50 protein-coding genes and 1 pseudogene (1 of these 51 running past the window's edge) are annotated in these 57,671 nt (G+C 66.0%); 22 read left to right on the forward strand and 29 right to left on the reverse strand.

What is annotated here, in order from left to right; genetic code table 11:
- Window positions 1–1,039 (reverse strand): HAMP domain-containing protein (locus ACFU5M_RS05430; RefSeq protein WP_379044122.1); only part of this gene is annotated, 1,039 nt, incomplete at its 3' end.
- Between the two features lie 471 nt (window positions 1,040–1,510).
- On the opposite strand from ACFU5M_RS05430, the gene ACFU5M_RS05435 reads away from it, so the two are divergent.
- Window positions 1,511–1,999 (forward strand): DUF6924 domain-containing protein, encoded by a 489-nt coding sequence (locus ACFU5M_RS05435; protein WP_379044411.1) that lies wholly within the window; start codon window positions 1,511–1,513, stop codon window positions 1,997–1,999.
- 77 nt (window positions 2,000–2,076) lie between these two features.
- Window positions 2,077–2,445, forward strand: coding sequence for a hypothetical protein (locus ACFU5M_RS05440; protein ID WP_379044125.1), 369 nt, complete (start codon window positions 2,077–2,079; stop codon window positions 2,443–2,445).
- A gap of 287 nt (window positions 2,446–2,732) precedes the next feature.
- On the opposite strand, the pseudogene ACFU5M_RS05445 reads toward ACFU5M_RS05440, so the two are convergent.
- Window positions 2,733–3,657: pseudogene (locus tag ACFU5M_RS05445) on the reverse strand (LysR substrate-binding domain-containing protein).
- A 118-nt stretch (window positions 3,658–3,775) separates the two neighbouring features.
- Here ACFU5M_RS05445 and ACFU5M_RS05450 point away from each other — a divergent pair.
- From ACFU5M_RS05450 to ACFU5M_RS05485, 8 genes are all read left to right on the forward strand, one after another.
- Window positions 3,776–4,765, forward strand: a complete 990-nt coding sequence (locus tag ACFU5M_RS05450; RefSeq protein ID WP_379044128.1) for a YeiH family protein — start codon at window positions 3,776–3,778, stop codon at window positions 4,763–4,765.
- A 268-nt stretch (window positions 4,766–5,033) separates the two neighbouring features.
- Complete coding sequence (locus ACFU5M_RS05455) at window positions 5,034–6,230, forward strand: hypothetical protein (protein WP_379044131.1); 1,197 nt, start codon at window positions 5,034–5,036, stop codon at window positions 6,228–6,230.
- Between the two features lie 557 nt (window positions 6,231–6,787).
- Window positions 6,788–8,065: a nucleotide disphospho-sugar-binding domain-containing protein gene (locus ACFU5M_RS05460; RefSeq protein ID WP_379044134.1), complete on the forward strand. Its 1,278-nt coding sequence runs from the start codon at window positions 6,788–6,790 to the stop codon at window positions 8,063–8,065.
- Between the two features lie 130 nt (window positions 8,066–8,195).
- A complete protein-coding gene (locus ACFU5M_RS05465; RefSeq protein ID WP_379044137.1) occupies window positions 8,196–9,200 on the forward strand; it encodes a phytoene/squalene synthase family protein in 1,005 nt (334 codons plus the stop codon).
- Between the two features lie 9 nt (window positions 9,201–9,209).
- Window positions 9,210–9,563 carry a lycopene cyclase domain-containing protein gene (locus tag ACFU5M_RS05470; protein ID WP_379044140.1) on the forward strand — a complete coding sequence of 118 codons (354 nt, stop codon included), beginning with the start codon at window positions 9,210–9,212 and terminating at the stop codon, window positions 9,561–9,563.
- Entirely contained in the window at window positions 9,560–9,892 is a 333-nt protein-coding gene (locus ACFU5M_RS05475; protein WP_379044143.1) for a lycopene cyclase domain-containing protein, read from the forward strand. The genes ACFU5M_RS05470 and ACFU5M_RS05475 overlap by 4 nt, the downstream gene beginning before the upstream one ends.
- Window positions 9,889–11,484: an FAD-dependent oxidoreductase gene (locus ACFU5M_RS05480; RefSeq protein ID WP_379044146.1), complete on the forward strand. Its 1,596-nt coding sequence runs from the start codon at window positions 9,889–9,891 to the stop codon at window positions 11,482–11,484. Before ACFU5M_RS05475 ends, ACFU5M_RS05480 begins: the two co-directional genes overlap by 4 nt.
- Window positions 11,481–12,491 (forward strand): DUF5914 domain-containing protein, encoded by a 1,011-nt coding sequence (locus tag ACFU5M_RS05485; RefSeq protein ID WP_379044149.1) that lies wholly within the window; start codon window positions 11,481–11,483, stop codon window positions 12,489–12,491. Before ACFU5M_RS05480 ends, ACFU5M_RS05485 begins: the two co-directional genes overlap by 4 nt.
- A 100-nt stretch (window positions 12,492–12,591) precedes the next feature.
- Here ACFU5M_RS05485 and ACFU5M_RS05490 read toward each other — a convergent pair whose 3' ends face one another.
- Complete coding sequence (locus ACFU5M_RS05490; protein ID WP_379044152.1) at window positions 12,592–13,029, reverse strand: MarR family winged helix-turn-helix transcriptional regulator; 438 nt, start codon at window positions 13,027–13,029, stop codon at window positions 12,592–12,594.
- 86 nt (window positions 13,030–13,115) lie between these two features.
- On the opposite strand from ACFU5M_RS05490, the gene ACFU5M_RS05495 reads away from it, so the two are divergent.
- The gene (locus ACFU5M_RS05495) at window positions 13,116–14,357 is read left to right on the forward strand and encodes an epoxide hydrolase family protein (protein WP_379044155.1); all 1,242 of its coding nucleotides are present in this window, start codon (window positions 13,116–13,118) and stop codon (window positions 14,355–14,357) included.
- 211 nt (window positions 14,358–14,568) lie between these two features.
- Here the strand turns inward: ACFU5M_RS05495 and ACFU5M_RS05500 are convergent, their stop codons facing one another.
- On the reverse strand, window positions 14,569–15,063 hold the full coding sequence (locus tag ACFU5M_RS05500) for a carboxymuconolactone decarboxylase family protein (protein WP_379044158.1): 495 nt from the start codon (window positions 15,061–15,063) through the stop codon (window positions 14,569–14,571).
- A 265-nt stretch (window positions 15,064–15,328) separates the two neighbouring features.
- On the opposite strand from ACFU5M_RS05500, the gene ACFU5M_RS05505 reads away from it, so the two are divergent.
- Window positions 15,329–15,586: a winged helix-turn-helix transcriptional regulator gene (locus ACFU5M_RS05505; RefSeq protein ID WP_379044161.1), complete on the forward strand. Its 258-nt coding sequence runs from the start codon at window positions 15,329–15,331 to the stop codon at window positions 15,584–15,586.
- A 132-nt stretch (window positions 15,587–15,718) separates the two neighbouring features.
- On the opposite strand, the gene ACFU5M_RS05510 is transcribed toward ACFU5M_RS05505, so the two are convergent.
- From ACFU5M_RS05510 to ACFU5M_RS05555, 10 genes are all read right to left on the reverse strand, one after another.
- Complete coding sequence (locus ACFU5M_RS05510) at window positions 15,719–16,915, reverse strand: Ig-like domain-containing protein (protein ID WP_379044164.1); 1,197 nt, start codon at window positions 16,913–16,915, stop codon at window positions 15,719–15,721.
- Window positions 16,916–17,454: 539 nt separating this feature from the next.
- Window positions 17,455–18,081, reverse strand: coding sequence for a TetR family transcriptional regulator (locus ACFU5M_RS05515; protein WP_379044167.1), 627 nt, complete (start codon window positions 18,079–18,081; stop codon window positions 17,455–17,457).
- Window positions 18,082–18,096: 15 nt separating this feature from the next.
- Window positions 18,097–19,098 (reverse strand): NADP-dependent oxidoreductase, encoded by a 1,002-nt coding sequence (locus tag ACFU5M_RS05520; RefSeq protein ID WP_379044170.1) that lies wholly within the window; start codon window positions 19,096–19,098, stop codon window positions 18,097–18,099.
- A 42-nt stretch (window positions 19,099–19,140) separates the two neighbouring features.
- Complete coding sequence (locus ACFU5M_RS05525; protein ID WP_379044173.1) at window positions 19,141–19,593, reverse strand: MaoC family dehydratase; 453 nt, start codon at window positions 19,591–19,593, stop codon at window positions 19,141–19,143.
- A gap of 11 nt (window positions 19,594–19,604) precedes the next feature.
- A complete protein-coding gene (gene fabG, locus ACFU5M_RS05530; protein ID WP_379044176.1) occupies window positions 19,605–20,366 on the reverse strand; it encodes a 3-oxoacyl-ACP reductase FabG in 762 nt (253 codons plus the stop codon).
- Between the two features lie 42 nt (window positions 20,367–20,408).
- Window positions 20,409–21,392, reverse strand: a complete 984-nt coding sequence (locus tag ACFU5M_RS05535; RefSeq protein ID WP_379044414.1) for an NADPH:quinone oxidoreductase family protein — start codon at window positions 21,390–21,392, stop codon at window positions 20,409–20,411.
- A 10-nt stretch (window positions 21,393–21,402) separates the two neighbouring features.
- Window positions 21,403–22,158, reverse strand: coding sequence for an SDR family oxidoreductase (locus ACFU5M_RS05540; RefSeq protein WP_379044179.1), 756 nt, complete (start codon window positions 22,156–22,158; stop codon window positions 21,403–21,405).
- A gap of 24 nt (window positions 22,159–22,182) precedes the next feature.
- Window positions 22,183–23,400, reverse strand: coding sequence for an acetyl-CoA C-acetyltransferase (locus ACFU5M_RS05545; protein ID WP_379044182.1), 1,218 nt, complete (start codon window positions 23,398–23,400; stop codon window positions 22,183–22,185).
- A 187-nt stretch (window positions 23,401–23,587) separates the two neighbouring features.
- Window positions 23,588–24,472, reverse strand: coding sequence for a hypothetical protein (locus ACFU5M_RS05550; RefSeq protein ID WP_379044185.1), 885 nt, complete (start codon window positions 24,470–24,472; stop codon window positions 23,588–23,590).
- Window positions 24,473–24,598: 126 nt separating this feature from the next.
- Window positions 24,599–25,492 (reverse strand): hypothetical protein, encoded by an 894-nt coding sequence (locus ACFU5M_RS05555; RefSeq protein WP_379044188.1) that lies wholly within the window; start codon window positions 25,490–25,492, stop codon window positions 24,599–24,601.
- Window positions 25,493–25,845: 353 nt separating this feature from the next.
- Between ACFU5M_RS05555 and ACFU5M_RS05560 the strand changes: the two genes are divergently transcribed.
- Window positions 25,846–26,835, forward strand: a complete 990-nt coding sequence (locus ACFU5M_RS05560; RefSeq protein WP_379044191.1) for a fatty acid desaturase family protein — start codon at window positions 25,846–25,848, stop codon at window positions 26,833–26,835.
- 239 nt (window positions 26,836–27,074) lie between these two features.
- Here the strand turns inward: ACFU5M_RS05560 and ACFU5M_RS05565 are convergent, their stop codons facing one another.
- A complete protein-coding gene (locus tag ACFU5M_RS05565) occupies window positions 27,075–27,767 on the reverse strand; it encodes an NAD(P)H oxidoreductase (protein ID WP_379044194.1) in 693 nt (230 codons plus the stop codon).
- Window positions 27,768–27,895: 128 nt separating this feature from the next.
- Between ACFU5M_RS05565 and ACFU5M_RS05570 the strand changes: the two genes are divergently transcribed.
- Together ACFU5M_RS05570 and ACFU5M_RS05575 are read left to right on the forward strand one after the other, a co-directional pair.
- Window positions 27,896–28,831 (forward strand): AraC family transcriptional regulator, encoded by a 936-nt coding sequence (locus ACFU5M_RS05570; protein ID WP_379044197.1) that lies wholly within the window; start codon window positions 27,896–27,898, stop codon window positions 28,829–28,831.
- On the forward strand, window positions 28,828–29,130 hold the full coding sequence (locus ACFU5M_RS05575) for an SDR family oxidoreductase (protein WP_379044200.1): 303 nt from the start codon (window positions 28,828–28,830) through the stop codon (window positions 29,128–29,130). Before ACFU5M_RS05570 ends, ACFU5M_RS05575 begins: the two co-directional genes overlap by 4 nt.
- Window positions 29,131–29,253: 123 nt before the next feature.
- On the opposite strand, the gene ACFU5M_RS05580 is transcribed toward ACFU5M_RS05575, so the two are convergent.
- Complete coding sequence (locus tag ACFU5M_RS05580) at window positions 29,254–30,735, reverse strand: phospholipase D-like domain-containing protein (RefSeq protein ID WP_379044203.1); 1,482 nt, start codon at window positions 30,733–30,735, stop codon at window positions 29,254–29,256.
- 586 nt (window positions 30,736–31,321) lie between these two features.
- Window positions 31,322–32,050 carry an alpha/beta fold hydrolase gene (locus tag ACFU5M_RS05585; protein WP_379044206.1) on the reverse strand — a complete coding sequence of 243 codons (729 nt, stop codon included), beginning with the start codon at window positions 32,048–32,050 and terminating at the stop codon, window positions 31,322–31,324.
- A gap of 150 nt (window positions 32,051–32,200) precedes the next feature.
- On the opposite strand from ACFU5M_RS05585, the gene ACFU5M_RS05590 reads away from it, so the two are divergent.
- Window positions 32,201–32,590, forward strand: a complete 390-nt coding sequence (locus tag ACFU5M_RS05590; protein ID WP_379044209.1) for a winged helix-turn-helix transcriptional regulator — start codon at window positions 32,201–32,203, stop codon at window positions 32,588–32,590.
- Between the two features lie 276 nt (window positions 32,591–32,866).
- Window positions 32,867–33,199, forward strand: coding sequence for a hypothetical protein (locus ACFU5M_RS05595; RefSeq protein ID WP_379044212.1), 333 nt, complete (start codon window positions 32,867–32,869; stop codon window positions 33,197–33,199).
- Window positions 33,200–33,282: 83 nt separating this feature from the next.
- On the opposite strand, the gene ACFU5M_RS05600 is transcribed toward ACFU5M_RS05595, so the two are convergent.
- From ACFU5M_RS05600 to ACFU5M_RS05630, 7 genes are all read right to left on the reverse strand, one after another.
- Window positions 33,283–34,284: an LLM class flavin-dependent oxidoreductase gene (locus ACFU5M_RS05600; RefSeq protein WP_379044215.1), complete on the reverse strand. Its 1,002-nt coding sequence runs from the start codon at window positions 34,282–34,284 to the stop codon at window positions 33,283–33,285.
- Between the two features lie 23 nt (window positions 34,285–34,307).
- The gene (locus ACFU5M_RS05605) at window positions 34,308–34,610 is read right to left on the reverse strand and encodes a helix-turn-helix transcriptional regulator (protein ID WP_181720243.1); all 303 of its coding nucleotides are present in this window, start codon (window positions 34,608–34,610) and stop codon (window positions 34,308–34,310) included.
- 500 nt (window positions 34,611–35,110) lie between these two features.
- The gene (gene rfbD / locus ACFU5M_RS05610; protein WP_379044220.1) at window positions 35,111–35,980 is read right to left on the reverse strand and encodes a dTDP-4-dehydrorhamnose reductase; all 870 of its coding nucleotides are present in this window, start codon (window positions 35,978–35,980) and stop codon (window positions 35,111–35,113) included.
- Entirely contained in the window at window positions 35,977–37,320 is a 1,344-nt protein-coding gene (rfbH, locus tag ACFU5M_RS05615) for a lipopolysaccharide biosynthesis protein RfbH (RefSeq protein WP_379044223.1), read from the reverse strand. Before rfbH ends, rfbD begins: the two co-directional genes overlap by 4 nt.
- The gene (locus tag ACFU5M_RS05620) at window positions 37,310–38,548 is read right to left on the reverse strand and encodes a glycosyltransferase (RefSeq protein WP_379044226.1); all 1,239 of its coding nucleotides are present in this window, start codon (window positions 38,546–38,548) and stop codon (window positions 37,310–37,312) included. Before ACFU5M_RS05620 ends, rfbH begins: the two co-directional genes overlap by 11 nt.
- A gap of 212 nt (window positions 38,549–38,760) precedes the next feature.
- On the reverse strand, window positions 38,761–40,038 hold the full coding sequence (locus tag ACFU5M_RS05625) for a cytochrome P450 (protein WP_379044229.1): 1,278 nt from the start codon (window positions 40,036–40,038) through the stop codon (window positions 38,761–38,763).
- Entirely contained in the window at window positions 40,035–41,678 is a 1,644-nt protein-coding gene (locus ACFU5M_RS05630; RefSeq protein WP_379044232.1) for a class I adenylate-forming enzyme family protein, read from the reverse strand. Before ACFU5M_RS05630 ends, ACFU5M_RS05625 begins: the two co-directional genes overlap by 4 nt.
- A 203-nt stretch (window positions 41,679–41,881) precedes the next feature.
- Between ACFU5M_RS05630 and ACFU5M_RS05635 the strand changes: the two genes are divergently transcribed.
- The 3 genes from ACFU5M_RS05635 to ACFU5M_RS05645 are packed head-to-tail and all read left to right on the forward strand — an operon-like array spanning window position 41,882 to window position 51,077.
- Window positions 41,882–42,865: a prenyltransferase/squalene oxidase repeat-containing protein gene (locus ACFU5M_RS05635; RefSeq protein ID WP_379044235.1), complete on the forward strand. Its 984-nt coding sequence runs from the start codon at window positions 41,882–41,884 to the stop codon at window positions 42,863–42,865.
- Complete coding sequence (locus ACFU5M_RS05640; protein WP_379044238.1) at window positions 42,862–50,232, forward strand: SDR family NAD(P)-dependent oxidoreductase; 7,371 nt, start codon at window positions 42,862–42,864, stop codon at window positions 50,230–50,232. Before ACFU5M_RS05635 ends, ACFU5M_RS05640 begins: the two co-directional genes overlap by 4 nt.
- The gene (locus tag ACFU5M_RS05645) at window positions 50,229–51,077 is read left to right on the forward strand and encodes an alpha/beta fold hydrolase (RefSeq protein ID WP_379044242.1); all 849 of its coding nucleotides are present in this window, start codon (window positions 50,229–50,231) and stop codon (window positions 51,075–51,077) included. Before ACFU5M_RS05640 ends, ACFU5M_RS05645 begins: the two co-directional genes overlap by 4 nt.
- A 6-nt stretch (window positions 51,078–51,083) precedes the next feature.
- Here ACFU5M_RS05645 and ACFU5M_RS05650 read toward each other — a convergent pair whose 3' ends face one another.
- Window positions 51,084–51,944, reverse strand: a complete 861-nt coding sequence (locus ACFU5M_RS05650) for a MaoC/PaaZ C-terminal domain-containing protein (protein WP_379044245.1) — start codon at window positions 51,942–51,944, stop codon at window positions 51,084–51,086.
- Between the two features lie 567 nt (window positions 51,945–52,511).
- On the opposite strand from ACFU5M_RS05650, the gene ACFU5M_RS05655 reads away from it, so the two are divergent.
- Window positions 52,512–53,939 (forward strand): aminotransferase class V-fold PLP-dependent enzyme, encoded by a 1,428-nt coding sequence (locus ACFU5M_RS05655; protein WP_379044248.1) that lies wholly within the window; start codon window positions 52,512–52,514, stop codon window positions 53,937–53,939.
- 148 nt (window positions 53,940–54,087) lie between these two features.
- On the opposite strand, the gene ACFU5M_RS05660 is transcribed toward ACFU5M_RS05655, so the two are convergent.
- From ACFU5M_RS05660 to ACFU5M_RS05670, 3 genes are all read right to left on the reverse strand, one after another.
- Window positions 54,088–54,636: a hypothetical protein gene (locus ACFU5M_RS05660; protein ID WP_379044251.1), complete on the reverse strand. Its 549-nt coding sequence runs from the start codon at window positions 54,634–54,636 to the stop codon at window positions 54,088–54,090.
- A 375-nt stretch (window positions 54,637–55,011) separates the two neighbouring features.
- Window positions 55,012–55,467, reverse strand: a complete 456-nt coding sequence (locus tag ACFU5M_RS05665) for a YybH family protein (protein ID WP_379044254.1) — start codon at window positions 55,465–55,467, stop codon at window positions 55,012–55,014.
- Window positions 55,445–56,065 carry an NADPH-dependent FMN reductase gene (locus ACFU5M_RS05670; RefSeq protein ID WP_379044257.1) on the reverse strand — a complete coding sequence of 207 codons (621 nt, stop codon included), beginning with the start codon at window positions 56,063–56,065 and terminating at the stop codon, window positions 55,445–55,447. The genes ACFU5M_RS05665 and ACFU5M_RS05670 overlap by 23 nt, the downstream gene beginning before the upstream one ends.
- 136 nt (window positions 56,066–56,201) lie before the next feature.
- Between ACFU5M_RS05670 and sigJ the strand changes: the two genes are divergently transcribed.
- Window positions 56,202–57,092, forward strand: coding sequence for an RNA polymerase sigma factor SigJ (sigJ, locus tag ACFU5M_RS05675; protein ID WP_379044260.1), 891 nt, complete (start codon window positions 56,202–56,204; stop codon window positions 57,090–57,092).
- A 342-nt stretch (window positions 57,093–57,434) separates the two neighbouring features.
- Here sigJ and ACFU5M_RS05680 read toward each other — a convergent pair whose 3' ends face one another.
- A protein-coding gene (locus tag ACFU5M_RS05680) for a VOC family protein (RefSeq protein WP_379044263.1) crosses the window boundary here: on the reverse strand, window positions 57,435–57,671 show its 3' portion. The gene runs 201 nt beyond the window's last position; only the last 237 of its 438 coding nucleotides appear in the window; its start codon lies beyond the right edge, outside the window; it ends in the stop codon at window positions 57,435–57,437.

The raw sequence follows: 57,671 nt of genomic DNA on the forward strand, positions 1-57,671 counted from the left end.
CGGCGAACGACGACAGCTGGTCGACCATCGTGTTGATGGTGTTCTTCAGCTCCAGGATTTCGCCCCGCGCGTCCACCGTGATGTTCTGCGTCAGGTCGCCGCGCGCAACGGCGGTGGCGACCTGGGCGATCGACCGCACCTGTGCGGTCAGGTTGCCTGCCATGAAATTGACCGAGTCGGTGAGGTCGCGCCACGTGCCCGAAACGCCCTTGACATCCGCTTGACCACCGAGAATGCCTTCGGTGCCCACTTCGCGGGAGACGCGGGTGACTTCGTCGGCGAACGACGACAGCTGGTCGACCATCGTGTTGATGGTGTTCTTCAGCTCCAGAATCTCGCCGCGCGCGCTCACCGTGATCTTCTGACTCAGGTCGCCACGCGCGACCGCGGTCGTCACTTGGGCGATGTTGCGGACCTGGTCTGTGAGGTTGCCTGCCATGAAGTTCACCGAGGCGGTGAGGTCGCGCCACACGCCGCCGACACCGGGCACCTCGGCCTGGCCACCCAGCCTGCCCTCCGAGCCCACCTCACGCGCTACCCGCGTCACCTCGTCCGCGAACGCGGAAAGCTGGTCGACCATCGTGTTGACGGTGTTCTTCAGCTCCAGAATCTCCCCGCGCGCGTCCACATCGATCTTCTGCGACAGGTCTCCGCGGGCCACGGCCGTCGCGACCTGAGCGATGTCACGCACCTGGCTGGTCAGGTTGCCTGCCATCGCGTTCACCGAATCGGTGAGGTCCTTCCAGGTGCCGGACACGCCGGGCACCTCGGCTTGACCGCCCAGCCGCCCATCCGTGCCGACCTCGCGCGCCACCCGGGTCACCTCGGAGGTGAACAGTGACAACTGGTCCACCATGCCGTTGAACACCGTGGCGATCTCGCCGAGCAGCCCGTCGGCGTCCGTCGGCAGCCGGGTCCGGAAATCGCCGTCGCGTACCGCGGTCAAGCCGGCCAGCAGTTGGTGCAACTCGACTTGGTCGGGGGCCGCAGCGTCCTGCTCCGGCGCGGTGTGGACGGCTGCCGCCGCTGTCTCCGTCATTGCCATCCTCGTTCTGGTCCACCGGTTCGAGACCGGAAGTCAATCCGGTCCGAGTGGGAACGCCGAGTCGCCGATACACCTGCACGACGAGTCACCGACGCGCGGCGCTGCGCTGGCGGTTCCCGCCGGTAACACTACGTCTGTCGAATACGAGTCCGCGACATCATCGGCTCACCGTGCACTGCACGAGCCGGCACCGGATCGGCGCCGAAGAAGCGGAGCATCGCTGCGACCAGTCGGTCGACTCCGCGATCCAGATCGCTGTGCCGGCGGCCCACCCTCGTAACAGCTGACGTCGATCCGGCAGCTGGGACATTCCGGCCGGACAGTGGCGCGGTTGTGATGTATTCCCGGCGGCGGACTCGGTGCGGGCGCCCGGACCGCCGGTCGGTGGGGCCACCGGCCGGGCTGAGGATACGAGTAGGCTTCCTGCTCGTGCGGTTCGGTCCGGTGGCGGTGACTACGTTGGCCGTGATCGTGACGGCCATGTGTTCGGGTGATACGGGACCGACCTCGGCGAGGGAGGAGAACGTGATACTGCCCGACGGTGAATCATTATTCATCAGAACATATTTCGCTGACGATGCCGCTTGGGCCGAAACCGTGGACGCGGCTCTGCAACCGTGGGATCTCGGTGACGGGATACTCGCCTACGCGGGCATCACGCCGGTCGACGACCGCCGCTTCGAAGCTCTGACAGTGGAGAAGCTGGAGAGCATGCTGCCCGCGCCACCGCCCTACTACCTGTTTCTCGTGGACAAGCGAACGGTCACCGATCCCGAGCATCCGATTCTCGTCGTGGATACGAGCCGGGGGAATACAGACGTGGTGGGCTTTCCAAGTTTTCGTGTGGTGCCCAGCGAAATGCCGGCCGTAGAGAACAATCTGTCCCTCTCGAACATGGACTTCGAGGACTTCTCCACCAGTGCCGACGCTGACGGCGTGTTCCGCGGCTTCTGATGCGGCCGCAGGCCCTCGGTCCGCCTCGGTAAACGGCGCTCAGAACTGAGGATCCAGCGCGAGAACCGACTAGGCCGATGAGTAGTACACCGATTCAGCCGCGGATGCTGACCGATCTCGAAACCAGCGTCGTCACCAAGCTGCTGTCGTCGGGCGGCGCCTGCGCCGCCGAGTACCTGGCGCAGGTGCCGTATTCGCAGGTCGTCGCGACCTGGGGGATCGGTTCACCCAGCGTCGACCTCGCAGTGCGACCCGGTGCGGTGCACGCATCCGGTTCGCCGGACGGGATATTCGCCAGCGGGACGGTCACCGACCGCAACGGATCACCGATCGGCGAGGTCATTCTATGGGTCGAGAACGGCTGGCTCAGCGGAATCGAGTACGCCTGGTTTACCGACGAACGCCCACGCGCGCTGCCCGAACCTGGTCGGATCGAGCTTCTGTAGAGCATCGCCACCGCACGGATCGAGCAGACTGGATGAGCCCGCATGCCCGGGAAGTCACCGGCCGAACTCGTGCCCTGACCTCCGGACTACCGGTGCGAGATCCGCCCCCCGCCCGGTCTCCGAGCCGAAGGACCGGAGCGCGGCGGGGGCAGCGGGCGTCCGGTCTGGGGATATGGATGCCGGCGGCGCGGAACTCGGTCTCGAAAAACGCGGCCGCCCGCGTGGTGGCTGGTGTCCGATCTTCGCGGACCCCGCAACCCGCGAAAATGCATCGCGACACGGGAGTCTTACCGATTGCGCGCACCACGGTCGCCGCCCGATGCGCACCGGACGAGAACTTCCGCTGGTCCCGATGGAGGTGCTTGACGGCGCCAGATGGCGCGGAAGTTTCGCTCGAGCACTATGGTGTCGTCCACTCTCACTTCCGTGAGGGTTCCGTTGTCCAGGTCGGACTCCGCGATCAACCGGCTCAGCACCGCGGGTGCGACCCCGGCCCGGGCCGACGCGACGATGGTCGCGGCCGAGCCCAGTTCGGCGGCCGGACGGGCAGGCTGGCATGCCGCACCGAGGATCTCCCAGACCGTGTCGCGAGTGCCGGAACCCGGCTCGCGCCACAGCAGGGGAGTGGTGGCGAGTTCACGCAACGTCACCGGACGGTGGCGCCGTGCCCACGGATGGCCGGGCGCGACGACGACAACCAGTTCGTCTACGCCGAGCACCCGACTGCCCATGCCGGGTGGCGGGTGCGGTCCCTCCACGAAACCGACGTCCGCCCGACCGCTCCGGACCAATTCCGCGACATGTCTGGTGTTGTCCACTTCGAGGGACACGGCCACCTCAGGACACGATTCGCGGAGTGCGCCGAGCCACTGCGGGATTCGATGATCCGCAAGAGTTTTCGACGCCGATGCGCAAGTGCGGAACCTGGGCGGCGTGTAGGGCTGCCACGCCCGCACCGAAGGCACGCGCCGCGTCGAGCACAGCTTGCGCATACTCGACGACCGAACGCCCGGCGTCGGTGACCGCCGATCCGGTCGGACCGCGATCCAGCAGCCGCAGTCGCAGCCGCCGTTCCAGGGCGCTGATCCGCATGCTCACCGCCGGCTGACTGATGCCGTGCCTGCGCCCGGCCGCGCCGAGGCTGCCCAGCTCCGCCACGGAGACGAGCAGGTCCAGCACCTCCAGATCAGGTGTCCCGGGCGGCAACGTCATGGGCAGATTATGGGCGAGTCCAGCCGGGCCGAGATCCGGCACCCCATCAGCGTGGCTTATGAGGTGCTGTCATCACGATGGCTACCGGAACGAGTGGTTTGCCGCGATCGTCTCGAAGATGACGATTATTCGCCGGCACGGTCCTGGCTTTCTGGCGGCGGCCGGGCTCGCCACCGCCGCGACATACGCGGGCGCGGTATGGCCCGCCCTCGGTGCGCCCGTGCTCGCGCTGGCGGGTGGCGCGATATTCGGGGTGTTCGCGCGCCGAACCAGGGACGAGCGTTTCGCGCCCGGCCTGGCCTCGGCGCAGCAGCGACTACTGGGTGCCGCCATCGTCGTGCTCGGGCTCGGCCTGCCCGTCGGCGCGGTCGTCAGCGTGGGCCGCAGCACCATGCTGGTGCTGCTCGGCACACTGGTCGTCGGCGCACTGGCAGCGGTCGTCGCAGGCAGGCTACTGGCGCTGGATCGGGAATCGGCCATCCTGGTGGCAGTGGGCAGCACCATCTGCGGCGCTTCCGCGATCGCCGCCGCCACCGCCGTCCTGAAACCCGACCGCGATCGCGTCGCCTACGCTCTCGGCACCATCTTCGTCTTCAATGTCGTCGCCGTGCTCGTCTATCCGCCGCTCGGCCACCTGCTCGGCATGTCCGAAGAGGCATTCGGTCTGTGGGCGGGTACCGCCATCAACGACACATCCTCGGTGCTGGCCGCCGGGCTGGTCTTCGGTTCCGCCGCGGCGCATTTCGCCGTGATCGTCAAACTGGTACGCAGCCTGGCGATCATTCCGATGTGTGTCGGGCTGTATCTCGGAATCCGCCGCGACCGTGGCGCCGCCACGCCGCTGTGGCGCACCATCCCGCTGTTCGTCGTGCTGTTCGTCGCCGCTTCGGCCCTCTCCGCCACCGGCGTGATTCCCTCTTCCTGGATGCCGACCCTGAGCCGCCTCAGTGCCTGGCTGATCGCCGTAGTCCTGGCTGCCATCGGGACCACCCTCACACCGCAGCGTCTACGCACCGCAGGCCACCGCCCCCTGCTCTTCGGCGGCATCCTCGCCCTCGCACTCGGAACCTCCAGCCTGGCCCTGCAACTCTGCACCGGTTGGCGGTAACGGTGATCCGGCACCTAGTTCTCGGTGCTGCGGTAGGGCGGCACGACCCGTTCCCGGTCGGCGGCGATCTGCTGCCGCCGGGCGGTCATCGCTTCCGCGGGCGAGGAACCGGTGGACAGTGCCTGGAAGATGGCTGCCGCGTCCTCGATCGCGTCACGCGCGCCGACTCACGGGATCGAACCGGCTATTCCGGTTCGATACGGCCGCCGCCACCGCGTCGTGCGAGCACCGAACGTGTCAGCGGTGGGGATGCGGTTCGATAGATGCCGTGGATACTGTCGACTTCGCGCGAGTAGTCGCGGAATTCGGTTCCAGCTCGGCATTGTTGGTCGAGGAGGGCTCGTCGGCCGCGGCGCATGTACCGGCCCGGTGGGCCGGGATCGCCGGCGGTGGCGATTCGCGTGCTCGCCGCTCCGCCGCTGTGGCTTTGTGGAACTTCGACTTGTTCGTCGACCTGTTGCCTCGGTTCGGGGCTGTGTTGGCCGAATGTCTCGACGATGTGCGGGTCTGCCTGCTGCGTGGCGACTGGGTGCTGCTGTATGCCCTGCGAAAGCCATTCGCGCCGCACGAGTTCCGAATCGGATGGGACCCCGACACGTTCGGCGCCGACCGGCCGCCGTTCTGGGAGGCGTTGCCCGAGCCGCTACGGGTGTTCCTCGCCACGGTGCACGCGGGATTCACCGACCTCGATGGGATCTCCTACGGCCCCACCCGCCCCCGTGACATGCGGACATACCATGCGCTGAACTTGAACGATCCCGTCCGCAACTGGGCGACAGGCGAGGGCATCCCGGGTAAACGGGCGATGCTCATCGCGAAAGGCCTTGGCGATACACGCTATTTCGTCTCTCCCGACCTGCCGGGTGGCACCGTCGGCTGGGAGGCATACGGACATCTGGATCGGCCCTTGGACTTCGCCCAGACCTTCGATGAACTGATGAGCTATGGCTTCGAGTTGCCACGTGATCGCGCATCCGAGGTCGCCGTCCCCGCGACAGTGCCGACACCGGAAGAACTGCGGCAGGCGAGCATGTCCGTGCCGCAGGCAGCGCGGGCGGTGGTGTGGAGTCGCGAGCTCACCGAGCGCACTGCCCGCGACCGTATCCGTGACCTCGTCGCCGAGCTACGCGAAGCCCTGAGTGGTCAGATCGGGATCCACCCGCAAGTGGGCCTCGAGGGCGAGACGGTGCTGCCATTCGACGACGACGCGGGCAATATCTACCAGGTCGACCGGCTCGAGGCCCGCTACTTCCTCGACCCCCCGGCCCCCGACCGCGCGGAACTCTATCCGCCCGTGATCGTCCGAATCTGGGAGCAGCACGGTTGGGAAGTGACGTTGTCCACCGACGCCGAGGGTATCGTCGCCCACGGCCGCACCGCCGACTGGTACGAACTCACCCTGAGCCACCGCGATGACAGATTGCGCCTGTCTGTCGCATCTCCCGGTTTCCACCGGGCGCAGTGATCATCGGGTGACCTGCGACGATCACCCGCACCAACCCGGGGCGGCGGTGACGCTCGAACGCATTCGAACCCGCCACTCGCAGGGGGGACTCATGGCGGTACCCGGCATCTGTGGCCGCTGACGTCTCGTCCGTGCCATCTGATCGCCGCTGGTCGAGATGCAGCCGCGCCGCGCAGCACCTCCATGCGCACGGCAAGTCACCTCTGCCGTGCGGGGGCTCCGGCGCGGTCGTGGCGGTCAGAATCATCACGTCCACCGCCACCAACTGGACACTCGACCCGAATCGGCGCGTCTTCTGCGCGTTCAGTCCGATGCGCCTCCGAAATTTGCCACAATTGATCTGGATGCACGCCGGGTGCGTACTCGATCGTTTTCCTGTTGGACCCTGCGCTACCCGGCGGGAAAACCATGGTTCGCGAGTCGGCGATATCGAGCCGACGACTTGATACGGCGGCCACGCTCGAAACCATTGCGATGTGTCGAGAGATCAGCGAAGGAATCTGGGCATGGCTCGATACCTTTTGGCAGCGAGTCCGATAACGGGGCATGTGGCACCCATGCAGGCCGTCGCGGCCGAGTTGCGGCGGCGTGGGGATCAGGTGCGCTTGCTTACCGGGACAGCGTTCGGCACGTCCATTCGAGCGCAAGGTGTCGAATTCACGCCGCTACCTCGCGATGCGGAGGTCGCGCCCGCCGCGTTACCGCGTGGCAGGGCCATGAACCTGATTCGGCGGTGGCGAACCGGGCGGGCGGAGTTGCAGTCCGCATTTCTCGCCCCGATCACAGCGCAGTACCGTGCACTATGCGCTGAGCTGGATCGCACGGACTTCGATGTGGTCCTGGTCGATGTGATGTTCACCGGGGCCATTCCGCTGCTCTTGTCGCAGCGAGAACGTCCGCCGGTGATCGCCTGCGGCGTCGTTCCGTTGATGCTGTCCAGCGCGGCCTGCCCGCCGTTCGGGACCGGCTGGCAGCCGCGAACCGGTCGTGATTACACGGCCATGAACCGGTTTGTGCAGCAGGTGCTTTTTCGTGGCGTCCAGGCGAAGCTCGAGGTAATGCTGCGCGGGCTCGACCTGGGGCCCGCGCCGGCTTTTCTGCTCGATTGGCCCCTGCTCGCCGATCGAATCCTGCAGTTCACTGTGCCGGGATTCGAATACCCGCGACACGACCTGTCGCCATCGGTCGTGTTCGTTGGACCGATTCCGACTCCTGTCGCCACGGATGTCGCCGTGCCTAGCTGGTGGCCTGCTTCGAATGATGCGAGAAAGATCGTCCATGTCACGCAGGGCACATGGGACAATCGGTGTTTCGACCAGTTGCTCCGACCGTCGCTCTCGGCGCTGAGCCGACGCCCCGATCTACTGGTCGTCGCGTGTACCGGTGGCTCGCGCACGCCGATCGGATCTCTGCCCGCGAACGCGTATGCCGCCGATTTCATCCCCTACGACCGGCTTTTGCCACGGGTCGACGTGATGATTACCAACGGTGGCTACGGCGGCGTGAACGAAGCACTGCGCTACGGAGTGCCGTTGATCGTCGCGGGCGATACTGCGGACAAGCCTGAAACCGCGGCCCGCGTGGCATACGTCGGCGCAGGCATCGATCTCGGCACCGCCCGGCCGCGGCCCGCTGCCATCACGGCGGCGGTCGACAGGGTGCTGGGATCCGGCAGCTTCCGTGACGCGGCAAACCGGTTGGCGTCGGAAATCGCGGATCGGTCCCCCTTCGACGCCGTCGCGGCCGCATTGATGGAAGTGGCCGCCGGCCCTCGGCGCGCCGTATCCGCACCCGCCATCCAAGAAGGGCATCCGAGAGCAGGGAACGAAAAATGACAATCGTTGCGGCATCGTTCGAACCGCTGCGGCCGCCGGACGTGTTCTGGCACAAGCATCGGCGACAGCGTGAAGTCTCGATCTCGAGTGTCCGCCGATACCCGCCATTCGTGCTGCTGAGGAGGTGGCCATGATGCGCGCGGAGCTCGACGCCGCCGGCATCACGGAGCAGGGACTGCGGCAGTCGTATCGAGTTTGCCGCGAAATCAACGCTCGCGATGGGAAGACATTCTTTCTCGCCACTCGGTTGCTCGCGCCCGATCAACGGCCCGCCGTGCACGCGCTGTACGGATTCGCGCGGCGCGCCGACGACATCTTGGACGCATTCGACCCGCATTCGTCAACGGCCGACCGTGCTGCCCGATTGGATGGGCTGGCACGGCAATTCGAAGCCGGGGACACCGGTGGTGATCCGGTATCGGCCGCAGTGCTACACACCGCCGAGACCTACGGGATACCTAATTATTTGTTCAGTGCGTTCCTGGCCTCGATGCGTATGGATCTTTCCGTCACCGACTATCCGGACCGCGCCGCGCTGGATAGCTACGTCTACGGTTCGGCGGAGGTGATCGGGCTGCAGCTGCTGCCGGTGCTGGGCACCACGGACTCGGCGGCCGCCGCGCCGTACGCCGCCGCCCTCGGCAAGGCATTCCAGTTGACGAACTTCCTGCGTGATGTCGACGAGGACCTGGCTCGTAACCGCGTCTATCTGCCCGCTGACGAGCTGGCCGCACACGGTGTGGACCGTGAGTTGCTGTTCTGGTGCCGCCAACACCGCCGGGTCGAGCCGCGAGTCCGTCGCGCTTTGGCGGCACAACACGCGATCACCAGGAAAGTCTACGAATACGCGCTCGCTGGGATCGAATTACTCGCCCCCCGCTCGCGGCCGTGCGTGACGACCGCAGCGACGTTGTACGCAGAGATACTCGACCGCATCGAAGCTGCGGATTTCGAAGTGTTCGGCCGACGTGCCCGAGTCGGAACCGGTCGGCGGCTGCAGGTCGGCGCGGCGGGCCAGCTACGAGCGTGGTGGGCACGGCGACCAGCGGGACCGCCCAGGCCGAGCACTGCGCGCGTCACCCCGGATGATTCCGCTTCACGGCTCGATTCCGCCGATCCGCGTGAGAACACGTGAGGTGTTGGTATGGACCATTGGCGCTATCTCCTTGTTCTCCTCGCCTGCCTGTTGCTGACGGCTCCGCTGGAGTTTCTCGGTCCTGGTGTCTACCGCAGGCCGCGGCTGTTGTTCGGCGCGCTGCTACCCACCGTCACGGTGTTCGTGGTCTGGGACCTGGTGGCGATTGCCGCCGGCGTGTGGGATTTCAACTCCCGCTATCTGCTCGGCGTGTTCCTGCCCGGCTCGATTCCGCTGGAGGAGCTGCTGTTCTTCATCGTTGTCCCGATGTGCGGACTGCTCACCTACGTCGCGGTCGAGACGCTGCTCGGTGCAGGCCGCCGCCGCGGCAGCAGAAGCGCGACGAGAGGGCTGCGACGATGAACTCGGTGGGGTGGGGGTACACGGTGCCCGCAGTAGTGGCGGTCGTGATTGTGTGTCTGGTCGAGTGCGCGCTGTTACGGACCGGGCTGTTCCGGCGTCCCGGCTACTGGTTGACGATGCTCATCGTCCTTGGGTTCCAAATCCCCGTCGACGGGTGGTTGACCAGGCTCGACGCGCCGATCGTGCGGTACAACCCGGAACACGTCCTCGGACTCCGATTCCCGTGGGATATCCCGGTGGAAGACTTCCTGTTCGGATTCGTTCTGGTGACATCGGTGCTTCTGGGCTGGGAGCGGACACGGCAGCGGCAGAGCGGTGGGCGGCGATGAGGCTTGCCGCATCGGCTTCTCGGCGCCGCGCGGATCCCCGCCGAGTGCGCTATCCCGCAGCCGCAGGCCACCTGGACGTCGGCCGCGGCGCTCGGCGTCCGCGCGTCGTTGTGGTCGGTGCCGGGATCGCGGGCTTGGCGGCCGCGACGGGGTTGGCCGAAAGAGGATTCGACGTCGAGGTCATCGAACGGGAGCGGTATTTGGGTGGGCGTGTCGGTGGCTGGACCGAGCGGCTTGCCGATCGCAGCACGGTCGGAATGAATCGCGGCTTCCACGCTTTCTTCGCGCAGTATTACAACTTGCGGAAATTGCTGGCCCGCACCGATCCGCGATTACGCAGGCTGCGCCGGCTCGACGACTACCCGCTCATCGATGCCGAGGGCCGCCGCGACACCTTTCGCCATCTTCCGAGCACTCCACCGTGGAATGCGCTCGCCTTCGCGCTGCGCAGCCCGACCTTCCGACTACGTGATCTGATCCGTATGGACCCACGCGCCGCCGCGCCACTGGCCGCGGTCTCGGTCCCGGACATCTACCACCGGATCGACCACCTGGATGCGGAGACGTTTCTGCGTCGCGTGAACTTCCCCGACGCGGCCCGCCACCTCGCATTCGAAGTCTTCTCGCGCAGCTTCTTCGTCGCTCCCCAGCACATGTCCGCCGCCGAACTGGCCACGATGTTCCACATCTACTTCCTGGGCTCCAGCGAAGGTCTGCTCTTCGATGTGGCAGAGGACAATTTCGACGTCAGCCTGTGGACGCCGCTCGCGGACTACCTCACCGCGCCGCGAGTGCCCGAGCGGCCAGGCACGGTCCGCTTCCATATGGGCGTGTGCGTCGACCGCATCGATACCGACGACTCGACCGGGTTCCGAGTGTTCGACGACACCGGCGCGGAGACGGCCGCCGACGCGGTGGTACTGGCCGTCGACATCACCGGGTTGCGCCGGATCGTCGCCGCGTCCCCCGCGCTCGGCAATGACCCATGGCGTGCTCGGATAGCCCAGATGGCTGTCGCGCCGTCCTTCGCCGTGCATCGTCTGTGGCTGAACCAGCCGGTGCGCGCCGACCGTCCGAGCTTCCTCGGTACCGGAAACTTGGATCCGCTCGACAACATCAGCGTGGTGAACAGGTATGAGAAGCAAGCAGCGGACTGGGCACGCGGAAACGGTGGAAGTGTCGTCGAATTGCATGCCTACGCCGTCGCGGACGAGATACCGCGCCGCGCGGTGCGTGACGACGTGCGCGACCGGTTGCTGGCCCGGCTGCACCAGCTCTACCCCGAGACTGCCGAGGCCCGCATCGTGGGGGAGACCACGCTGTGGCGGCAGGATTGCCCACGGTTCGCGCCCGGAGACTTCGTTCGACGGCCCGGCGTGTCGACTCCGCACCCCCGGTTGGTCCTGGCCGGTGACGGCATACGCGTCGACCTGCCGGTGGCTCTGATGGAACGCGCCGCGACCACCGGCTGGATCGCGGCCAACACGCTGGCGCGCCAGTGGGCAGGCGCGGGACACGATTTGCAGACGGTCCCCAGCCAGGGCCGATCGGCGATCCTACGCACGCTCGCCACGCGCAAGGGGACGCCGTGAGCAAACGTGCCGAGTTCGGCGGATGGCCGAAAGACGTTCCGCTACAGAGGTTCTCGCCGCAAGAGTGGTCCCATCAGCGGCCGACCCACGGGGATGCCGACCCCGGTCTGATCGCGGCCGCACTGCGATGGTCACAACAGCTTCCCTCGGGTAACTGGTACACCTTCGCCGCCAGTCGCAGTATCGGTCGCGACCGTCCGGTGAGCGCGACCATCGGCGGGATCGAACTCGTTGCCTGGCGTGACGAGCGGAACGTCCTGCACGTCGGTCCGGGAGCGTGTCCGCACCTGGGAGCACCGCTTGCCGAGGCGCAGGTCGATAACGCCGCACTGATCTGCCGATGGCATGGTCTGCGGGTAGAGGCGACCGGATCCGCCCGATGGTGCCCGTATCCCTGTTACGACGACGGCGTACTGGCCTGGGTGCGGCTGGACACGATCGGAGAGCAGACGCCCACCGACACACCGATCATCGGCCCGCGCCCCGCCGACACCACCGTCCACGCGGTGACGCGCTTGACCGGCGTGTGCGAGCCCCGCGACATCATCGCGAACCGACTCGACCCCTGGCACGGCTCATGGTTGCATCCGTACTCGTTCACCCGCCTGGAGGTGACGCAGGCCCCGCCGCGGCACGGAATCACCGAGGAGAATCATCGGTTTCAGCTCACCGTGACCTTCCGCGTAACCCGCCGGTTCGGGGTGCCCGTCGAGGCCGAGTTCACCTGCACGGATCCGCGCACCATCGTGATGCGAATCGTTTCCGGTGAAGGAACGGGAAGCGTGGTCGAAACCCACGCGACCCCGGTGGGCCCCGGCCCCGACGGCCGGGCGCGTACCGCGGTGATCGAGGCCGTGATCGCGAACTCGGAGCGGCCGGGGTTCCGGCACGCGCGCCGGGCCCTGCCGGTGTTGCGGCCGCTGATGGCTCGCGTCGCGACACGGCTGTGGCGTGACGACTTGGCGTACGCGGAGCGCCGGTATCAATTGCGTACGCGCCGTCGGTAGGCAGTCGAAACTCCGGCGTAGACGGTGTTCGCCGCGAGTGCAGTCGCTACGACCGGCTGGCGGAAGCGAGCGGTAGGTCGCCGGGGAAGACTTCGACGTGTCAGCGCTCTCGCTCCAGCTGGGCGAGCCGGGTGAGGGCGGGCAGCGCGGCGGCCAGTGCCCGACGGTGTGCGGGGCTCAGCTCGGAGACCTTCGGCGCCAGATACCGGACCCGGTCGTCGTGGCGGGTTTGCCGCACCTGTCGGCCTGCCTCGGTGAGGTGCACGATCACGGCCCGTCCATCGCTAGGGTCTCGGCGGCGCAGCACCAGCCCGTCGCGCTCCAAGCGCGCGATGAGTTGAGTGATTCCCGGCTGGGTCAGCTGCTCGGTCTCGGTCAGATCGGTCAGCCGCATCGGGCCCCGATGAGCCAGGGTGTCGAGCACCGACAGTGTGGTGAACGGCAGCTTTTCCCGTACCGGGATGCGGATGTAGACCCGGTTGAAGTCCTCGATTGCCGCGGCGAAGGCGTCTACGTCGAAAGTGTCGATGTCGTCCACTCCAGCAACTATATCCGAGACGTATAGAAGTTGCTTAAATAATCTATTTATGTAAAGTGGGCGCCACCAACGGCGCAGGAGGATAGATGAGCGACAGAACCCGCGAAGCCCGACCGTTCCCCTTGACGCCGACGAAGATTCACGTCCCCGACAGTGTGCTCGCGGACCTGCGGCAGCGCCTGGATCTGACCCGCCTGCCCGACGATGTCGGCAATGAGGACTGGTATTACGGCGTACCGCGCAGCTATCTCCGAGAGCTCGTGGACTACTGGCGCAGCGGATACGACTGGCGCGCCGCCGAGGCCGAGATCAACACCTACCAGCATTTCATGGTCGAAATCGACCGTGTACCGGTGCATTTCATGCGCAGGCCCGGCGTCGGGCCGGATCCTACGCCGCTGATTCTGACACATGGCTGGCCGTGGACGTTCTGGCATTGGTCCAAGGTCGCCGACTTGCTGGCGGACCCGGGAGCGCACGGCGGTGATCCGGCCGAGGCGTTCGACGTGATCGTGCCTTCGTTTCCCGGCTTCGGGTTCTCCAGCCCGCTGACGAACCGCCCGGATATGAACTTCTGGAAGGTCGCCGACCTCTGGCACGCACTCATGACCGATGTTCTGGGCTACGAGAAGTACGGTGCCGCCGGGTGCGACGTGGGCGCGCTGGTCACCGCGCAGCTGGGCCACAAGTACGCCGACGAGTTGTATGCCATCCACATCGGATCCGGACTGAAACTCACCCTGTTCAACGGCGATCGCGCCTGGGACTTCAGCGGCGGACTGCCGATTGCCGACGACCTGCCCCCCGCGGCACGCGCACGAATCATGGAGCTGGACAAGCGTTTCGCCGTCCACCTTGCCGCGCACCTTCTCGCCCCGAGCACCCTCGCCCACGCCCTGTCCGATTCCCCGGCGGGGATGCTGGCATGGATACTGGAACGTTGGTGCAAATGGAGCGACAACGGCGGCGACATCGAAACCGTGTTCAGCAGAGACGATCTCCTCACACATGCCACGATCTACTGGGCGACCAACACCATCGGCACCTCGATACGGCTCTACGCCAACCACAACCGTTACCCCTGGACGCCCTCTCACGACCGCCTCCCGGTGGTGCAGGCCCCGACCGGCATCACCTTCGTCGGCTACGAGAACCCGCCCGGCATCAGCACCGCCCAACGCGTCGAACACTTCCGCGCAAGCGACCGCGCGCAGTGGTACAACCACGTCAACCTCACCGTCCACGACCGCGGCGGCCACTTCATTCCCTGGGAGATCCCGGACCAATGGACCGGCGATCTACGCCGCACCTTCCGGGGCCGCCGCTGAAACGCGGCAAACGCAGCACCGGCCGAATACCGCCACTACCGCGTCTGGCGCACTTCGGCAACCTGCCCGAACGTCTCGTCGCCCCCGGATAACAGCTTGCTATCCGGGGCCCGCCACGCGACCGGTGCGGCGCAGGTACGAGTGCGATCACCACACGGCCGACGGGAAAGAATCTCGGCGGAGCGAACCACCCCGTTCAGCGGAGCCGTGGTCAGTCGCGGGCGGGGAAGCGGCGGGCCCACGGTTCGGCGTCGATGCGTGCGCTGGTGATCACGGTGCTGAGCAGGCGATACCAGCCTGCTGTGATAATCAGTTCGAGGATCTGGTCGTTCGCGTAGCGTTCGGCCAGTATCGACCACACGTCATCGGAGATGTCGGCGGTGTCGAAGAGTTCGTCGGCCATACGCACCAGGACGGTATCTGCCTCGGTCCATGCCGGATCGTCGGCGGAACCGGTTGCGGCGGCATCGATTTGGGCGGCGGTCAACCCGACCTCGGGACCTTGGAGCACGGCGTGGACGCCCCATTCGTACTCCGCGCCCGCTCTGGCGCAGGTGCGGTGGATGACGATCTCGCGATCACGCGGCGGCACCCGGCCGTGGCCGAGGATGCCGGCCCCGAGCGGGCGCATCCGCGAGAAGAGTTCATCGTGAACGGCCAGGGTGCGGAACAAGATCAGTGGTTCGAGCGCGGTATCCCTCGGCATCCACCTCCTGAGCTGAGCGTCGACAACGGGTGCGTACGGCGGCTGGAGTGGGGCGATGCGCGGTGCGATGGTCATAGGTCAGAACCTCGTGCTTCGGTCGAGCCGGCGAACCGTTCCGGATGTGATGCTAAAATCGCCCAGTTGCTTCGAAAAACAGAGCAAGGACGGTATCGGTATGGTAGCTTCGGAATCCGAAGCGGGCAAGCGGCCATCGGTCGGTGAACCCGTTCGGGGGTCCCGTACTGGCCGCCCGATCATGGTGCTGTTGGATTTGCTGGGCCGGCGCTGGGCCCTGCGCGTGCTGTGGGAACTGCGTGACGGCACGGGCGCGACCTTCCGCGGTTTGCAGACTCGGACGGGCGGGGTATCCGCGAGCGTCCTCAATGATCGGCTGCGTGAGCTGCGGGCGGCCGGCATCGTCGAGACGGATGCCGACGGTTACCGGTTGAGCACTGATGGCCGCGACCTGATCGCGTCCCTCGCGCCCCTGCAGGTTTGGGCGCAGCGATGGGGTGAGCCCTGACGCGTGTCGTACACATCGCCGATGATCGCGTTCATCAGCCGCGTCGGAGCGACAGTGTGATCTTTCGCAAGCCGGATTCGCAGATGCACCCTGCCCTCTGGCGGGGGAAGGCTACCCCTTTTCTCGCTCGTTTCATGAGTGGCCGCCACCGCGAAGCCAGTCGGTCCACGGGATGCCCCAATCGCCGTTGTGCCAGATATCGAGGGGGTCGCCACCGGTGTTGCGGACCTCGACGACGTCGCCGGGTATGACGAAGTCGTAGAACCATGCGGCGTCGGCAGGGGAGATGTTCAGGCAGCCGTGTGAGACGTTGGTGTTGCCTTGGGCCCACATGCTCGCGGCCAGTTCGTGCACGAAGATTCCGTCGTGGCTGATGCGGACCGCATGATTGATGCTCGTGCGGTAGCCGAGCGCTGAGCCGGTGGGCAGGCCGTAGCTGGCGGAGTCCATGATCACGGGGTCGTTCTGGTCCAGCACGGTGTAGACGCCCGGGCGAGTCCAGAACGACATGGCTCTGCCGCCGACGACTGCGGTGCCGCCCATGCCCATCGACGTAGGCATGGTGCGCACGAGGCTTCCGTTGTCGAAGACCTCGATCTGTTTGGTGTCGTCGTCGGCGATCGCGACGTGCGCGGGCCCGATGTTCACCGAGACCCGTTGGTCGCGCGTGCCGTAGCGGCCCTCGCCGAGTGCACGGCCGAAGAGTTCGGCCGCGATCGTGATCCGGGTTCCCGGTGCGTGATAGTGCTCCGGTCGCCAGTGAGCGTTCTGATCGTCGAGCCAGTACCAGGCACCGGCGACGGCCGGCTCGGTGGTGACCTGCAGGTGCCGTTCCACGGCCACCCGATCCACGGGTTCGTCGAAGTGCGCGACGAGCACGAAACCTACTCCATAGGTGTCGTTTTCGGCCAGCTCGACGAGATTGGCGGAGCGTAGGGAGACGTCGATGAGCTGCTGCGGTCGCACCGTGGTGCAGGTTGTCGTCGCGGTGACGTCGCCGGCTTCGCCGTGAGCGACGGCTTTCGCGGTGTAGGTGTGTCCGTAGCCGAGTGGTTCGGCACTTGTCCAGGCTCGATGATCGGGTGCCGATACGCCCGGCAGCGATCTGCCGGTTTCATCGACCCATTCGACCGACCGCAGCGTCCCGTCGGTGACGGTGATCGTCGCGGGACTGCGCGCTTCGACATCATGGGTGCCGGGTGCGGGATCGAATCGGATTGTGGCGGGTCGGGGTGGCGGCGCGATTTCTCGCGTCCACCCCCATCCGGCCAGGGCGAGACCACCCGCACCTGCGAAGCCGATCAGCAGGCGACGACGTCTCAATGCCACCGTCTATCTCCCTTCTCCCGGATGCCGGCCGACCTCCGTCCGCCAGCATGCGGCAGCTACGCGCCGCCCGTGACACCGACGACCAGCATCTCCACCGATCCGCCGCACAACCGATACCGTTCCTCGATCCGGGGATCTCATAAGACGGTCGTCGGTGGTCTGCCAGGAGCTGGATCGGGTGTTTGCGCTGCTCCACTGACCGGCAGCCTGCCCACCGCCGATCGGGCCAAGTCGGTCATCACCTATCGCGAGACCGTTGCCCTCCGCCCACGTGCTCGCAGCACCGCGCCGACGACACCCCACGGACCGGGCGATTCTGTCTCACCACCAGTGACGGCATCCCGTAGTCGAGGAAGGTCGCGCTCAGGGTGCCGCTACGTTTCGAGCCCGGCGAAGCCCACGTCGACCGCATCCGGGGCATGTGATGTCGGGCCCCACTTCAGCGCTCTGACCAGCAGCATCAACGACCACGAAGCCCGGCTGGAGCGACGCATCGCCGCCGCGCCCGATCCGCTGAGCCTGTGATCATCCCGAGGTCTTCACGGTCGAGTGGACCCAGGGGGACTCGACCTCCGACCGCCAACGATTCGTAGTGCAAGGTCGGCGTAATAGTCGCCGATGTCCTCCGGTGACCAGGAACCACCCTCGTGATACCAGCGCGCGATATCGATCCCGAGCGAGAGCAGAGCGGTCGCCGCCATATGGGTATTCGAGTTCTCGAACACCCCGGCGGCCGCCCCTCGCTCGATCAAGCTCCGGACCTCTCCTTCGATCGCACGCCGGGTTTCCTTGATCTCCTGTTGATGTTCTGGGCTCAGAGCGGCGAGCTCGTAGTTGATGATCCGGGCCACGGTATGGGCGCGTGCGTGATGGATCGTGAACTCCCTCATCACGGCGATCAGTTGCTCGGCGGGGTCTTCTACCGAAGCGATGGCGGTGCGGACACGCTCCAGGGTGTCCAGGTGACCGGCGCGCGAGATCTGGTAGAGCAACTCTTCCTTGGAACGGTGGTACACGTAGATCGCCCCCGTGCTCACTCCGGCGATCGAGGTGATGTCGCGGGTCGTCGAGCCGTGGAAGCCGCGTTCAGCGAAAGCAACCACCGCCGCGTCGAGCAGCCGCGCGCGGGTCTGGTCTGCGCGCGAGCGGTCCTCAGTATCGGTCACCTGGACAGTATGGCTCTACACAGCGAGCACGAGTTTGCCGGTGTTGGCACCTGTGAACAGCATGTTCAAGGTTTCGCCGAAGCAGGCGACCCCGCCGTCCACAACGTGCTCCCTGCTCTTGATCCTGCCCTCGGCCAGCCAACCGGAGATCTCCGCGACCGCCTCACCGTAACGATCCGCATAGTCGAAAACGACGAAGCCCGTCATGGACGCCCGGGAGACCAGCAGCGACATATACCGCGAAGGTCCCGGAGGGAGCTTCTCCGCGTTGTACGCCGAGATCGCACCACAGAGGACGATGCGGGCGCCACGCCGGAGATTGGCAAGCGCGGCATCGAGGATGTCACCGCCGACATTGTCGAAATAGACGTCGATTCCCTCCGGAGCGACCTCCCGCAGCCGCAGCAGGACGTTCTCGCTCCGATAGTCGACGGCCGCATCGAAGCCGAGTTCCTCGGTCAGCATCCGGCACTTCTCAGCGCCGCCCGCGATCCCGATCACCTTCGCACCCTTGATTTTTGCGATCTGACCGGCGATGCTGCCGACGGCACCCGCGGCCGCGGAGGCCACCACCGTGTCTCCGGCTCGCAGTTTGCCGATCTCGAGCAAACCGAAATAGGCCGTCATTCCCGGCATTCCGAGCGTACCCAGCCAGGTCGGACCGCCCGCCGAACTCAAATCGATCTTTTGCACCCCCCGGCCATCATGAATCGCGTATTCGGTCACGCCGAAAGTCCCGCTGACGGCGTCGCCTACGGCGAAGTCCGGATGCGTCGAATCGACCACGGTCGCGATATCCAGCGACCGCATGACCTCCCCGACACCGACCGGCGGGACATATGACCGCACGTCGTTCAGCCAGCCGCGCATTGCCGGGTCGAGGGAGATGAAATCGACCTTGACCAGGATCTGGCCCTGGGAGAGCGCGGGCAGTTCCTCGGTCGTCAGGTTCCATGTGCCCGCGTCGGGCAGCCCCGACGGCCGTTTCGCGAGCCGCACCTGCTGGGTTGTTGTCATGTGATCTCCTCTTGGATCATGTGTCATCCTCCTGATCGGCCATCAGGGCACCAGCATCGCGACCGTCTCGGCCACACACGCGGGCTTGTCCGAGCCCTCGAGCTCCACGGTCACTCGAATCACTGCCTGCGACCCGATCGTGCCCGGCACGAGCGAGACCAGCTCGACACCGGCTCGGACCCGGGATCCGGCTGGGACCGGAGTGGGGAATCGCACCTTGTCGGTGCCGTAGTTGACGCCCATCGATAGGCCCCGCACCGCATACACCTGGCCGGCCAGCATCGGCACCATCGAGAGGGTGAGAAACCCGTGTGCGACGGTGGTCCCGAACGGTCCGGTGGCGGCTTTCGCGGGATCCACATGGATCCACTGGTGATCCCCGGTAGCTTCGGCGAAGCGATCGATCTGTTCCTGGGTCACCGCGTGCCAATCGCTGTATCCGAGGTGGGTCCCGACTGCGGACTCCAGCTCGGCCAGGCCCTGAAATACCCGCACAGCTCCTCCGTTCAGTTCCGCGGGCCGCCGGCCACGTAGATCACCTGGCCGGACACGAATCCGGCGCCCTCGCTCACCAGGAACGACACGGTGTGCGCGATATCGGCGGGAGTGCCGGTACGGGCGACGGGAATCTGGGCGGCCATCGCCGTCTTGAGTTCCTCGAAGGGAATGTTCATCCGGGCGGCCGTGGCCGCGGTCATCTCCGTCTCGATGAAACCCGGGGCCACCGCGTTCGCGGTGACGCCGAACTTGCCGAGTTCGAGTGCGAGCGTCTTGGTGAATCCCTGTAGCCCGGCCTTGGCGGCCGCGTAGTTGGCCTGGCCACGGTTGCCGAGTGCCGACGTGCTGGACAGGTTCACAATGCGACCCCACTTCTGCTCGATCATGTGCGCCTGCGCCGCCCGGGCCAGCAGGAACGACCCGCGCAGATGCACACCGAGGACAGCATCCCAGTCGTCGGCACTCATCTTGAACAGCAGATTGTCGCGCAGGATCCCGGCGTTGTTGACGAGCACCGTCGGTGCGCCGAGTTCGGCGGCCACACGGTCGACCGCCTGGGTGACCGCGGCCTCGTCGGCAACATCGACACCGACCGCAAGCGCGCGGCCACCGGCCGACTCGATCTCGTCGACGACGGTCTTGCAAGCGGCTTCGTCCAGATCGAGCACGGCTACTGCCATGCCGTCAGCGGCCAGCCGCCGCGCGACAGCGGCGCCGATTCCGCGAGCGGCGCCGGTAACGACCGCGGTCCGCTGTGTCGGATCGGTCATGAATACTCCTCGAAGATGTGATTGCGGTGGAAACTGCTGAGCTCAGGGCGTGTAGACCACGCGGCCGACGGTCTCGCCGTCCGCGAGTCGCTGCACGGCGCCGGCCACGTCCTCCAGCCCCAGCCGTGCACTGACCAGGGGACGGATCGCACCGTCGGCGGCAAGCGCGGCAAGCGCGCGGTGGCATTCGGCGACGGCGCCCGGATCCTGGGTGTTGTACAAACCCCAGTGCAGACCGAGGATCGAATAATTCTTGATCAGCGCGTGGTTCAACGCGGGCGTTTGGATCTCGCCGCCGGCGAACCCGACGACTACGATTCGGCCCTCGAAGGCAATGCATTTCGTGGACCGCTGGTATACCTCGCCGCCGACCGGGTCGTAGATCACGTCGGCACCACGACCGCCGGTTACGTCCTTGACGACCTCGACGAAGTCCCGCTGGTGGCGATCGATGACCACGTCGGCGCCCAAAGCCTCGGCATAGGCTGCCTTTTCGGCACCGCCCACGACTCCGATCACCCGGGCGCCGGCGGCCTTGCCGAGCTGGATCGCGGCGCTGCCCACGCCACCTGCCGCGGCGTGCACCAAGAGGGTCTCGCCCGCTGCCAATCCGGCGCGCCGATGCAACCCGAACCAGCCGGTCTGGTAGCCGATGAACAGCGAGGCCGCCTCCGCGTCATCCAACGCCGGCGGCGCGGGGAAGGTCTGGGCGGCCTCCAGCACGGCGAATTCCGCGAAACCACCGTGGGGCAGCGCCGCGCCCCCGAGCACCCGGTCACCGACAGCGATCCCGGCCACGTCTGCACCGATCGCCACGACTTCGCCGCACAATTCGACGCCGGGCGTGAACGGCAACGGTGGCCGGACCTGATAGAGGCCACGGCACATCAATACATCGGGGAAGTTCGCCGCGGCACCGGAGACCCGCACGAGAACCTGGCTCTGGCCGGGCTCTGGAACTTCCACGTCCTCGAGCCGGAGCACCACGCCCGGTTCGCCCAGCTCGTGGACTCGCCACGCCTTCATCCGCGCCATGTCAGACCCCACCTGTCAGAGTGATGCCGCCGTCGACGACCAGCAACTGCCCCGTCAGCCAGCTCGCGTCGTCGGAGAGCAGAAACGCCACTACACTGCCGATGTCCTCGGGCACGCCGAGTCGCTTCAGCGGGTAGGCCGCGGCGACCTCGTCCTCCCTGCCGTCGTAGAGAGCGGTGGCGAATTTCGTCTTCACCACCGCTGGGGCGACGGCGTTGACCCGCAAGTTCGGGCCGAGTTCGACCGCGAGTTCCTGGGTGATGTGCGTGAGCATCGCCTTGCTCGAACCGTAGAAGCCGATGCCCGGCGCGGGCTTGAGACCGGCGACCGACGACACGTTCACGATCGCGCCCCCGAAGTCCTTCATCCAGGCCCGGTAGGTCTGCTGCACCCACGACAGCGCGGCCAGACAGTTGACCTCGACTATCTTGCGGGCCACCTCCAACGGCAAATCGACCATCGGCCCGAACGCCGGGTTGATGCCGGTGTTGTTGACCAGGAGATCGGCGCTACCGAACGTGTCGATCGCGCGCGCGACCGTCTCCGCCTGGTGATCGACGTCATCGGCTCTGCCTGCGACGGCCAGCGCGCGGTCCGGGCCGCCCAGCGCTTCCACGGCTTCGTCGAGGGCGCCCTGTTTGCGGGCGGTGATCACGACTCTCGCCCCCTCGTCCACCAAGCGCTGCGCGATGCCGAGCCCGATGCCTCGACTCGCACCGGTGACTATCGCTGTCTTGCCTTCGAATCTGTTCATCAATGAATCCCTCTGCGCAGTGCGCGGTTACGACAGGCGCTCGAGCACCATCGCCATGCCCTGACCGCCGCCGACGCACATCGTTTCCAATCCGATCTGCTTGTCATGGAACTGCAGCGAGTTGATCAGGGTGCTGGTTATGCGGGCGCCGGTCATGCCGAATGGGTGACCGATCGCGATCGAGCCGCCGTTGATGTTGAGCTTGTCGAAGTCGACGCCCAGCTCCCGCGCCGAGGGAATGACCTGGGCGGCGAAGGCTTCGTTGATTTCGACCAGGTCGACATCGTCCATGGTCATCCCGGCCCGGGCCAGCGCCTGCTTCGACGCCTCCACCGGTCCCAGGCCCATGATCTCGGGCGACAGCGCGCTGACTCCGGTCGCGACGATCCGAGCCAGTGGCGTCAGGCCGAGCTCGGCCGCCTTGGTGTCGGACATGATCACGACCGCGGCCGCGCCGTCGTTGAGCGGGCAGCAGTTGGCGGCGGTCACCGTCCCGTCGGGCCGGAATACCGGCTTCAGTTCGGCGACCTTGTCCAGGGTGACGCCGGGCCGCGGACCGTCGTCCTTCGAGACAACGCTGCCGTCGGGCAGGGTGATCGCGGTGATGTCGCGCTCCCAGAACCCGTTGGCGAGGGCGGCCTCGGCGAGGTTCTGGCTACGTACACCGAAAGCGTCCTGCTCGGCACGGGTCACACCGCACAGCTGCGCCACGTTCTCCGCGGTCTGTCCCATTGCGATATAGACATCCGGTAGCAAACCCTCCGTGCGCGGGTCGGTCCAGACCTCTCCTCCCGCAGCGAATTTCGCGGTCCGGCGCACCGCGTCGGCGAACACCGGGTTCTCGGTGTCGGGCAAGCCGTCTGCATTGCCCTTGACGTAGCGGCTCACGGTTTCCACACCGGCGGAGATGAAGACGTCGCCCTCGCCGGCTCGGATCGCGTGCAGTGCCATCCGGGTCGTCTGCAAACTCGACGAGCAATACCGGTTGACCGTTGTGCCGGGCACCCGATCCAGGCCCGCCAGAATCGCCACCACTCGAGCGAGATTGAAGCCCGACTCACCGGCAGGCTGGCCACACCCGAGCATCAAATCGTCGATGCCGTTCGGACCGAGGGCCGGCACCTTCGCCAGCGCGGCCCGCACGATCTGCGCCCCGAGGTCGTCGGGCCGGAGATCCCGCAACGAACCCTTGCCGGCGCGACCGATCGGTGACCGGACGGCAGAGACGATGACGGCTTCGGGCATGACTGTGAACCTTTCGAGCAAGTTACTGAGCGCTTGTTAACCTCCCGTCACCATGCTGGACGGATCGGCGGTGGTCAATACGTCACAGGGAATTCGACCTGTGACACAGGGCACATTTCCGGGTGCGACCCCATCGACGGACAGCTCAGAGGGGAGGCGCCCCCCTGCCGTCGCCGGCCAGTGAGGATTACTTCTTCCTCAGTCCGTCCAGGGCCCGCTGGGCTTGGATTCTGGCGATCGCGCCGAGCTCGTCCAGGTTCACCGAGGGCTCGCCGTGCTGGCGCAAAATGGGGATTCGTACTCGCACCGAGACGTTGCTGTCCTGCACGCCGACGAGGTAATCCATTCCAGTTGTGTAGCTGAAATCCGAGACCGCGGTGTGCCAGTAACCCTGGGCGCCGATTCCGGTTACCTCGCCGGAACTCCGCCCTGACCCGGGAGTGGCGTCCTGGCGTTTCCAGTCGTCATAGGCGGGAGCAGCTCCGGCCGCCGTGAACTCGACGCGGAGGTCGATGGCCGCTTGATTCCAGTGGACGCCGTCGCCGGCGAGGCTTTTGTAGCTGAATTGGCATGACAGACGGCCTGGACCATCGACCCTCGGCGCGGTTTCGTGGTGGTAGGGCGGCTGGTCCGGTGTGGACGACCACTTGTGCAACGGGGCGGGGTCGACCAGATCGCACGCGTTGGCGATCCCGATCATCGAATAGATTCCCGGCGCCGGCTCCGGATGTGGAGTGGTCGTGGCGGTCGATGACGTCGCCGGTGCGCCGGTGGACGCCTCGACAGCGGCGGACCGACTGCCACTGCCGCCGTCGGCGATGATGAAGCCGATCACCACACCGGCGCCCAGCACTGCCACCAACGCGACGACACCGGCGGCGATCAGGCCTGGCTTACGGTAACCGGTAGGGGAGGACGCACCCTGCGGAATCAGCGGCTGATATCCCTGAACAGGTCGGCTGTACTCGGTGACGGGCCGTGCCCAGTCGCCGGTCGACAAATGTGGTTGCGGCGCAGTGAGATCGGAGTCGCCCGGGATGGGCTGGTCGGGTGGGTGCCGCGGATCTGTCATCTCTCGCAGCCCCTTCGATTGCTCGACGCGCTCCCCGTCGACCCCTCTACTCCGCGCCGATCGTACTTCGCCGGTGGCCCAGTGGTCACCTGACCGTCCTCATCGGTCTGTTCGAGTCGATGGCTGCTAGTTCTGTCGCAGTCCGCTCAGCATCTTGCGGGCTTGGGCTCTGGCGACCGAGTCGAGTTCGTCTCTGCCGACCACCGGTGCTTCCTTCTCGCGTGAGAGGTCGATCTCCACCCGCACCGCGACACCGCCGTCCCATACGCACATCACGTATTCGGCGTCCACGATGCCACCGAAATTGTCGGCTTCGAACTGCCAGTAGCCTCGGGTACCGATTCCGGTGAACTCCCCGGACGTCACCACCGATCCGTCATCGGCGAGGTCGGCGGTGCTGCGTTTCCAATGGTCGTACGTTCGCGAAGCCGAACCGTCCATGACGTCGGCCCGGACCCTGACCGTCGCTGTGTTCATCGGAAAGGTGTCGGCGGCCGAATTGCCGTAGTAGACATCGCAACTCAGGGTACCGAAGTTGCCGGACGAGGAAGTTTCCTCATGTGCGGGATCGCCGTGCGGCGCGGACGCCCACCTGGTCAATGGGGTGAGATCGACAAGGTCGCACGCATTGGTGATCGCCCTCATCGAATAGGTCACCGGTCCCGGCGGCGCAGTGGCCGCGGCACTATCGCTGTCTCGATCACGCACGACGAAACCGATCACCACCCCGATCACCAGCACCATCACTGCCAGCCCGACAACACCGGCAACGATCAACCCCGGCTTGCTGCGACCGGCCTGCTGCGTCGGATACGCCGGTGGCAGAGGCCGTTGCGGCGGCCAGTGCCCCCGACCGGCGTGCTGATGCCCGATGACGGGCTGACCGGAGGGCGAGGTCGGCATGTGAGAGTCGTCGCCCGAATCCGGGACCGTGCGGCCATCTGTCGGCGAATCCTGTTGCCGGAAATCGGAGTTGCCCGCCCGCTCCTGATCACCGGGCTCGTACGGAGCACCAGTCATGCGTGTAGCCCCTCCGATCCTGGACGAACCCCCGCCACGTGGTCGGGTCGGCCCTGATCATTGCCGATATCACACCACAGTTCGATTCCATGTCATACCAGGGGACTACATGGAATGAGAATCCGGCCGATAGCTTCGGTGAGTATCGAAATCGTCACCCGTCCCCGACGCGCCGAGCACTGCCCGCAGGATCAGATCTCCCATCGAGGTCGACCGGTCTGCATCGAGGATGGACGAAGATGGCATCTCCGACTCAGCTCTCAGGAAGATTTATGACGACACCTGCCTTGCCCCCCGTGTCATTTCCACGGTCATCGCGGCGCGGTAGCGCCGACGGTGATTACGCCGGCCTGTTGCGCCGGATCTCCGACGCGGGGCTGATGAACCGGCGTCCCGTCTACTACACCGTCCGGCTCAGCCTCGTCGGGATCGCGTTGGTGGCCGGCTGGGTGGTGTTCGTCCTCGTCGGCGATTCGTGGTGGACGCTCATGGTCGCGGCGTTCATGGCCCTGACGTTTGCTCAGGTCGCACTCGTCATGCACGATGTCGCGCACCGCCAAGTCTTCCGGCTACGGCAGCCGACGGAAATCATGGGCCGACTCGTCGGCAACGCGGGCATCGGCCTGGGCTACGGCTGGTGGCAGGACAAGCACACCCGGCATCATGCCAATCCGAACCACGAGGAACTCGACCCCGATGTCGCACCTGACTTTCTGGTCTGGTCACAACGGCAGGCTCGGGCCAGCCGTGGTCTGCCTCGTCTCATCGGGAGGGCGCAGGCGTACCTGTTCTTCCCGCTGCTGATGCTGGAGGGTCTGAACCTCCATGCGGCCGGAGTACGTGCGCTCAGAAATCGGTCGGTCAAACACCGCGGATGGGAGGGCGCGCTGCTCTTTGCCCACTTCGCCGCTTATCTGGCCGCATTGTTCGTGGTTCTGCCCGCCGACAAGGCCTTCGCATTCCTTGCTGTTCACCAAGCGCTGTTCGGCTTGTACATGGGCTGCATCTTCGCCCCGAACCACAAGGGCATGCCGACCCTGACCGGCGACGATCGTCCCGACTACTTACGCAGGCAGGTGCTGACCTCACGTAATGTGCGGGGCGGCGTGTTCACCGACTTCGCCCTCGGCGGACTCAACTATCAGATCGAGCACCACCTTTTTCCGAGCATGCCGACGCCGAATCTGCGTCACGCGCAAGTGATCGTCCGCGACTACTGCACTGAAATCGGCGTGCCGTACCACGAGACCGGGCTGATCTCCTCTTACCGCGAGGCGCTGAGGCACCTGCACCACGTCGGCGCACCTCTCCGCACCACCGACCGACACCCGGACGCCAGCTAGTCCGCGGGTCGAACGAGCCGAACTCGTGTGTTGCTCCATAGGCACAGGCCAGCCCCGTTCTGAGCCCGCTACACCGAAGAGGAGTACTGGCCGTAGTCGTACGCTGACGGCCGTCCAGCTTCGCCGTCGGAGCCATGCGGATCGCGGGCACCCGTCCGTGACACCGCGATTCACATGGCTGTCCGGCCCGGTCGATCGAATTCAGTCCGACGTCACGACCCGCAGCCTCCGGGTGAGGGTCAGGCCGATACCCGGTCGGCGGTGAGGAAATCGTCGACGAAGCGCAGTGCCCGGTCTTCCAACACTGCGAAGTGGGCGTCGCGCGCGGCGCCGGTGAGCGCGTTGTCGAGCAGCAGGTTGCCGTCGGCGTCCAGGCGCTGCGGTTTCTCCTCGGCTCCGGGCAGCAGTCCCACCATCGACTGCGTCAGGCCGCAGTAGTAGGCGATGCCGTCGTCGAGTTGTGTGCTCAGTGCCTGCTGCATGATGTCGACGACTCCGTCGTCGTCCGCAGCGCCGGCCAGGCCGAGCCACAGCATCCGCTTGCCCGCGAGCCGGGGCTTGCTGCGGCCGTAGGCGAATCCGTAGTTCCACACGCGATCGATCCAGCCTTTGAGGATTGCAGGTATCTGCATCCAGTACACCGGGAACACCGCGACGATGACATCGGCGGCGAGGATGCGCCGCATATGATTCTCGACCTCGGAGGAGTAGGTTTTGTCCCGGTTGTTCCAGTCCGGTAGGTCGGCGGCCGTCATTCGGGGATCGAATGCCTCGGCGTGCAGATCGAGCAGGTCGATCCGGTAGCCCGCCGCGGTGAGTCGGCGGACAGCAAGCCCGGCGATATGGGTGGTCAGCGAGTCGGGGCGGGGGTGGGCCACTACGACCAGTGCGGTGCGAGTGGTCGCGGCGTCCTCGATCTGGTTACTCGGCACGGGGTCCTCCATTGTGGTCCGGTTCACGGAACGATCGGTTGTGCGGTCGAGTCCATTCCACACTCGATCCGGTGGACGATCTATGGGTAGAGATCTACATCCGATAGGAGTTCGTCTACTCTCGTAGCGTGGACCCCTTGAGTAAATTGCTGAGTGGTATCCGCGCCGAAGGAGCCGTACTCGCCCACGCGGTCCTGGAGGCGCCGTGGACCATCCGCTTCGCCGACCGTGCACCGTTGACCATGGTGACGGTGCTGCGCGGCGGTGGCACGCTGCTGCTTTCCGGCGGTGCGGAGCAACGGATCTCGGCTGGAGACACCGCGATCGTGCGCGGTCCCGAACCGTTCCTCCTCGTCGACCGACCTGATTCGGTCGACCTGCCACACGACGAATACGAGGTGGCATGCTTCGCGGCGGACGCGGCCTGCGAGGCCGGACTGGAAGGCGGACGGTGGGGCAATGACCCCGTCGGCGAGACCGCTCTGATCGTCGGCGCCTACCGGGCCTCGGGCCGGCGCCATGAACGGCTGCTGCGCGCGGTGCCACCCGTTCTGGTGGTGTCGGACGACGTGGAGGTATGCGCCTGGATGGAATCCGTTGCCGCGGACGCGCTCGCGCGGCCGGCCGGAGCCCAGGCGCTGATGGACCGGCTGCTCGACTGGGGGCTGGTATGCACACTGCGCGACTGGTTCGAAAAGGAGGCCGCAGAGGCGCCGGGATGGTATCGCGGACCGGCGGACCCGGTGGTCGGACCGGCGCTCGAGGCGATGCATAGACGACCCGCCGCCAGCTGGACCGTGGCCTCACTGGCGGCCGAGGCGGGTGTGTCGCGGGCCCTGTTCGCGCGGCGTTTCACCGAGGTGATGGGGCAGTCGCCACTGGCGTATCTCACCGAATGCCGGATGGACGACGCGGAGGAATTGCTCTCCGACCGCAATCTCACCGTGGCGCAGGTCGCGAAGGCCGTCGGCTATTCGGATGCTTTCGGTTTCAGCGCAGCGTTCAAACGGCATCGAGGCATGCGTCCGAGTCACTTTCGCGCCACCTCTGATGTCGGAGCGTGAGCCGAAAGGGGCTGACCGGAAATCCGTCGGGGTGTAACTGCCGCACAGCCGAATGCGGCCGGCTCCTCCGGACAGGCGCGGACAGCGACACCGTCACACCCGGCCCGACCGCTACCCCTGCCCTGAGGGCGCTCACTCCGACCCTGCCGCCTTCCAGCAGGAGATGGCCGAATGTGCCGCTGGGCCGGCTCGGCCACCCCGAGGAAATCGCCGCCGCCGTGGTTTTCCTCGCCTCCGGACAGAGCAGCTTCATCACCGGTGCGAGCCTCTACGTCGACGGCGGCCTGAACCAGATCTGATTTTCCTGGCGCCACACCAGTGCTGATGGCGGGGGCTGCCGGGCATGCGCGCCGGAGCGACGCGGAGGTGATGCCGCGTGTCGGCAGACACCGCAGCCGAAGCGGTGCGCTCCGCTACGTGTATCAGCGCACCGCCACCGATGTCTTCAGCCTGCGGATACCCCGGCTCAGCAATAGGTTGTCCCACAGGCTCGATGGCGTGCGTTCGGGATCCATCAGGTCGTTCTCCGCAAGCGGGCTGTCCTCGTCCTCGACGGTCTCCGGCTCGAACCGCACCAGGGTCCGGCCGTTGCCGCGCAACGTCTCGACGGTGCGCAGAAGCGATGACGTCTCGGCGAGTGTGGCGTCGAACTTCGCCGGTTCGGCATCGAGATGCTCGCAGAGCAGCTGACGCCGGATACCGAGGATGGTGTCCCGCAGCAGGTCACCGTCCGCGGTGGCGGGGGTCACCTCGACCGCCAGATCGCATTCGGTGTCGAAGCCCATCGAACGGTTGTTGAGGTTCGATGATCCCACCCGCAGCAGCCGATCGTCCATCACCAGCACCTTGGCATGGACGTAGATCGGCGCACCGGCCTCGGTGACGGGATAGTAGACGCCGAACCGGTTGCCGTTATCGGCCTTCCACAACAGATGCAGTAAACGGCGGCGGGCCCCATCCATCGCCTGTTGCTCGAGCCAGCCGTCGGCGTGACGCGGCAGCACCAGCACGATCTCCGGACCATTCGGCTCACGCAGCCGCTCAGCGATCGCCTCGGCGAGGGTGCGCGAGGCCAGATACTGGCTCTCGATATACAACGACCGCCTCGCGCCCGCGATCGCCGCCAGATACAACGCCTCGATCTCCCGGACCTCGGCGCGGTCGGCGAGTTCGGGGAAGGTCCGCGCGATACCCACATCCACAGACCGCATCGTCGGCTCCAGCCCCTCCGGCCAGGGCGTCTCACCGGCGATCTCCGCGACCGCGGCCAATTGCTGTCCCGTCGCCGCCTTCCACCGGGCCCGAGCCAATTCGCCGATCGCCCTGGCCGCCTCGCCGTCGACGGCGGTGGTCGCGTCATGCCATGGTCCGTACCGGTTGCCGTTCGGCTCGGTCCGATAGTGATTGCCGTCTCGATGGTCGCTGGTGTCCCAGCGATCGACGGTCATGTCGATACCACCGCAGAACGCGAGCGCGTCGTCGATCACCACGATCTTCTGGTGGTGCGCCGAACCGATCGGGTGCGCGCCATCCATTTCCAGGTGCAACCGTCGATCGGTCATCCAATTGACAACGAAGATCGGTGTCATCCCACGGCTGATCGCTGCGAACGCGCCGACATTCCACTTCAGCAGGTAGATATCGAGATCCGGTCGCTGTTTCGGCAACCAGGACAAGAATCTACCCAGCCGATTCGGCCCTTCGAGGGTCTTGTCCTGCGGCTCGAACTTGATCCGGGTATCGAAATCCCAGCCGATCAGCACGATGCGCTTGCGGGCCTGCAACATCGCGGACTTCGCATGGCGGAAATAATCCGCCGCATCCACAATGCACGCCAGCCGATCAGCCCGTGCGACCTGCCAGCAAGTTTCGCCGGGGGTGAGGATTCGTTCCTCGTCGCTCATGTGTAGTCAGTTCCCTCGTCCAGCCGGACACCCGCCCCCGCAGGTGAACGATTCACACTACTGTGTGGTCACTCACCGCGGTTCCCTCGGGCAGGCGCGGTGTCCAACGGCTTGACACTCAGCGTTGTACGCCGGTTCCCGGCTGCCCCCTACCAGGCACAATGTGTTCAGATAGTCAGCGAACCGTTGAGCCGAGCCGAATCGTTCCGCCTCGACACGTCTGCAGCATCGCCTCGCTTCGTTGTGGCCGTCAATGGTCGAAGGACACTCAGTTCGGGTGACATGTTTGGTTGTTCTTATCGGGGTCGACGACGCCGGTTCGGAATCAGTCCGGACCGAATTGAGGATATTACTTCGGTCACATAGCCTGGCCACGGTCTGAAAGCTGGATAGGCGTCAAGCAATTTCACTACCAGCGCGGGACGCGCGCCCATCGGCCCCGAGGTCGAAGGTTGGCCCGCGACGCAGTGGCGGCCGCGCACCTGATCGTTTGCCGGGTAAGCCTTCTCGCGTTGTGGGCGATGCGCGGTCTCGCCGATGACTCGCCTCCAGCCCCGTCCTCGGCCCGATCGCTGACGACCAGGTTCTAGCGGCCGAGTTCGAGCAGCAGTTCGCTGAGTTCGGCCGGCATGGTGATCATGCAGTCATGGCCGCTCGGCAACTCCCACACCTGCGATGCGGAACCGTTGGGCTGGATCGAGGGAACTGGTCGACGGGTGATGCCCTCCGGCGTTGCGCCGACGCAGTGGATGTGCGTGCGCGGGATCGTGTTCACGACCGGGTTGTCCAAGCGGACCGGCTGCTGTAGGCAACGCACCGGCTGATCTGAGAGCATCGTGCGCAGCCAGGCGATGTCGGTCGGGTCGGTGACCCCGAACAGGCCGAAGGGTGACGGCAGCTCGGGCAGCGGGGGAATGCGCCAGCCGCTGCCCGAGCTTGCGGCGAGGTCGATCAGTCGCTGGCTCATGGGTTGGACTTCGATCGCGGTCTCACCGTCCTCTGGGACCATCGCGTCGAGATACACGAGGTGCGCGATCCGGTCCGGAATCTGGTTGGCCGCCGAGGAGATGACCAATCCCGCATAGCTGTGCCCCACGAGGACGACGTCGGTGAGGTCCTTGTCTTTGATCAGCTCGATGACGTCGGCGACGTGGGTGTGGAGCCCCACTTCGGGGCCGAGTAGATGCGCCTTGTCGCCGTAGCCGGTCAGCGATGGCGCGTACACCTGATGCCCGGCCGATTCCAACAGCGGTACCACTCGCTGCCAGCACCGGCCACTGTGGCAGGCGCCGTGGACCAGCAGAAATACAGACATAATCGTCCTTTTCGACGTGCGGTGGGGCACCGAGGATCTCGGTTACTTCTCTTGCCTCGGTACACTTCGGGAACCACGATCAGTGTGGTGCGCTCGATATGGATCGGGCAATAAGGCACATTTCGGTGCCCCGGTTCCTGGGAGGTAACCATGACCGCCACAGAGGGTGAGCCGCCACAGAGCCAGGACGATGCGTGCCGAACACGGGAAGTGCTGGACATCGTCGGAGACAAGTGGTCACTGCTGGTCGTGCGACATCTCAGCAAGGGACCACGCCGGTTCACCGAACTGAAACGCGACATCGACGGTATAAGCCAGCGCATGCTCACCGTCACACTGCGCGCTCTGGAACGCGACGGCATCCTGACCCGCACCGTGCGCAGCGTGATGCCACCCCACGTCAGTTACGAACTCACCTCGATGGGCACGAGTCTCCGCGCAGCGGCCCTACCCCTGTTGGAGTGGAGCATTACGCACCTGGCACACATCGACGCCGCCCGCGCCGAATACGACACACGCGCCGACGCCACGACCACCTAGTGCGGAATCAGCCCCGCGTGCCCCAGCTGTGCTGACCAACGCGCCTTCGGTGGCGATTTTGTGGGGCCTGCCGACGGCGCCTGCGGCGGCGATCAACGACACGGCACCGCACGCGGCAGTCCGCAGAGTGCTTTTGTCCTGGTCGGAAAGGGTGATCGACATAATATTTTGCTCCATCAAACCTGTTATGTCCGGTCGGCGTCGTGCCGCTGCGACGAGCTTCCACCCTGACCTGAGGTCAACTGCAACCGTGATCTAGCTCATAGCTACCTCCCTATGGAAGTTCGGGACAGCTGCGGAAACGGGACGCCGTCCCTGCCGGGTGGCAATCGCATCTCACGCACCGGTCCGGTGGTGTTCCGCAGCTCCGTTCTCGGGGTGCCGCGCGATTGGATCTTCATCGGCAAGGGATTCTCCGGGACGACTCGTAAGAACCGCACCGGGCTCGACAACGCGCTCGCGGCGTTCACCTCAGCCGCTGCGGCAGTCACCGATCGGCGGGTCGTGCCGACCACGACGAAGTTCGACCGGTTCGCCCGCAACATGGCCGAAGCCGAAGAGATCCTGACCGGTATATATCGCGCGACTACTACCGGAACCCCGCACTGAAGCGCGAGCACGCCGACCTCGCACTCGAACGCCAGCCCGGCGACCGCTGACCGTGTGGGAAGTGTTCGAGCCCGGCCGGCGAATCAGCGGGTCGTCGCGGCCGCCATGGCGGCGCCGGTGAGTTCGACAGACCGCACTCGGTCCTCGATTCGGGTGGCTTGGTGGGTGAGGATGAGTTCGTCGGCGTGAGTGGAGGTGGCGAAGTCCTCGAGGTATTCGCGAACCTCGGTGGCGGTTCCGACGGCGGTGTACTGGGTCATCGAGGCGAGTTGGCGGCCGTTCGGCGAAGCGAGGAATGCGTCGATCTCCGCGTCGGTGAAGTCGGGGCCCGCCGCACCTCGCGAGATCATCATCCGGGTCCGGGCACGGTAGGCGACCGCTTTTTGCTCGGCTGCCTCGTCGTGGTCCTCAGCGGTGAAAACGTTGACTCCGGCCATGACGTATGGCTCAGCCAGTTGCTCGGACGGCCGGAAAGTGTCGCGGTAGACGGCGACCGCTTGGTGCAGGGCGTCCGGTGCGAAATGAGATGCGAAGGCATAGGGCAGGCCGAGCTGCGCGGCGAGCTGAGCACCGAATAGTGACGAACCCAGAATATAGAGCGGCACAACGCCTTCCGCCCGCGGAACCGCCCGCACGCCCGGTACCCGCGACTGCCCTGACAGGTAGCCCTGCAGTTCCAGCACATCCTGCGGGAACGAGTCCGCGGACGAGGGGTTACGGCGCAGCGCGAGCATGGTTTTCTGGTCGCTGCCCGGTGCGCGTCCGAGCCCGAGATCGATCCGGCCGGGGAACAGCGTCTCCAGCGTGCCGAACTGCTCCGCGATGACCAGCGGCGAGTGATTGGGCAGCATGATGCCGCCCGCGCCGAGGCGAATGGTGTCGGTATGCGCCGCGACATAGCCGATGAGAACACTCGTAGCGCTCGATGCGATGGAGGCCATGTTGTGGTGCTCGGCGTACCAGACGCGCCGGTAGCCGCTGCGTTCGGCGGCTCTGGCCAATTCGACGCTGTTGTCGAAGCTGTCACGCGGGGTCTGGCCGGGTGCGATCGAGGCCAGATCGAGAATGGACAGTGCGATGGGCATATGATGACGCTGCCTTTCGGGTGTCAGAGAACACGGTGAAGTTGTTCGGTGAAAGCGCGAATGCGGGCATCGTCACGGCGGTAATACGTCCACTGCCCGCGCCGGGTGGCATGAAGGAATCCGGCGCGCTGCAGAATCGCCAGATGCACCGACATGGTCGAGGCCGAGGTCCCGGCCTTCTGCTGAATGAGGCCGACGCACACACCGAGTTCGGCCGTATCCCCTTCACGCCCAGGGAAGTTCGACTCCGGGTCCTTGAGCCACTCCAGGATGCGCAACCGGGTCTCGTTCGCCAGTGCCTTGCACTCGTCGAGCACGCTCACCATCCTTCGGTATTTCGCTAATTAACGAACTTACGCCGCTGGTGTCGGTCGGGCACCATGACACTGCTCACTGCGTCGATCGTCACCCGGTGGGAACTGCACTGTCAGCGCATCGGGAAAGGCCGAAGGGCGGCACCGATCGGCACACGCCGTCGAAGACTGGCGGCCGAATCATCCAGCACATGCGGCTCAGGCGAGGGGCGGTGTGCGGCGATGCCGAGTTGGAGCGGCAGGGTGGCCCGGTAGCCGTCGGTGTAGAAGTCGGCGAGAGGGGCGCAGCCTTCGCTGCGACCGTGACACTGCCCGGACCGCCGTCGCGTCGACGCCGCGACCGCAACCGTGGTGGCGGCTAGGTACCAATACCGAGCGCTGGTCCGAACTCGCTCGGCCCACGCCGGGTACGAGTGCTCGACGGACGAAGGCGTCTCGGCTCAGCGCTGCGATTCACAACGCTGTCGCCCGGGGTGGTCGGTGCGTGGGCCTGTGTCACCGGTTCGCTCCGTTCACGGCCGGATGTCACGACCGGCGGCTCTGATGGCGCGTCGCAGTCCGTCACGCCAGTGTGGCAGTGGCGTGAGGCCGCAGTCGATCCACGATGAGTTCGACAGAACGGCATTCCGGGGCCGGGTTGCGGCATCTCGGAAATCGGATGTCCGGCAGGGCCGGATCAGGTCCGCGTCGAGTCCCGCCGCTTCGACAGTCGCACGAGCGAATCGGTACTTGGATGCGGCGCCGCCTCCGGTCGCGTGGAGCAGGCGCGGTGGATTCGGGTGCGCGACGAGGTCGAACAGAGCGGATACGAGATCGTCGACGTAGGTGGGGGACGCGATCTGGTCGGTGACGACCGCGACGTTCTCGCCGCGGGAGCATCTCCGTATGAGCGCGGCTGGGAAATCTTGATCGATCCCCGAGTACAGCCACATGGTGCGGACGATCCGCGCATCGGGCAACGCTGCTCGGGCGGCCTGCTCACCTGCCAACTTGGATCTCCCGTACACGCTCGACGGGGCGGTCGGTGACCAGGTCTCCCACGGGCTCGACGCCGACCCGTCGAAGACGTACGCGGTCGAGATGTGCAGCAGTCGCGCTTCCTTGTTCGCGCAGGCTCGCGCCAGCAGTCCCGGACCGATCCCGTTGACCGCGAGGGCCTTATCGGCTTCGGACTCGGCGGCGTCCACACCGGTGTACGCCGCGCAGTTGATGACCACATCGCCTCGGCGGACGGTGTCGTTCAGCGCTGCTGCGTCGGTGATGTCGAGTTCTTTGGATCCGAGGCCGAGCACCTGTCGATCGGCACGACGAAACGGGCTCGTCGCCCTGGTTATACCGCTGCCGAGCAGTCCGTCCGCGCCGGTGACCACCAGCCTGTTCACCGCGTGTCCTCGGGCGAAGTCTCCACGAGCCGGACCGGGGAGCGTCGGTAGCCGGAAACATACTCCCGCAACGAGGCGACCATGTAGTCGGTCATCTCGTCGGTTATGCCCGGGTACACGCCGACCCAGAAGGTGTTGTCGGCGACGAAGTCGCTGGCCGCCAAGTTTCCGGAGATACGGCACTCGATGTTCGAGTACGCCGGGTGGCGGAGGAGATTTCCGGCGAAGAGGCCACGGGTCGCTATTTTGCGGCTTTCGAGGAAGTTGACGAGGTCGATACGGCCGAAAGGCGCGTCCGGCAGTACCGTCAGGGCAAATCCGAACCAGCTGGGATCGCTGTCGGGGGTTGGTTCCGGCAGGCGGAGATGGTCGATTCCGTCGAGGCCTTCGCGAAGCCGCCGCCAGTTATGACGCCTGCGGGCGCAGAAATCGTCCAGTCTGGCCAGCTGGGAGAGCCCGAGCGCAGCCTGGATATCTGTTGCCTTCAGATTGTAGCCGATATGCGAATAGATGTACTTGTGGTCGTATCCGTAGGGGAGGCCGCCTTGCTGTTGATTGAATCTCTTTCCGCATCTGTTGCTTTCTCCCGGCTCACACCAGCAGTCGCGTCCCCAATCGCGCAGAGACTTCACGACACGAGCCGTTGTCAGATCGTTGGTCAGGACGCATCCGCCCTCACCTGTTGTCAGATGGTGTGCCGGGTAGAAGCTGACGGTGGCCAGATCACCGAAGGTTCCGGTAACGCGTGACTGATATGTCGATCCAACTCCATCGCAGTTGTCCTCGATCAGGAACATACCGCGCTCCGCGCACAACGCGGAGATCTCTGCCACGGGAAACGGGTTACCGAGCGTGTGTGCCAGGACGACGGCACGGGTTCTCGGGCCGATTGCCGCCTCCACTGCTTCCGGTGTCGTGTTATATGTAGAGGAATCGATATCTACGAACACCGGTTTCAATCCGTTTTGCAGTATCGGGTTCACCGTCGTCGGGAATCCGGCTGCAGCCGTGATCACCTCATCCCCAGGTCGAAGCCGGGCATCACCCAGTTCCGGGGCAGTCAATGCGGTCACCGCGAGCAGGTTCGCCGATGATCCGGAGTTTGTTAGTCGCGCCTTGCGGAGTCCGATCTTCCTGGCGAATTCGCTCTCGAATCGATGTGCCAGAATTCCCCCCGCGATACGCATATCCAGCGCGGCCTCGACGACGGCGACCCTGTCGTCGTCATCGAGGCAGGCACCGGATGATTGGATCTCGGTGACGCCCGCGACGAAGTGATGCTCGGTTTGTGACTTGTGGAACTGTCGGATTCTCGTCAGTAGATCTTCTCTATCGTTCATTCTGTTTCTCCCGGTGCGAGCTCAGAACGAGATCCCTGAGGTCGTAGGCGAACGCGGATTGTGGCGGGAGTGCCCACATATGTCTTTTGAGCGCTCGCGCGGCCCGCAGATAGGCGGGGTCGTCGAGGGTCAGCCGGCAGGCGGTGTAAACCTCCGAGGCGGTGACGGTCATGGGATCGATGTGGATGCCGGTGCCGAGGGTCTCGCAACGTCGCGCGTTTCCGGGATGATCGGCGAAGAAGGGGAGCACCACGTGCGGGACTCCGTAGGTTATCGTGTCGCGCATCGAATTCAATCCACCGTGCGTGATGAACAGGTCAACGTTCGCCAATACGAGGGACTGGGGGACGTAGGGCAGGACATGGATGTGTGGTGGTAGCGACCGGAAAATGTCCTGGTACAGCGACGGCAGCGAGATTACCGCAGTACACCGGAGCTCCGCCAAGGCCGCGAAGACCTCCCCGTATATTTCGGCCATCCGATCCCTGAACCGCGGCGAGAAGGGTCCGATAGAGCCCAGCGAGAGGTAGACGATCGGCCTGTCGCCGGGCATCGACGTGAACACGTCCGGAAGCAGTTGATCATTGTGACGCACCGGTGGTTCGTGCCGGTAACGGACCAGTGGGGTGTCGACATCGGCGTTATTGAATTCTTCCGGCGTCAGGGAGACCGTGAGATGCCGCAGGATTCCCGGTGTCGACGGTTCCTCCGGAAGCCCGAGCTTGGCCCGCTGAGTGCTCAGAGCGGGCCGAATCAGGTCTTCGTGGAGGTCTCGCACAAGCTGTAGCGGGCCGATATCCACCGTGACGTGCGGTATTCCGAGCACCTCCGCGGCCAGGTAGCCGCCGAATTCCGAGCACTCGTGCAGGACGACATCGGGCCGCCACCGTTCGGAGAGGCTCAGGACGTCTTCCGCGACACGCAGGGCGATCCGGTCGCCGAGGAACTCCGTCATGTACATCCGGTCGAACGCGTCTATGTCCCGATCGAGCAGAAGTCCGAAGATGGCCGCATCGAACTCGCGATCGGCCCACCGCATTCCCACCCCCACGGTCTCGACGCCGTAGTTGCCGCGCAGCCAGGCGCCCCACTTCTCGGGTGCCGCAACGCGAACATCGTGCCCATGCCTGCTTATCGCGTCGACCAGTGTGACCAGTCCGCGGAAGTGGGATTCGAACTGGTTGACGGTCACCAGCACGCGCATGGGATCTGCCCGCGAGAAAGCCATGTCCGCAGCGTGACACATTGGGGCACAAGGACGTACGCGTTTCCACGGAACTGGACCAGCGACGGTGGCAGCTCGGGGGTGTCTAGTGAAGCGCCCAGCGGATCCAATGCCACACCCCCCGGGCGCGCGCTGAAACGTTGTGCGCTCAGCGGGCTACCCGAGTCACCGCCGCCGACCTGCGCAGAGCTGCGGACCTTGCTGCAACCGTCGTGCTAACGGCAGCGGACCTGTAGGTGCCGCGGCCCCCGGATGACTCGCGACGGGCAGTAACGAGCCGGACCAGCCACATCGAGCTCCGGAAACCGTTCGAACAATGCGCGCAAGGCGATCTGGCCTTCCAACCGGGCGAGCCCGGCTCCGACGCAGTAGTGCGGTCCGGCGGCGAACGACAGATGGTCCCGCGCGTTCGAGCGGTTGATATCGAATCGGTCGGGTTCGGCGAACACCGCGGGGTCGCGGTTGGCGGCGGCCAGCAGCGTCACCACCGGCGTGCCCTTGCGCAGTTCCTCGCCCGCCAGGTGGGTGTCCTGCCGGGCTACCCGCACGCTGTATTGCGCGGGAGCCTCCCAGCGCAGCACTTCCTCGACCACCTGGTCGGCGAGATCGAGGTCGGCGGTGAATGCGTCGCGCTGTTCCGGGTTCTGCGTCAGCGCTACGACGGCGTTGCCGATGATGTTGGCCGTGGTGACGAAACCGCCGATGAGCAGCGCCTGGCAGGTGGCGAGCAAACCGGTCCGTGTCATGGACCCTTCCTCCACCGCGCTCGCCATCTTGCTGATCACGTCGTCGCCGGGGTGTTTCTGTCGCTGCTCGACTACGGTGTCGAAATAGTCGGTCAGCTCCGCGAGCAGGAACCGCGTGCGACGGCGTTCGCGGATACCGCGCGCACCGTCGACCGTGGCGCCGAACTCGATACCCCAACGGGCGAACAGGGCATGGTCGTCCGGATCGAGACCGAGCATCTCGCAGATCACTTTGCTGGGCACTTGAAGCGCGAACTCGTCGATGAGGTCGACCGGCTCGGCGCGGTCCAGGCGATCCAGGTGTTCGGCGACGACCTTTTCGATGAACGCCCGGCGAGCCCGCATCTGCTGCGGACTGAACCACGGTGCCACGATTCTGCGGAGGCTGGTGTGCTCCGGCGGGTTCGCGGAGGCGAAGGAGTCATCGAGCGGATGCACCAGTACGTCGGTGCGCTGCCACGAGGGGGGCGTCAGCTTCAACCGGACCGCGGACGTAGGCGCGGCGGCGAACCGGTCGCTGCGCAGCACCTCGTTGCACATCGCGTAGGAAGCTGTCATACACAGTCCGCTGCGCCCGCGCACCAGATCACCGCGCGCGCGCACTTGCTCGTACCGGCCGTGGCCGTCGGCGCCACGCGGTATGGACATCACCTGTGCGACCGGATCGCCCATCGCGGCCGAGACTTCGACCCGTAGCCGCGTCCGATAGAGCCCGCCGATCGTGCGGACATCGGCTACGGCGCTCATGCCTGCACGCTCTGGGGCGACCGGAGCTTCGGCGCCTGGGTGATTCCCCGGTCGCGCAATTCGTCGCGGATGCGTTCGCGCAGCACGAACTTCTTGATCTTGGTCCCGGACATCGGCCATTCCTCGACGAACCGAACGTAGCGCGGCACGCGGTAGGTGGCGATCCGGCCGAGGCAGAAATCGATGATCTCCTGCTCGGTGGCGCTCGCACCGGGTTTCAGCTCGATGAAAGCGGCGGGCACCTCGACGTAGTAGTCATCCGGCGCGCCGACCACCTGCACGATGTGCACGGCGGGATGGCGCAACAGATAGTTCTCCACCTCGGTTGCGGAGACGTTCTCCCCGCCGATCTTGAGCATGTCCTTGAGCCGGCTGACGAAGGTCACCCGCCCGTCGTCGTCGATCGTGCCGATATCGCCGGTGTGGAACCACCCCTCGTCGTCGAAGCAACTCGCCGTCAGCTCGGGGTCGTGCAGATAGCCGTCGAAGCAGTTGGTCCCGCGCAAGAGCAGTGCGCCTTCGACTCCGGGCGCGACATCGAGGCCGGTGTCGGGGTCGACCACACGGCACTCCATGCCGGGCAACGGATGTCCGCCGGTGGTCGTCCGTTGCTCCAGCGTGTCGGACTGATGGTTCAGGGATAGGAAGGAGGTGGATTCGGTCATCGCGTAACAGGACACCTGCACGGCCTGAGGCACCCGGCTCGCCATATCTCGCAGGCGTTCTGGCACACCGACCGCCATCACCAGCCGTAGCGCGGACAGGTCACGGTCGGCGAAATCAGGTTGGTCCAGTACCGGCAGCCAGATGGTTTCGAAACCGGGCAGCGCGATCGTGCTGCGCTGCGCCTCCAGATGGTCCAGCGCGGTGTCGGGTCGGAAGAAGCCGACATGGCAGTAGCGGCAGCCCGCGTAGATGCTGGCGATCGCGAATGCGATACCGCCGATGTGGAACAGGGGCAGTGCGGTCCAGATCCGGTCTTCTTCGGTCAGGAAGAACCGGGTGTGCGCGGTGGCCGCCGCGAAACGGCTGAACGCCTCGTGACTGATCATCGCCCCTTTGGGGCTGGCCGACGTACCGGAGGTGTACATGATCATCGCGGTGTCGCGCACCCGGACCAACTCCTGCCGTCGCCGCACTTGCGCGGGGTCGACACCCGCCGCCGCCATCAGGAAGTCCGTCTCGGACCGGAAATCTGCCGGCGCCTCGTCGGTGTCGAGCAGCACGACATGCTCCAGGGTCGGCACCGTCTGCGGCGTGGGCAGGAAATCGGGCACCGGTGCGGTGGTGAACAACAGGCGCATGCGTGAGTGCGTGACCACTTCGGTCAGCTCGTAGCTCTTGAAGCGCCCGTTGACCGGCACCGGAAGTGCGCCGATCTTCATCGCCCCGAACAGGACCGCGATGGAGTCGCTGCAGTTCGGCAGCAGGATCCCGACGGTGTCTCCGGCCGCGATGCCCAGCGCCAGCATGCCGCGGGCGATCATCTCGGCGCGGTCGGCGAGCTCGCCGTACCCGATCTCGGCGTCGGGAAAGGCGAGCGCGATACGGTCCGGATGTTCGTAGGCTCGTCGATCCAGCAGGTCACCGAGCGTCGTCACGGTGACCCAACGATTTTCGGCAATGGTATTGCGCCCCACGGCGACTCCCTGGCAATCTACTGAGAACTCACTGAGATAGTTCCAACTCGAAGTTTCCTGCACCGTACCGCAAACGAACGTGTCTTGTCGGATGTTGCGACATATCTTGCGGCTTCACGATCGCTGTGTGATCGTGTGCGCGTGGAGAGTTCGATGTTTCGAATTCGCATCTCGGTACAGCACAGATCAGGCGGAGGAGCTCGATGCTCGAGTCGGTCGTCAAACAACATGGACTGTCGCTCGGGCAGGTCGTCGGCGACGCCATCAGGTACTTTCAGCGCTGTCAGCAGCCCGATGGGTCCATTGCGGAGGACCCGGAGGTCCTGGTGTTCCAGGAGTGGGACTCGGTCAACGCACTCAAAGCCATTGCGATGTGGCACGACCGGACAGCGAGCCATACCCCAATTCTCGCCGAAAGAATAGTTTCATTCCTTTCCACCAGAGAGAAACCCACCGGGATGCTCAGCTGGGGCGCGATCGAGGTGGGTCCGGATGAGTACTGCACGGAAACCAGCAGCGAGTACATCGCGGCACTCACTCTGCTCGGCCGGGTCGAACAGGCCAGGCAGAGAGCGGATTTCCTGCGCAGCAAGCAGTTGGCGAGTGGTCCGTGGGAAGAGGTGCACAGCCACATCCCGAAGGCCTTCCAGGCGGAGCCCTCGGTCACCGGGTTCGCGCTCATGGCTCTCACCGGCCTGGACGAGGACCCGCTCCACCTCGACGCGGCGCTGAACTTTCTGGCTGAAAAGCAGCACAGCGAGGGCCATTTCGGCATCAACTGGTATTACTACGGCACACATTACTATTTAATGCGCCCCGCGGTCGCCGCGCTGGCGAGCTTCGGCAATTACCCAGCTGTCGCCGCGGCCCGTGACTTCGTCCTCGCCCAGCAACGCGCCGACGGCAGCTGGTACAGCGAGGTGCCCGGCTTCGGCGACATGGCCGCGGCCGAACAGCACACGGCACTCGCACTGGCGACGCTCGCGTATGCCGGTCTGACCGCTGAGGATCCGCCGGTCCGGCGGGCCATCGGCTGGCTGCTGGCGCGGCGGCGGGCGGACGGTTCCTGGTTCGGTGGCCGCTACCCCTATCCGGAGACCGAGAGCTACTCCGCATTCCGCGCCACCCAAGACGTTTTCACCACGGCGCAAGTGCTCGCCGCGTTCAAAGAGCTGGAGATGGCATGAGTTACACAGACGACGAACCCATCGCTGTCATCGGAATCGGTTGTCGACTACCCGGTGGTATCACGGGCCGGCGCTCGCTGTGGGATGCGCTGGAGCAGGGCCTCGACGCGATCGGCCCGGTTCCCGAGGACCGCTGGGACATCGAGCACTACTACTCGCCGAAACCGCAACAGCCCGGCCGGTTGAGTGCACGCCAAGGCGGTTTCCTCGAGGCGGTCGATACGTTCGACGCGGCGTTCTTCGGGATATCCGGGCGCGTCGCCGAGCAGATGGACCCTCAGCAGCGGCTACTGCTGGAAGTGACCTGGGAGTCGCTCGAGGACGCGGGCATCGTGCCCGCCGACCTCGCGGGCGGGCGCACCGGAGTGTTCGTCGGCGCCTGTAGCCAGGACTACGGCGGCCTTCAATCGGCGCCCAGCGAGCTGACGGGCCTCGGTCCGCATTCGGCCACCGGCACGTTCATGAGCATCATCTCCAACCGGTTGTCTTACACGCTGGACTTGCGCGGGCCGAGCATGACCATCGACACCGCCTGCTCCTCCTCGCTCGTCGCGGTACACCTCGCCGTGCAAAGCCTGCGCCGAGGGGAAAGCGAGCTGGCGCTGGCCGGCGGGGTGAACCTCATGCTCACCCCGCAATTCGGAATAGCGTTGAGCCAGGCCGCGATGCTGTCACCGGATGGCCGTTCCCGGGCATTCGACTCGTCAGCCAACGGCTATGTGCGCGGCGAGGGCGCCGGAGTGGTTGTGCTGAAGCCGCTGACCAGCGCACGCGCCGACGGCGATCGCGTCTACGCGATCATCCGGGGCACCGCCGTCAACCAGGACGGCCGTACCCAAGGCATCACCGTGCCGAGCGGGGAGGCGCAAGAGGACAATTTCCGTGCCACGCTCGAGGCGGCCCGGATCGCTCCCGCCGATATCGGATATGTCGAGGCGCACGGCACCGGAACACCTGTCGGCGACCCGATCGAGGCCAACGCCCTCGGTCGGGTCCTCGCCACCGGCCGCAATCCCGAGCGGCCCGCCCTACTGGGATCGATCAAGACCAATATCGGCCATCTCGAGGCGGGCGCTGGAATCGCCGGGTTCATCAAGGCCGCGCTGTGCGTCTGGCATCGGCGGATTCCGCCCAGCCTTCACTTCCGGCAGGCCAATCCGGGCATCGACTTCGCGGGCTTACCGATCGCCGTGGCCACGGCGTCGCAACCGTGGCCCGCCGGCTACCCCTGCGCGGCGGCCAGCGTCAACTCGTTCGGCTTCGGCGGCACCAACGCGAATGTGGTGCTTACCGAACCGGACTTCGCACTGCCGCCGTCCTCGCCCGCTGAGGCGCGGACACCGACCGTCGTCACGTTGTCCGCGCGCAGCGAACCGGCGCTCGACTCGCTCGCGGCGTCGTATGCCGACCTGCTCGACACGAGCCCACTCGACCTGGAATCCTTGGGCGCCGCCCTCGCGCTGCGGCGCGGCCATCACGAGCAGCGGCTCGCGGTGATCGCCTCGGACGCGGCCGACGCGGCCGCGAAATTGCGTTCGGGCAGCGTGCTTCGCAATCAAATTCAGCGAGGCCGCGCCGGGAAGGTGGCCTTCCTGTTCAACGGGCAGGGGCCGCAGTGGTACGCGATGGGCAGGCAGCTGCTGGAGACCTCGCCGGTATATCGCGCGAAGATACTCGAATGCGACTCGCTGGCCCGGCAGTACGTCGACTGGTCGATCCTCACCGAACTCACCGCCGACGAGGCATCCTCGCGGGTCGGCGAAACACAGATCCTGCAACCGACCATGTTCGCCCTGCAAGTGGCGTTGGTCGAATTGTGGAAGTCCTGGGGCATCCAGCCGGACGCGGTGCTGGGCCACAGTATGGGGGAAATCGCCGCCGCCCATGTCAGCGGAGCGCTGAGTTTGTCCGACGCGCTGAAGGTGATCTGCCACCGCGCGCGGATTCAGGAGACAGCCGACCCCACCGGCGCGATGATGTTCGTCGCCCTGCCGGAAGCGCGGGCACGAGAGTTGTGCAGGCGCGACCCCGACCAATTGTGGGTCTCCGCGGTGAACAGCCCCAGCGCCGCCACGCTGTCCGGGCGCAGGCCCGCGCTCGAGGCATTGGCGGCCGAACTCGGTGACGACGGGGTCTTCGCCAGGATGCTGCGGGTCAACTGCGCTTGTCACAGCCGAGACATGGACCCGCTGCACGATGAACTGATGGAGGTTCTGGCCGGAGTCGAAGGCGGCCGGGCGAGTATCCCGATGTACTCGACGACCACCGGGGCGTTGATCGACGGAACGGAGTTGGACACCGGCTACTGGTGGCGCAATTTCCGTCAGCCGGTGCTGTTCGAGCCCGCGGTCCGCGCGATGCTCGCCGACGGCTACGACACGTTCGTCGAGCTGAGCCCGCACCCCGTTCTGGCCAATTCGCTCAACGAGATCACCCCCGACGCGGTGGTGGTGACTTCGCTGGCGCGGCGCAAAGACGACTGGGAAAGCTTCCTCGGCGCCTTCGCCACGCTCTATACGAGCGGCTGCCCCGTGGCCTGGCAGCAGCGATACCCCGCAGGTGCGCCCGTGCTCGATCTGCCGGCCAATCCCTGGATACGTCAGTCTTTCTGGAACGAAAGCGCCGTTTCACGTCGCGACCGCACCGGCGGCCAGACCCACCCCATGCTCCGCCGGGTAGACGGGCCGCGCCCGACCTGGGAGATCAACTGGGACGACCACCGGCTGTCGTGGGTGCGTGACCATGATGTGTTCGGGTCGGTGATCGTGCCGGGCGCTTCCTACGTCGAGGCCGCGCTGCACGCGGCCGGGGAGCTGACCGGCAAGACCTGCGGCTTGGAGTTCGTCGAATTCGAACGCGCATGCGTGCTGTCCGACGAGCCGCAATTGACCAGGCTCGAACTGAACCCGGAGCAGGGCACTTTCGAGTTCCACCAACGTGCGGTGCGTGGCGACACCTGGCTTCGCAACGCGCGGGGCCGTTTCCACCAGGCGCCGATCGAGGAACACGAATCCTTCGACCCGGACGCGATCCGGGCGCGCTGCACGAAGAGCTTCAAACCGGTCGACATCTACGGCCGCCTGGCGAGCAAAGGATATGCCTACGGGCCCGCGTTCTGCGGGATCGATCGGCTGCACACCGGAGCCGGTGAGGCTCTTGCCCGAATCGCACCCCCACGGGTCCTGCGCAACCGGCTGTCGGGGTATCTGCTGCACCCTGCCGTGCTCGACGCCTGCTTCCAGAGCGCCATTCTGCACCCGGCCACCGAGCACCCCGAGGAACTGCTGCCCATCAGCTATCTGCCGACGGGCATCGAGCGGGTGCGCCACTATCGCACGCACACCTTGCCCGTGTGGTGCTACACCCGCCTGCGCAAGCACGATCACAGCGGGCTCTCGGTCGACATCTACCTGCTCGACGAGCGGGGTCAGTTGATCGCCGAGTACACCCCGTTGACAGGCAAAGCCGTTCGGCAGCCTGCCCTCGCTGCTCACGGCCTCGCCGACGACCTCTACAGCCTGATCTGGCAGCCTGCCGGCCAAGCGGCCGCACAGACGCGCAGCGGAGTCGTGCTCGGGCCGGGCGATCTCGCGGCCGAACTCGATCCGTTTCTTCGCGACGTGGCGGTCCGACTCGACCGGCGTGCCTACGCCACCACCTATCAGCAGGAGATGCGCGAGCTTTGCAGCGCATATGTGGCCGAATGTCTTCGCGAATTCGCGCCGGACACCGAATTCGCGGTCACGGAAATCCCTACGCTGCTGCCCCGGTACCAGCGTGCGATGCACGGTCTGCTGCGGCTGCTGGTCGCCGACGGCACGATCAGTGAGCAGGGCGACCGGTATCGGATCGAGCGGCCCGCCTCCGTCGACCCCGAAGCCCGATGGGCCGAACTCTTCGCGCGCCATCCGTCCTGTGCATGGGAACTGCTGTTGCTGCGCCGCACCGGTGCTCGACTGCACGACGTGCTGACCGGAGCGGTCGAGCCGCTGGAACTGTTGTTCCCGGACGGTTCCATGGCCGACACCGAGCCCATCTACCACACCTCTCCGGTCGCCCGCTTCTACAACCTGATCGCCAGACAAGCCGTGCACCGGATCGCCGAGAGCGCGGACCCACGGCGAACGCTGCGGGTGCTGGAGGTCGGCGGTGGAACCGGCGGGTTGACCGCGAACCTGCTGCCCGCGCTGCCCGCGCACCGCTGTGACTACGTTTTCACCGATGTGTCGCCCTCTTTCGTCGCCGCCGCGCGGGAACGATTCCGGGGCTATGACTTCGTCGACTATCGCGTCCTCGACCTCGAACACGATCTGCAATCACAAGATTTCGTTCCGGGCTCGTTCGATCTGGTCGTCGCGGCCGATGTCGTGCATGCCACCGCCGACGCGAAGAAGTCTCTGCTCTATCTCCAGGAGATGCTTGCTCCCGGCGGGCTGTTGCTGCTCATCGAGGCCGCTCCCGACACGCCCTGGCTTGATCTCACCTTCGGTCTCACCGCGGGCTGGTGGTCCTTCCGCGATCTGCGTCTGCGCCCGGATGGCCCATTGCTGTCGGCGCCGGAATGGCTGGAACTACTGCGCTCGCTGGATTTCGACGATGTCGCCGCACTCGGCGATCCCGAGCACGCCGGATCCGGCTCGCAGTCGGTGCTGCTGGCCCGCGCTCCCGAAACGGCGCTGCCCTCCGATCTTGGCGGTGACGATCCGGACCAACTCGGCGAGTGGCTGATTCTCGCCGACGGCGACGCGCTCGCCGCGGAGCTCGCCGCCCGGATCGAGGTCGACGGCGGTCGCGCCACTGTGGTGCGCGATCCCGCCGATCACGACCTCGACGCGCTGGAGCCGGAAGGGATCATCGATCTGCGCGGCGCGGGCGGTCTGCCGTTGGACCAGGCGATCACCGAATGGTCGGTCGGCATGATCGATCTGCTGCAACGATTGTGCCGCACGGAATCACAACGCTGGCCCCGCCTGTACACGCTGACTCGTGGCGCGCATGCGTTCCGGAACGACGAGGTCGACCTCTCGGCCTCGGCCGCATGGGGTATGGGCGCGGTGATCGGGCTGGAACTTCCCCAGCTACACCACACCGTCATCGATCTCGACCCGGCTCCGGCCACCAGCGAACTCGATGCTGTGTGGGCCGAGTTGCGTAGCGAGGACAACGAACGAGAGATCGTTCTGCGCGGCGGGGAGCGCTTTGTGCGCAGACTGGTTCCGCTGCCTCCGGATCGGGAAACCGTGTCACCCGAGGAACTGCCTCCCGGCACCGGTTTCGTGTTGACGACGGAGGTTCCAGGGTCGCTCGACGAGTTGCGGTATCACGCCGAGCGACGAGTCGCACCGGCTGCCGGACAAGTGGAGATCGAGATCGCCGCCGCGGGGTTGAACTTCCTCGACGTGATGATCGCCCTCGGCCAGGTGCCCCCGCTGGAATCAGCGAGCGGTTACCGGTTCGGCGCCGAATGCGCCGGGATCGTCACCCGTGTCGGCGAAGGCGTCAACGGAATCGGCGTCGGCGACGCCGTGGTGGCCGTGCACGCCGCGCAGGGGACGCTGGCCAGCCATGTCACCTTGCCCGCCAGCGGTGTCGTGGCCAAACCCGCGAACCTGAGTTTCGAGGAAGCCGCCACGCTACCCATCGTTTTCCTTACCGCGTGGTATGCGCTACACAAGCTGGCCCGGCTCGGCGCGGGTGAGCGCGTGCTGATCCACGCCGCCGCAGGCGGGACCGGGCTGGCGGCCGTGCAGATCGCACGCTCGCTCGGTGCCGAAGTCTTCGCCACCGCGGGAAGCCCGGAGAAGCGGGCGCTGTTGCGCAGGCTCGGTGTGCGGCATGTATTCGACTCCCGCACGGCGCACTTCGCCGACGAGATCCACGCCGTGACCGATGGCGCGGGCGTGGATGTGGTGCTGAACTCGATCGCGGGGGAGACCGTGAGCCGAAGCATCGCCTGCCTGGCACCCTATGGCCGTTTCGTCGAGCTCGGTAAACGGGATCTGTTGCAGGACGGCAAGCTCGGTCTGCGCCCCTTCCTGCGCAACCTCTCGTACTTCGGCTTCGATCTGCGTCAGTTGCTGGTGGACCGCCCCGATGCGGTGCACGCCGAATTCGAGGCGTTGATGGCGCGATTCGCCTCCGCGGAGCTGCACCCGCTGCCTTTCCGCGTCTTCCACCCCTGGCAGACCGAAGCGGCCTTCCGTCACATGTCTGCCGCTCGGCACGTCGGCAAGCTGGTGCTGGCGATGGATGAGCGCGAAATACGGGTGGTTCGCGCTCCGGAGCCACCGGCCACCGACGGAACCTGGTTGATCACCGGAGGACTCGGTGGCGTCGGGCTGGCCATGGCGGATCGACTGGTCGACACCGGGGTGCGCAACCTGGTGCTGGTGGGCCGCTCCGGTGTGTCCGGCGAGCTCGCCGCGGCCCGAGTGGACGCGCTCCGCGAGCGCGGGGTCGAGGTCGTCGCCGAGGCTGTGGACATCAGTGACCGCGCCGCGGTGGCGGAGTTGCTCACCAGGATCGAGCGGAATCTTCCACCGCTGCGTGGCGTGCTGCACTGCGCCATGGTGCTCGACGACGCGCTGGTCACGGACCTGGACCGCGAACGGCTGACGAATGTTCTCGCGCCGAAGGCTTTCGGCGCATGGTATCTGCATGAGCTGACCGCGCATCTGCCATTGGCGGCCTTCATCCTCTTCTCCTCGGCGACATCGATGGTCGGCAACCGTGGCCAGGCGAACTATGCCGTGGCGAACGCGTTCCTCGATCATCTCGCTCAAGCCAGAGCGGCTGCCGGACAGCCGGTGCTCACGGTGAACTGGGGTGCGATCTCCGATGTCGGATATGTGGCTCGCCACGACGACATCGGCCGCCTGGTAGCCACCACCGGTATGCGCTCGTTCACCTCCGCTCAGGCATTCGACGCGCTGCGCGCCCTCTGGAGCACCAAGCTGTCACAGGTCGGTGTGCTGCCGATGGACTGGCCGCAATTCTTCCGTCACCACGGCCTGGAACCGAATTCGCATCCACGCTATGAGCACCTGTCCGCTCATGGCGCGCAGCAGGCGGACGCACTCGATTCGGGAAGTCCGCTGCGCGAGCGCCTGCGCGCACAAAGCGGCGATGCACGCGGCGAACTGGTCGCTACCGCACTGGGGTCCCGCTTGGCGGGTGTGCTCGGCATTCCCGTGGAGACGTTGGACGAGAACATGCCGCTGATGGACTATCTCGACTCGCTGCTCGCGGTGGAGATCAGCTCGTGGCTGGAGCGAGAGCTGGGCGTCAAGGTCACCATCATGGAACTGATGAAAGGTCCGAGCATCGTGGAACTGACCGGTCAGATCCTCACTCAGCTGGACGGGTGACGATCGCGATGGACAACGTCTCGTTCTCACTGCCCCGTGCCGGAATCACTCTGCGCGGAAAACGATCACCGGCAGCAGGCGGCATGCCCACCTTGTGCCTGCACGGCTTGCTGGACAACTGCGCCAGCTTCGAGCCGCTGGCGCAGTTGCTCGCCGGTGTGGACTTGGTCGCCATAGATCTGCCCGGCCACGGCCTTTCCGACCCGGTTCCCTCGCTCACTTGTCACTACTTCGACTATGCGGCGACTGTCCTCGAACTCGCGCAGATCCTGGGCTGGGAGCGATTCCAGCTGATCGGTCACTCGCTCGGCGGCGCGCTGTCTTCGCTCGTGGCGGGCATCCACCCGGACAAGGTCGACCGGCTAGTGCTCATCGACGCCATCGGGCCGCTCTCGGCCGGCCCGACGGACGCGGTGTCCGGCCTCGCGCGCTATCTCGACACCTATCTTCGAGGCGAAGAACATCCCGTCTATCGCAGTCGGATCCAAGCGGTCAAAGCCCGCGTCCAGTTGGCGGACATCGTGCTGGAGACCGCCGAGGCATTGGTCGAGCGTGATCTGCGCGAGGTGCCGGGCGGATATTCGTGGCGACACGACGTGCGGCTCAATCGCGGTCTCACCGCTACCTTCCACGAGGATCAGGTGCTTGCCTTCCTGCGCAACATCACCGCACCGACCCTGCTGGTGAAGGCCGAACGCACCGCGTTGCGCGAAGCCTTCTATCCGCAGCGGATCGGCAGTGTGCCCAAGCTTCGCGAGATCACGCTGCCGGGCGGCCATCACCTGCACATGGAGAACCCCGGACCGGTCGCTGATGTCATCGGTGCGTTCCTGGCTACCGGCTGACGACGGTCATGTGAACGCCAAAGTGCCCGAGAGGACGGGTTTTCCGGGCCGTGCCACGACTGAGGTGGAGAACACGCAGACTTCGTCGTCCACCCACGTCCGGGTGCGCAGCGTCTCGCCGGGAAACACCACGCCGAGGAACCGCGCGGAGAATCGGCGGACTCGGCGTGCATCGGCGCCCAGCGCGGATGCCAGCACAGCGGCGCAGGCGATGGCGTAGGTGCATACGCCCTGCAGAATCGGCATCGGAAATCCGGCGGCGGCGGCGAAGGCGGCATCGGTGTGCACGTTGCCGCGCATCGAGGTTCCCCGCCCGCACCTCTGATATCGAACCGCCTGCCACGGTGAAGTCGGCGTGTCCGACACAGCGTCCGCCGCGCGCTCCGGCATCGCCACCGCGATCGAAGAGTCCGGCGGTCCGCCGAAACCACCCGCGCCCCGGGCGTAGATACGAGAGCACCCGGTCACCAGCGCGACGCCGTCGGTGCCGACGAGCGTGCTCCGCTGGACCAGCACCGCCGCCGTGCCGAGGTCCTCTACCTCGGCGATCTCGCTGCGGGAAATCGCCGCCCCCGCCACGGGAACCGGACGGTGGACCCGGATCTCTTGCTCCCGATGCAAGAGCGTGCCCAGTTCGAGCCGCACACCGGGAAAGCGCACTTCGGGTGGCTGAGGCCGGTAGAACTCCGGCGATGCCACCCCGAAGACCCCGGGCGCGGTCATCGCGAAGGTGGGCAGGACAGTCCCGTCCGCACCTGACCAGCCCACCGCGTCGTGGTATCGCCGCACATCGCGGTCGGTCCATCGAAACTCTTGTTCCGGCACCGTGACACCGATGGCCGTATCCCGAAGTATCGGCATCGCCATCGCAACCGTCCTCCTGTGCACCGCCGAGGCAGATCGGCCGTCAACCGCGGACCGGCGCCACGCCCGATGCGGTCAGCGTATCGGAAAGCACACAAGTTCGCAGGTCACGACGCCGCGGCCCCGGATGCCAACTGTCCTGATGTCGAGCAGGGGCCGCTGAACTGACAACAATCACTGTCGGCTGACACGCTCGGCGATCGGGACACCACACGTCGAGGCGCGGCCGTCGTCCGAGCCGTTCGCCACCACTTTCCGGGTTGACGCCCTGGTGTAACTCGCGGCTAGATACCGAATTCGCTGCCTGTCCCGCGTCGCTCGCCTCAACGGCCCGTGAATCCTTCGATCGGGACAGGCCCCGGCGAGATGGCGGATAGAAGATCGGTGTACTGGCGTGGTGGCGATGAAGGGCGACACGCCTCACCGCCGCATCAGCGCTGATCGGTGCACCGGACCTCTACCCTGTGATCGGTGGCGACCACTCCTCGAGTTGCTCCATCCCACCATGACGTGAGCGCGCCGAGTTGTCCCGGTGCGCGGCCGGTGGACGACGCGCCCGTGCCTCGGCATATGACGGCCGCACAATTCCGGGAACACGGTCGCGCCGTAGTGGATTGGGTGGCGGACTACTGGGAGCGGGTGGAGTCGCTGCCGGTGCTGTCGACAGTGGCCCCGGGTGCTGTGCGCGCACAACTGCCGCCGTCCCCGCCCGAGTTCGGCGAGCCGTTCGCCGGTCTGCTCGATGATATGGATCGCATCATCGTTCCCGGCCTGACGCATTGGCAGCATCCCGGCTTCTTCGCCTATTACCCGACGGGTGCGTCGGGTCCTGCGGCGCTGGCCGATCTGCTGATCTCCGGATTGGGTGTGCAGGGAATGATCTGGCAGACCGGCCCGGCCTGTACCGAGCTGGAACAGCATGTCCTGGACTGGCTCGCCGGGTTGATCGGCTTGCCTGAACGCTTCACTTTCGCGGGCAGCGGTGGCGGTGTGGTTCAGGACGCCGCCTCCAGCGCGATGCTCGTCACGCTGCTCGCGGCGCTGCACCGAGCCTCGGGTGGGCGGGTCGCTCGTGACGGTATCGATTCAGGGCGCTATGTCGTCTACACCTCGACCGAAGCCAACTGCGCTTTCGAAAAAATCGCGCGCATAACGGGTCTCGGCTCCTCGGCCGTGCGTTTCATCGACACCCGCGCCGACCTGTCGATGGACCCGAAGGCGCTGCGGGCGGCGATGGAACAGGATGTGGCCTGCGGCCGAACCCCCGTCCTGGTGATGGCGACGGTGGGCACGACGTCCACCGGCGCGGTCGATCCGGTGCAGCTCATCGGCCCCGTCTGCCGCGAATACGGTGTGTGGCTGCATGTGGACGCGGCGTATGCGGGTGTTGCCGCGATATGTCCGGAGCTGCGGTGGATTCACGCGGGTGTGGCCGAGTTCGCCGATTCCTACGCGACCAATCCGCACAAATGGCTGCTCACCGCGCTGGACTTCGACGCCTGTTACGTCGCCGATCGTGGTGCGCTGACCGGTGCACTGTCGGTGTTGCCGGAATACCTGCGCAACAGTGCGAGCGAATCCGGCGCTGTGGTGGATTACCGGGATTGGCAGGTGCCGGTGGGACGTCGGTTCCGGGCGTTGAAACTATGGGCGGTAATCCGCTGGTACGGTGCGGTCGGCCTGCGCGAACATATCCGGCACAGCGTCGCACTGGCCCAGCAGTTCGCCGCGTGGGTCGGCGCGGACGATCGTTTCGAAGTGCTGGCACCGCATCCACTGTCGCTGATCTGCTTCCGATTGCGCGGCGGTGACGAGGCGAATCGGGCGCTGTTGGATGCCGTCAACGCGACAGGACGAGTTTTTCTGTCACACACGGAGGTTCGCGGCGCGTTCGCACTCCGGTTGGCTGTCGGCGGCACCGCCACCCGCCAGGAGCATGTGGCCGCCGCGTGGACGCTGTTGAGCGAGTGGGCGGATATCGTCGCCGCACCGCGCTGAGTCGACTGGGCCGAACAGGTCGGTCCAGCATCAGCCGAGCCAGTGCAGGACCGCCGCTGCAGGGCGCACTCGAGTAATGCTGCCCGGATACCGCATGGCAAACGCCGCCGAACCTGGGCTCGGCGGCGCTCGCACCTGTCTCGGGGAGTCAGTTGACGGTGAATGTGCCGGTGAGTGACGCCTCGGTCACGCCGGGGCAGGACTGCTCGGTGCTCACTGTGTTGTCATCCGAGGCGGTATGCCCTGCGTAGGTGCCGGACTCGATGATGATCGGGAAGGTGGCCGGACCGGACCCCTTGGACTTGCTCTGGTTGCCCGCGGACTTGCTGCTGATCCTGCTGGTGCTGCCATCGGACCAGGTGATGCTGCCCGTGCCCTGATGGACGTTGACCTTCCCGTCACACGAGGCGAGTTCGGTGCCCTCCTCGTCCATGCTGACGGGGTACGGCTTGCCCTCGTCGACCGCGGGCCCCCTGCAGTCGGTGAATTCGGTGGTAGCCGTCCATTCCACCTTCGACGGCTTCTCGCCCAACCCGGAACCAGCCCAGCTGACTGTGCCGTTTTCGGCGCAGGTGATGATCGAATTCGCGGTTCTGACACCGGGCGGTGCGGCGATGCCCGGTGCGGCGAACGGGATGATCCCGAGCGACGCGCTTGCGAGAACAACGGCTCCGGCCAGACGATATCGGGTGAACATGCGTCTCCTTGGTCGTTCCTGCTCGGCTGATGTCCGTTGCAGACATTAATCGGCTACCGACCCCGAATCAGGTTCCCCGACGCCCAGCGGCGTTGCGCGGACAACGGGCACCGGGGTGCTGCCGACGCTTCGGAGGAGTAGCGACCGTGACTACGCCAGCGTGCCCGACTGCTTCTTCGAGGGGTACGGATTCATGGCCGCCGACAAGCCCTTCCGGCGATCCGCCGCAACGGCGCTCGGGTATCGGAGAGCCCACCGTGTACCGGGCGCGGATCGGTGAGAGGGCCGCGGTCCGTCGATCGAAAGCGGGGCGAGATCCGATCGGTGGTTGCTCGGCTCTCTATCGCTGTAGGGGTGCGGCTTCGGCGCGACCCGTCAGGGTTCGAGGTCGACCACGCCTTTGCCGCTCGCGATGTCGAGCGGCACCGACACTTGATCGTGCGCGATCAACCAGGTGTCATCGATCTTCCGCATGCCGTACGTGACCCGGACCCACATACCGCTCGTTGCGGCCCCGTTCTTCAGCGTGCCGCTGAGACGAGCAAAGGCGTGCCCGAATGCCACATCATCGCCCACGGCGAACGTCAGATCGCGAATCTCATAGGTCACACTCTCGAAGACGGTGAAGACTCTCGCCCAGTTCTCGAGTTTCGCCGCTATCCCGACGTGCTGCAGCGGCGGCTCGACATCGAAAGACACGACATCGGTCGTGTACAACCGTCGCACGGCCTCGAGATCCTTGGCTCGCAGTCCTTCGACTACCTTGTCGATTTGCCGGCGAATCTCGACTTCATCCACCTCGATACGGTCAGCGTGCGACTGCGTCGTCATGATTGGTTCCTTCGGCGTTGATGTGCGGGGTATCGGTGGCGGGCCGCCGTAGCGGCGCAAGGGCGGTGCTCCATGCTAGGAGCTGATCCAGCAGGGTGTTCAGCGCTGTGGTGTGGCGCTCGCGCGGCGTGAAGGTGGTGTGGTCCTCGAAATCGGTGAGCACCGAGATCTCCACCGGACGGCTCACGTCGGCCATGCCCAGCGTGCCGCAGACCACCCTTAGCTGCGCCACCGCGCGGGCACCGCCGCTGACGCCATAGGAGACGAATCCGACCGCCTTGTCGGTCCATTCCGCGCACAGGTGGTCGATGGCGTTCTTCAGCACCCCGGGGGCGCCGCCGTTGTACTCCGGGGTCACGACCACGAAGGCGTCGAACGGGGCGATCCGCTCGGCCCAGGCGCGGGTGTGCGCATGTACCGACGGGCCGAACATCGGCGCCACGGGCTCGTCCAGATGCGGCAGCGGGTGGTCGCGCAGATCGATCAGTTCGAATTCGGCGTCGCCGCGCCGCGATGCCGAGTCCAGAACCCACTGGGCGACCTGCGGGCCGTTGCGGTTGGGCCGGGTACTGCCGAGAATGATGCCGATTCTGATCACGGTCGGAACTCCTGGTTTGCTGAAAGTGTCACGACCTTCCGACGACACAGCCGTCCGGAATGTCAGGCCGCCTCACATATCGGGTCGCTGCATCGTCGATCTCGGTGAGGAACGCACAGACCGAAGGAGCCCGACCGTGACCGACCCGCACCTGCCCGCAGTGATCAGTGAACGCCGTCAGCTGATCAATCTCGCCTACCGGCTGCTCGGCTCCTTGGCCGAGGCCGAGGATGTGGTGCAGGAGACCTACGTGCGCTGGTACGCGCTGTCCGAGCGGCAGCGGCGGGAGGTGGCGGCGCCCGGCGCGTGGTTGACGACAGTCGCCAGCCGGATCTGCCTCGATCTGCTCGGCTCGGCGCGCGTGAGGCGGGAACACTATGTGGGAGAGTGGATTCCGGAGCCGGTACCCGGTCGGCCCGACTGGCTGGAGGGCCCCGACTTCGTCGATCCCGCGGACCGGGTCACTCTCGACGAGTCGATCAGCATGGCCTTCCTCGTTGTGCTGGATTCCATGACGCCGGCCGAACGGGTGGCGTTCGTCCTGCACGACGTCTTCCGCTACTCCTTCGCCGAGGTTGCCGACATCGTCGGGCGCACCCCGGCAGCCTGCCGCCAGCTCGCCTCGAGCGCCCGCCGCCGCATCGACACTTCGCGGGGCCCGTCGCGCACCGAGCGCGCCGAGGTCGTCCGCGATTTCAAACACGCCTGGGAAGCAAAGGACATCGAGGCCCTGATCGGTTTGCTCGACCCGCAGGCGATCGCGACGGCCGACGGGGGCGGCCTGGCGCTGGCCTTCCGCGACCCGATCAACGGCGGCGAGCAGGTCGCCCATGCCTGGATGGAAATCGCCACCTATGGCCCCGCGGTAACCCTGTCGGAGCGCACGGTGAACGGTCAGCCCGGCCTGGTAGCACGACTCGACGACACCATTGTCTCGGTCTACGCCTTCGACATCGCAGACGGCCGGATTACTCGCATCTGGGTGATCCGGAACCCGGAGAAACTGCGGCCCTGGATCGCCGGCTGAACTGAACCGCGGATCCACAGGCTGTTTCCAGCGGAGTGCCCTGCACAACCTGCCTTGCTGCGGGAACCGTTACCGCGAGTGCACTCTCCCGCCCGGCGCGACCTGGCCACAAGGTTTACACACGCTGGAAGCGCCACAACATGAGATCGCTGGATATCTTCACGTTCACGCTCCCGTCGTCTTCGACGTTCCGCACGGCCTACACCGATCGTGACCAGTAGAAACCGCTTGATGCATGTTCGCGCATGGTTGAAGGCCGACATCATCTCCGCAAGTCGATCTTCGGGGCGGTTCGAGTCATTGCCGGTGCTCGATCGGGAGCCTCGCGGCGAGGAGTGTCGTTCAGTGGAGTTCCTCGACCAGCCCGATGATGATGCCCTCGGGGCCGCGGACGTAGCAGTACCGGTAGATGTCTTCGTATTGAGCTACCGTGCCCACGGGTTCGGCGCCGTGGGCGCGCAGGCGGTCGAGGACGTCCTCGACGTCGTCGACGACGAACGTCAGGCGAGGGATGCCCGGGGTGTTCACCGGCGCCTTCGGCGCAGTGCTGGTGGTCGTCGGCGAGTGGAACGTCGAGAG

The sequence above is a fragment of the Nocardia sp. NPDC057455 genome, assembly GCF_042802775.1.
Lineage (GTDB): Bacteria > Actinomycetota > Actinomycetes > Mycobacteriales > Mycobacteriaceae > Nocardia.

Coding starts and splice junctions, on each gene's coding strand:
- ACFU5M_RS05665 (WP_379044254.1), bottom strand. CDS start 55,467: ATGACGACGCAGTCGCACGCTGACCGTATCGAGGTGGATGAAGTCGAG.
- rfbH (WP_379044223.1), bottom strand. CDS start 37,320: ATGAACGATAGAGAAGATCTACTGACGAGAATCCGACAGTTCCACAAG.
- ACFU5M_RS05440 (WP_379044125.1), top strand. CDS start 2,077: ATGAGTAGTACACCGATTCAGCCGCGGATGCTGACCGATCTCGAAACC.
- ACFU5M_RS05520 (WP_379044170.1), bottom strand. CDS start 19,098: ATGACAACAACCCAGCAGGTGCGGCTCGCGAAACGGCCGTCGGGGCTG.
- ACFU5M_RS05620 (WP_379044226.1), bottom strand. CDS start 38,548: ATGGCTTTCTCGCGGGCAGATCCCATGCGCGTGCTGGTGACCGTCAAC.
- ACFU5M_RS05450 (WP_379044128.1), top strand. CDS start 3,776: ATGACGATTATTCGCCGGCACGGTCCTGGCTTTCTGGCGGCGGCCGGG.
- ACFU5M_RS05635 (WP_379044235.1), top strand. CDS start 41,882: ATGCTCGAGTCGGTCGTCAAACAACATGGACTGTCGCTCGGGCAGGTC.
- ACFU5M_RS05470 (WP_379044140.1), top strand. CDS start 9,210: ATGGACCATTGGCGCTATCTCCTTGTTCTCCTCGCCTGCCTGTTGCTG.
- ACFU5M_RS05475 (WP_379044143.1), top strand. CDS start 9,560: ATGAACTCGGTGGGGTGGGGGTACACGGTGCCCGCAGTAGTGGCGGTC.
- ACFU5M_RS05495 (WP_379044155.1), top strand. CDS start 13,116: ATGAGCGACAGAACCCGCGAAGCCCGACCGTTCCCCTTGACGCCGACG.
- ACFU5M_RS05555 (WP_379044188.1), bottom strand. CDS start 25,492: ATGACTGGTGCTCCGTACGAGCCCGGTGATCAGGAGCGGGCGGGCAAC.
- ACFU5M_RS05655 (WP_379044248.1), top strand. CDS start 52,512: ATGACGGCCGCACAATTCCGGGAACACGGTCGCGCCGTAGTGGATTGG.
- ACFU5M_RS05500 (WP_379044158.1), bottom strand. CDS start 15,063: ATGCCGAGGGATACCGCGCTCGAACCACTGATCTTGTTCCGCACCCTG.
- ACFU5M_RS05550 (WP_379044185.1), bottom strand. CDS start 24,472: ATGACAGATCCGCGGCACCCACCCGACCAGCCCATCCCGGGCGACTCC.
- ACFU5M_RS05480 (WP_379044146.1), top strand. CDS start 9,889: ATGAGGCTTGCCGCATCGGCTTCTCGGCGCCGCGCGGATCCCCGCCGA.
- ACFU5M_RS05545 (WP_379044182.1), bottom strand. CDS start 23,400: ATGCCCGAAGCCGTCATCGTCTCTGCCGTCCGGTCACCGATCGGTCGC.
- ACFU5M_RS05580 (WP_379044203.1), bottom strand. CDS start 30,735: ATGAGCGACGAGGAACGAATCCTCACCCCCGGCGAAACTTGCTGGCAG.
- ACFU5M_RS05650 (WP_379044245.1), bottom strand. CDS start 51,944: ATGGCGATGCCGATACTTCGGGATACGGCCATCGGTGTCACGGTGCCG.
- ACFU5M_RS05600 (WP_379044215.1), bottom strand. CDS start 34,284: ATGCCCATCGCACTGTCCATTCTCGATCTGGCCTCGATCGCACCCGGC.
- ACFU5M_RS05660 (WP_379044251.1), bottom strand. CDS start 54,636: ATGTTCACCCGATATCGTCTGGCCGGAGCCGTTGTTCTCGCAAGCGCG.
- ACFU5M_RS05605 (WP_181720243.1), bottom strand. CDS start 34,610: ATGGTGAGCGTGCTCGACGAGTGCAAGGCACTGGCGAACGAGACCCGG.
- ACFU5M_RS05535 (WP_379044414.1), bottom strand. CDS start 21,392: ATGAAGGCGTGGCGAGTCCACGAGCTGGGCGAACCGGGCGTGGTGCTC.
- ACFU5M_RS05595 (WP_379044212.1), top strand. CDS start 32,867: ATGGAAGTTCGGGACAGCTGCGGAAACGGGACGCCGTCCCTGCCGGGT.
- fabG (WP_379044176.1), bottom strand. CDS start 20,366: ATGACCGATCCGACACAGCGGACCGCGGTCGTTACCGGCGCCGCTCGC.
- ACFU5M_RS05460 (WP_379044134.1), top strand. CDS start 6,788: ATGCAGGCCGTCGCGGCCGAGTTGCGGCGGCGTGGGGATCAGGTGCGC.
- ACFU5M_RS05640 (WP_379044238.1), top strand. CDS start 42,862: ATGAGTTACACAGACGACGAACCCATCGCTGTCATCGGAATCGGTTGT.
- ACFU5M_RS05625 (WP_379044229.1), bottom strand. CDS start 40,038: ATGAGCGCCGTAGCCGATGTCCGCACGATCGGCGGGCTCTATCGGACG.
- ACFU5M_RS05465 (WP_379044137.1), top strand. CDS start 8,196: ATGATGCGCGCGGAGCTCGACGCCGCCGGCATCACGGAGCAGGGACTG.
- ACFU5M_RS05585 (WP_379044206.1), bottom strand. CDS start 32,050: ATGTCTGTATTTCTGCTGGTCCACGGCGCCTGCCACAGTGGCCGGTGC.
- ACFU5M_RS05590 (WP_379044209.1), top strand. CDS start 32,201: ATGACCGCCACAGAGGGTGAGCCGCCACAGAGCCAGGACGATGCGTGC.